Origin of the sequence: Streptomyces sp. NPDC014891 (assembly GCF_043081085.1) — a bacterium.
Taxonomy (GTDB): domain Bacteria; phylum Actinomycetota; class Actinomycetes; order Streptomycetales; family Streptomycetaceae; genus Streptomyces.
In genome coordinates this window covers 1-54,847 of sequence record NZ_JBIBWF010000007.1, presented here as the reverse complement: position 1 = coordinate 54,847, position 54,847 = coordinate 1, and the positions used below count along the sequence as shown (strand labels likewise).

Annotated in this window: 60 protein-coding genes and 1 rRNA gene (1 of these 61 cut by a window edge); 33 read left to right on the top strand and 28 right to left on the bottom strand. The window is 72.4% G+C overall.

The window, feature by feature from the left end; all coding sequences use genetic code 11:
• Positions 1 to 71, bottom strand: the 5' end (the start) of a protein-coding gene (locus ACF09E_RS20855) for a TetR/AcrR family transcriptional regulator (RefSeq protein ID WP_392206462.1). Its footprint begins 682 nt before the window's first position; only the first 71 of its 753 coding nucleotides appear in the window; the start codon lies at positions 69 to 71; the stop codon falls past the left edge of the window.
• Between the two features lie 335 nt (positions 72 to 406).
• Here ACF09E_RS20855 and ACF09E_RS20850 point away from each other — a divergent pair, with 335 nt between their 5' ends.
• The gene (locus ACF09E_RS20850) at positions 407 to 1,369 is read left to right on the top strand and encodes an ATP-binding cassette domain-containing protein (RefSeq protein ID WP_392206461.1); all 963 of its coding nucleotides are present in this window, start codon (positions 407 to 409) and stop codon (positions 1,367 to 1,369) included.
• Entirely contained in the window at positions 1,362 to 2,117 is a 756-nt protein-coding gene (locus tag ACF09E_RS20845) for an ABC transporter permease (protein ID WP_392206460.1), read from the top strand. The genes ACF09E_RS20850 and ACF09E_RS20845 overlap by 8 nt, the downstream gene beginning before the upstream one ends.
• Before the next feature lie 52 nt (positions 2,118 to 2,169).
• Here the strand turns inward: ACF09E_RS20845 and ACF09E_RS20840 are convergent, their stop codons facing one another.
• Positions 2,170 to 3,414, bottom strand: a complete 1,245-nt coding sequence (locus tag ACF09E_RS20840; protein ID WP_392206459.1) for a GNAT family N-acetyltransferase — start codon at positions 3,412 to 3,414, stop codon at positions 2,170 to 2,172.
• Between the two features lie 130 nt (positions 3,415 to 3,544).
• Entirely contained in the window at positions 3,545 to 4,165 is a 621-nt protein-coding gene (locus ACF09E_RS20835) for an ABC transporter substrate-binding protein (RefSeq protein ID WP_392206458.1), read from the bottom strand.
• Between the two features lie 139 nt (positions 4,166 to 4,304).
• Here ACF09E_RS20835 and dtd point away from each other — a divergent pair, with 139 nt between their 5' ends.
• Positions 4,305 to 4,730, top strand: coding sequence for a D-aminoacyl-tRNA deacylase (gene dtd, locus ACF09E_RS20830; RefSeq protein ID WP_361863645.1), 426 nt, complete (start codon positions 4,305 to 4,307; stop codon positions 4,728 to 4,730).
• Positions 4,731 to 4,761: 31 nt separating this feature from the next.
• Here the strand turns inward: dtd and ACF09E_RS20825 are convergent, their stop codons facing one another.
• The 6 genes from ACF09E_RS20825 to ACF09E_RS20800 all read right to left on the bottom strand — a co-directional run bounded on the left by ACF09E_RS20825 (position 4,762) and on the right by ACF09E_RS20800 (position 9,756).
• Positions 4,762 to 5,742: a YgfZ/GcvT domain-containing protein gene (locus ACF09E_RS20825; protein WP_392206457.1), complete on the bottom strand. Its 981-nt coding sequence runs from the start codon at positions 5,740 to 5,742 to the stop codon at positions 4,762 to 4,764.
• Between the two features lie 10 nt (positions 5,743 to 5,752).
• On the bottom strand, positions 5,753 to 6,247 hold the full coding sequence (locus tag ACF09E_RS20820) for a Fur family transcriptional regulator (RefSeq protein WP_392206456.1): 495 nt from the start codon (positions 6,245 to 6,247) through the stop codon (positions 5,753 to 5,755).
• 72 nt (positions 6,248 to 6,319) lie between these two features.
• A complete protein-coding gene (locus tag ACF09E_RS20815) occupies positions 6,320 to 6,892 on the bottom strand; it encodes an FABP family protein (RefSeq protein WP_361848594.1) in 573 nt (190 codons plus the stop codon).
• 277 nt (positions 6,893 to 7,169) lie between these two features.
• Positions 7,170 to 8,039, bottom strand: coding sequence for a hypothetical protein (locus tag ACF09E_RS20810; RefSeq protein WP_392206455.1), 870 nt, complete (start codon positions 8,037 to 8,039; stop codon positions 7,170 to 7,172).
• Complete coding sequence (locus ACF09E_RS20805; RefSeq protein ID WP_392206454.1) at positions 8,036 to 8,827, bottom strand: hypothetical protein; 792 nt, start codon at positions 8,825 to 8,827, stop codon at positions 8,036 to 8,038. Before ACF09E_RS20805 ends, ACF09E_RS20810 begins: the two co-directional genes overlap by 4 nt.
• Complete coding sequence (locus ACF09E_RS20800) at positions 8,824 to 9,756, bottom strand: hypothetical protein (protein ID WP_392206453.1); 933 nt, start codon at positions 9,754 to 9,756, stop codon at positions 8,824 to 8,826. Before ACF09E_RS20800 ends, ACF09E_RS20805 begins: the two co-directional genes overlap by 4 nt.
• 211 nt (positions 9,757 to 9,967) lie before the next feature.
• Here ACF09E_RS20800 and ACF09E_RS20795 point away from each other — a divergent pair, with 211 nt between their 5' ends.
• Positions 9,968 to 10,333 (top strand): DsrE family protein, encoded by a 366-nt coding sequence (locus ACF09E_RS20795; protein WP_383439526.1) that lies wholly within the window; start codon positions 9,968 to 9,970, stop codon positions 10,331 to 10,333.
• 45 nt (positions 10,334 to 10,378) lie between these two features.
• Here ACF09E_RS20795 and ACF09E_RS20790 read toward each other — a convergent pair whose 3' ends face one another.
• From ACF09E_RS20790 to ACF09E_RS20755, 8 genes are all read right to left on the bottom strand, one after another.
• Positions 10,379 to 10,639, bottom strand: a complete 261-nt coding sequence (locus ACF09E_RS20790) for a DUF3099 domain-containing protein (RefSeq protein ID WP_392206452.1) — start codon at positions 10,637 to 10,639, stop codon at positions 10,379 to 10,381.
• A 97-nt stretch (positions 10,640 to 10,736) separates the two neighbouring features.
• Positions 10,737 to 11,024, bottom strand: coding sequence for a DUF1416 domain-containing protein (locus tag ACF09E_RS20785; protein WP_015035121.1), 288 nt, complete (start codon positions 11,022 to 11,024; stop codon positions 10,737 to 10,739).
• 49 nt (positions 11,025 to 11,073) lie between these two features.
• Positions 11,074 to 11,919: a sulfurtransferase gene (locus tag ACF09E_RS20780; protein WP_361848577.1), complete on the bottom strand. Its 846-nt coding sequence runs from the start codon at positions 11,917 to 11,919 to the stop codon at positions 11,074 to 11,076.
• A gap of 205 nt (positions 11,920 to 12,124) precedes the next feature.
• Entirely contained in the window at positions 12,125 to 12,205 is an 81-nt protein-coding gene (locus ACF09E_RS20775) for a putative leader peptide (RefSeq protein WP_350497993.1), read from the bottom strand.
• Positions 12,206 to 12,465: 260 nt separating this feature from the next.
• On the bottom strand, positions 12,466 to 13,152 hold the full coding sequence (locus ACF09E_RS20770) for a DUF2993 domain-containing protein (protein WP_388792191.1): 687 nt from the start codon (positions 13,150 to 13,152) through the stop codon (positions 12,466 to 12,468).
• Between the two features lie 130 nt (positions 13,153 to 13,282).
• The gene (locus ACF09E_RS20765) at positions 13,283 to 14,506 is read right to left on the bottom strand and encodes a hypothetical protein (RefSeq protein WP_392206451.1); all 1,224 of its coding nucleotides are present in this window, start codon (positions 14,504 to 14,506) and stop codon (positions 13,283 to 13,285) included.
• 10 nt (positions 14,507 to 14,516) lie between these two features.
• Positions 14,517 to 14,771 carry a MoaD/ThiS family protein gene (locus ACF09E_RS20760; protein ID WP_361848568.1) on the bottom strand — a complete coding sequence of 85 codons (255 nt, stop codon included), beginning with the start codon at positions 14,769 to 14,771 and terminating at the stop codon, positions 14,517 to 14,519.
• 45 nt (positions 14,772 to 14,816) lie between these two features.
• A complete protein-coding gene (locus tag ACF09E_RS20755) occupies positions 14,817 to 15,662 on the bottom strand; it encodes an alpha/beta hydrolase (protein WP_392206450.1) in 846 nt (281 codons plus the stop codon).
• A gap of 226 nt (positions 15,663 to 15,888) precedes the next feature.
• Here ACF09E_RS20755 and ACF09E_RS20750 point away from each other — a divergent pair, with 226 nt between their 5' ends.
• The 5 genes from ACF09E_RS20750 (at position 15,889) to ACF09E_RS20730 (ending at position 21,372) form a co-directional block, all read left to right on the top strand.
• Complete coding sequence (locus ACF09E_RS20750; protein ID WP_388792185.1) at positions 15,889 to 16,719, top strand: response regulator transcription factor; 831 nt, start codon at positions 15,889 to 15,891, stop codon at positions 16,717 to 16,719.
• A 24-nt stretch (positions 16,720 to 16,743) separates the two neighbouring features.
• A complete protein-coding gene (locus ACF09E_RS20745) occupies positions 16,744 to 17,772 on the top strand; it encodes a LacI family DNA-binding transcriptional regulator (protein ID WP_361848559.1) in 1,029 nt (342 codons plus the stop codon).
• 272 nt (positions 17,773 to 18,044) lie between these two features.
• Positions 18,045 to 19,184, top strand: a complete 1,140-nt coding sequence (locus ACF09E_RS20740) for a S1C family serine protease (RefSeq protein WP_392206449.1) — start codon at positions 18,045 to 18,047, stop codon at positions 19,182 to 19,184.
• A gap of 32 nt (positions 19,185 to 19,216) precedes the next feature.
• Complete coding sequence (locus ACF09E_RS20735) at positions 19,217 to 19,945, top strand: response regulator transcription factor (RefSeq protein WP_392206448.1); 729 nt, start codon at positions 19,217 to 19,219, stop codon at positions 19,943 to 19,945.
• Positions 19,942 to 21,372 (top strand): sensor histidine kinase, encoded by a 1,431-nt coding sequence (locus ACF09E_RS20730; RefSeq protein WP_392206447.1) that lies wholly within the window; start codon positions 19,942 to 19,944, stop codon positions 21,370 to 21,372. Before ACF09E_RS20735 ends, ACF09E_RS20730 begins: the two co-directional genes overlap by 4 nt.
• On the opposite strand, the gene ACF09E_RS20725 is transcribed toward ACF09E_RS20730, so the two are convergent.
• Together ACF09E_RS20725 and ACF09E_RS20720 are read right to left on the bottom strand one after the other, a co-directional pair.
• Positions 21,337 to 22,194 (bottom strand): phosphatidylinositol-specific phospholipase C, encoded by an 858-nt coding sequence (locus ACF09E_RS20725; RefSeq protein WP_392206446.1) that lies wholly within the window; start codon positions 22,192 to 22,194, stop codon positions 21,337 to 21,339. The genes ACF09E_RS20730 and ACF09E_RS20725 overlap by 36 nt on opposite strands.
• 158 nt (positions 22,195 to 22,352) lie before the next feature.
• The gene (locus ACF09E_RS20720; RefSeq protein WP_392206445.1) at positions 22,353 to 24,158 is read right to left on the bottom strand and encodes a bifunctional metallophosphatase/5'-nucleotidase; all 1,806 of its coding nucleotides are present in this window, start codon (positions 24,156 to 24,158) and stop codon (positions 22,353 to 22,355) included.
• Between the two features lie 161 nt (positions 24,159 to 24,319).
• On the opposite strand from ACF09E_RS20720, the gene mshD reads away from it, so the two are divergent.
• The 11 genes from mshD (at position 24,320) to pstB (ending at position 35,776) form a co-directional block, all read left to right on the top strand.
• A complete protein-coding gene (mshD, locus tag ACF09E_RS20715; RefSeq protein WP_392206444.1) occupies positions 24,320 to 25,246 on the top strand; it encodes a mycothiol synthase in 927 nt (308 codons plus the stop codon).
• A gap of 110 nt (positions 25,247 to 25,356) precedes the next feature.
• Positions 25,357 to 25,743, top strand: coding sequence for a GntR family transcriptional regulator (locus ACF09E_RS20710; protein WP_388794004.1), 387 nt, complete (start codon positions 25,357 to 25,359; stop codon positions 25,741 to 25,743).
• Positions 25,740 to 26,582 carry an ATP-binding cassette domain-containing protein gene (locus ACF09E_RS20705; protein WP_392206443.1) on the top strand — a complete coding sequence of 281 codons (843 nt, stop codon included), beginning with the start codon at positions 25,740 to 25,742 and terminating at the stop codon, positions 26,580 to 26,582. The genes ACF09E_RS20710 and ACF09E_RS20705 overlap by 4 nt, the downstream gene beginning before the upstream one ends.
• Positions 26,579 to 27,514: an ABC transporter permease gene (locus ACF09E_RS20700; RefSeq protein ID WP_392206442.1), complete on the top strand. Its 936-nt coding sequence runs from the start codon at positions 26,579 to 26,581 to the stop codon at positions 27,512 to 27,514. Before ACF09E_RS20705 ends, ACF09E_RS20700 begins: the two co-directional genes overlap by 4 nt.
• Before the next feature lie 108 nt (positions 27,515 to 27,622).
• Complete coding sequence (locus ACF09E_RS20695; RefSeq protein ID WP_392206441.1) at positions 27,623 to 29,992, top strand: RNA degradosome polyphosphate kinase; 2,370 nt, start codon at positions 27,623 to 27,625, stop codon at positions 29,990 to 29,992.
• Positions 29,979 to 30,977: a CHAD domain-containing protein gene (locus ACF09E_RS20690; protein WP_392206440.1), complete on the top strand. Its 999-nt coding sequence runs from the start codon at positions 29,979 to 29,981 to the stop codon at positions 30,975 to 30,977. Before ACF09E_RS20695 ends, ACF09E_RS20690 begins: the two co-directional genes overlap by 14 nt.
• Positions 30,974 to 31,393, top strand: coding sequence for an NUDIX hydrolase (locus ACF09E_RS20685; protein ID WP_392206439.1), 420 nt, complete (start codon positions 30,974 to 30,976; stop codon positions 31,391 to 31,393). Before ACF09E_RS20690 ends, ACF09E_RS20685 begins: the two co-directional genes overlap by 4 nt.
• Positions 31,394 to 31,679: 286 nt before the next feature.
• Entirely contained in the window at positions 31,680 to 32,822 is a 1,143-nt protein-coding gene (pstS, locus tag ACF09E_RS20680; protein ID WP_361848514.1) for a phosphate ABC transporter substrate-binding protein PstS, read from the top strand.
• A 104-nt stretch (positions 32,823 to 32,926) separates the two neighbouring features.
• Entirely contained in the window at positions 32,927 to 33,901 is a 975-nt protein-coding gene (pstC, locus tag ACF09E_RS20675; protein ID WP_392206438.1) for a phosphate ABC transporter permease subunit PstC, read from the top strand.
• On the top strand, positions 33,898 to 34,971 hold the full coding sequence (gene pstA / locus ACF09E_RS20670) for a phosphate ABC transporter permease PstA (RefSeq protein WP_392206437.1): 1,074 nt from the start codon (positions 33,898 to 33,900) through the stop codon (positions 34,969 to 34,971). Before pstC ends, pstA begins: the two co-directional genes overlap by 4 nt.
• 28 nt (positions 34,972 to 34,999) lie before the next feature.
• Positions 35,000 to 35,776 carry a phosphate ABC transporter ATP-binding protein PstB gene (pstB, locus tag ACF09E_RS20665; RefSeq protein ID WP_121830846.1) on the top strand — a complete coding sequence of 259 codons (777 nt, stop codon included), beginning with the start codon at positions 35,000 to 35,002 and terminating at the stop codon, positions 35,774 to 35,776.
• 117 nt (positions 35,777 to 35,893) lie between these two features.
• Here the strand turns inward: pstB and ACF09E_RS20660 are convergent, their stop codons facing one another.
• Both ACF09E_RS20660 and ACF09E_RS20655 read right to left on the bottom strand, forming a co-directional pair.
• The gene (locus ACF09E_RS20660) at positions 35,894 to 36,892 is read right to left on the bottom strand and encodes an inorganic phosphate transporter (RefSeq protein ID WP_361848505.1); all 999 of its coding nucleotides are present in this window, start codon (positions 36,890 to 36,892) and stop codon (positions 35,894 to 35,896) included.
• A 6-nt stretch (positions 36,893 to 36,898) separates the two neighbouring features.
• Positions 36,899 to 37,519: a DUF47 domain-containing protein gene (locus ACF09E_RS20655; protein ID WP_015035093.1), complete on the bottom strand. Its 621-nt coding sequence runs from the start codon at positions 37,517 to 37,519 to the stop codon at positions 36,899 to 36,901.
• A 192-nt stretch (positions 37,520 to 37,711) separates the two neighbouring features.
• Between ACF09E_RS20655 and ACF09E_RS20650 the strand changes: the two genes are divergently transcribed.
• Complete coding sequence (locus ACF09E_RS20650) at positions 37,712 to 38,065, top strand: metal-sensitive transcriptional regulator (RefSeq protein ID WP_392206436.1); 354 nt, start codon at positions 37,712 to 37,714, stop codon at positions 38,063 to 38,065.
• A gap of 49 nt (positions 38,066 to 38,114) precedes the next feature.
• Here ACF09E_RS20650 and ACF09E_RS20645 read toward each other — a convergent pair whose 3' ends face one another.
• Together ACF09E_RS20645 and ACF09E_RS20640 are read right to left on the bottom strand one after the other, a co-directional pair.
• Positions 38,115 to 38,300, bottom strand: coding sequence for a hypothetical protein (locus ACF09E_RS20645; RefSeq protein WP_361848499.1), 186 nt, complete (start codon positions 38,298 to 38,300; stop codon positions 38,115 to 38,117).
• A 117-nt stretch (positions 38,301 to 38,417) separates the two neighbouring features.
• On the bottom strand, positions 38,418 to 39,254 hold the full coding sequence (locus ACF09E_RS20640; RefSeq protein WP_392206435.1) for a hypothetical protein: 837 nt from the start codon (positions 39,252 to 39,254) through the stop codon (positions 38,418 to 38,420).
• A 132-nt stretch (positions 39,255 to 39,386) separates the two neighbouring features.
• Here ACF09E_RS20640 and ACF09E_RS20635 point away from each other — a divergent pair, with 132 nt between their 5' ends.
• A complete protein-coding gene (locus ACF09E_RS20635) occupies positions 39,387 to 39,551 on the top strand; it encodes a hypothetical protein (RefSeq protein ID WP_392206434.1) in 165 nt (54 codons plus the stop codon).
• A 19-nt stretch (positions 39,552 to 39,570) separates the two neighbouring features.
• On the opposite strand, the gene ACF09E_RS20630 is transcribed toward ACF09E_RS20635, so the two are convergent.
• Positions 39,571 to 40,293: a phosphatase PAP2 family protein gene (locus tag ACF09E_RS20630; RefSeq protein ID WP_361848490.1), complete on the bottom strand. Its 723-nt coding sequence runs from the start codon at positions 40,291 to 40,293 to the stop codon at positions 39,571 to 39,573.
• A gap of 301 nt (positions 40,294 to 40,594) precedes the next feature.
• Entirely contained in the window at positions 40,595 to 41,623 is a 1,029-nt protein-coding gene (locus ACF09E_RS20625; protein ID WP_392046953.1) for an NlpC/P60 family protein, read from the bottom strand.
• 324 nt (positions 41,624 to 41,947) lie between these two features.
• Here ACF09E_RS20625 and ACF09E_RS20620 point away from each other — a divergent pair, with 324 nt between their 5' ends.
• The 6 genes from ACF09E_RS20620 to ACF09E_RS20595 all read left to right on the top strand — a co-directional run bounded on the left by ACF09E_RS20620 (position 41,948) and on the right by ACF09E_RS20595 (position 49,219).
• Positions 41,948 to 42,256, top strand: coding sequence for a hypothetical protein (locus ACF09E_RS20620; RefSeq protein WP_017242359.1), 309 nt, complete (start codon positions 41,948 to 41,950; stop codon positions 42,254 to 42,256).
• A 127-nt stretch (positions 42,257 to 42,383) separates the two neighbouring features.
• Entirely contained in the window at positions 42,384 to 43,220 is an 837-nt protein-coding gene (locus ACF09E_RS20615) for a hypothetical protein (RefSeq protein WP_392206433.1), read from the top strand.
• Positions 43,210 to 44,520 (top strand): hypothetical protein, encoded by a 1,311-nt coding sequence (locus tag ACF09E_RS20610; RefSeq protein ID WP_392206432.1) that lies wholly within the window; start codon positions 43,210 to 43,212, stop codon positions 44,518 to 44,520. The genes ACF09E_RS20615 and ACF09E_RS20610 overlap by 11 nt, the downstream gene beginning before the upstream one ends.
• Positions 44,517 to 46,070, top strand: coding sequence for an SCO6880 family protein (locus tag ACF09E_RS20605; RefSeq protein WP_392206431.1), 1,554 nt, complete (start codon positions 44,517 to 44,519; stop codon positions 46,068 to 46,070). Before ACF09E_RS20610 ends, ACF09E_RS20605 begins: the two co-directional genes overlap by 4 nt.
• A gap of 20 nt (positions 46,071 to 46,090) precedes the next feature.
• Positions 46,091 to 47,491 carry an ATP-binding protein gene (locus ACF09E_RS20600; protein WP_388792141.1) on the top strand — a complete coding sequence of 467 codons (1,401 nt, stop codon included), beginning with the start codon at positions 46,091 to 46,093 and terminating at the stop codon, positions 47,489 to 47,491.
• Entirely contained in the window at positions 47,492 to 49,219 is a 1,728-nt protein-coding gene (locus ACF09E_RS20595) for a type VI secretion protein (protein WP_392206430.1), read from the top strand.
• 78 nt (positions 49,220 to 49,297) lie between these two features.
• Here the strand turns inward: ACF09E_RS20595 and ACF09E_RS20590 are convergent, their stop codons facing one another.
• On the bottom strand, positions 49,298 to 49,777 hold the full coding sequence (locus tag ACF09E_RS20590) for a MarR family transcriptional regulator (protein ID WP_361861225.1): 480 nt from the start codon (positions 49,775 to 49,777) through the stop codon (positions 49,298 to 49,300).
• Between the two features lie 98 nt (positions 49,778 to 49,875).
• Between ACF09E_RS20590 and ACF09E_RS20585 the strand changes: the two genes are divergently transcribed.
• On the top strand, positions 49,876 to 50,277 hold the full coding sequence (locus tag ACF09E_RS20585) for an HGxxPAAW family protein (protein ID WP_392206429.1): 402 nt from the start codon (positions 49,876 to 49,878) through the stop codon (positions 50,275 to 50,277).
• Between the two features lie 39 nt (positions 50,278 to 50,316).
• Here the strand turns inward: ACF09E_RS20585 and ACF09E_RS20580 are convergent, their stop codons facing one another.
• Entirely contained in the window at positions 50,317 to 50,874 is a 558-nt protein-coding gene (locus tag ACF09E_RS20580) for a GNAT family N-acetyltransferase (protein WP_361861231.1), read from the bottom strand.
• A 135-nt stretch (positions 50,875 to 51,009) separates the two neighbouring features.
• On the opposite strand from ACF09E_RS20580, the gene ACF09E_RS20575 reads away from it, so the two are divergent.
• Genes ACF09E_RS20575 through ACF09E_RS20560 form a run of 4 tightly spaced genes read left to right on the top strand, consistent with a single transcriptional unit; the run spans position 51,010 to position 54,655 of the window.
• Complete coding sequence (locus tag ACF09E_RS20575; protein ID WP_392206428.1) at positions 51,010 to 51,912, top strand: ABC transporter ATP-binding protein; 903 nt, start codon at positions 51,010 to 51,012, stop codon at positions 51,910 to 51,912.
• Complete coding sequence (locus ACF09E_RS20570; protein ID WP_392206427.1) at positions 51,909 to 52,724, top strand: ABC transporter permease; 816 nt, start codon at positions 51,909 to 51,911, stop codon at positions 52,722 to 52,724. Before ACF09E_RS20575 ends, ACF09E_RS20570 begins: the two co-directional genes overlap by 4 nt.
• 12 nt (positions 52,725 to 52,736) lie before the next feature.
• A complete protein-coding gene (locus ACF09E_RS20565; RefSeq protein WP_392206426.1) occupies positions 52,737 to 53,990 on the top strand; it encodes a sensor histidine kinase in 1,254 nt (417 codons plus the stop codon).
• Positions 53,987 to 54,655, top strand: a complete 669-nt coding sequence (locus ACF09E_RS20560; RefSeq protein ID WP_388792127.1) for a response regulator — start codon at positions 53,987 to 53,989, stop codon at positions 54,653 to 54,655. The genes ACF09E_RS20565 and ACF09E_RS20560 overlap by 4 nt, the downstream gene beginning before the upstream one ends.
• A gap of 97 nt (positions 54,656 to 54,752) precedes the next feature.
• Here ACF09E_RS20560 and rrf read toward each other — a convergent pair.
• Positions 54,753 to 54,847 (bottom strand): 5S ribosomal RNA (rrf, locus tag ACF09E_RS20555); the annotation flags it as partial.

Genomic DNA, 54,847 nt, shown 5'->3' with positions numbered 1-54,847 from the left:
GAGGGGCGCTCCCGCAGCCCCCAGGCCGCCTCGATGCTCGGCGGCAGGAAGGTCCCGCCGTCGCCGACCACGCCCCCCGCGCCAGCGCCGCCACCGGTCGTGCCAGCGCCGTCACCGGCCGCACCACCGCCGCCGCCGGTCGCGGCGCCCGCGCCACCGTCACCCGCACGCCCGCCGCCGGTCGCGGCACCCGCGCCACCGTCACCCGCACGCCCGTCGCCGGCCACGGCACCCGCGCCGCCGTCTCCCGCACGTCCTTCGCCGTCCGTCGCCACAACCCGCCGCCTCCCGGCCACCTCGCACGCTTGACGTCCATCCTAGTAATGCGTAACCCTTACACAGTAACGCGTATGCCATACGCAGTACGGACGCGGCAGTCCGCCCTCCAACCGCCCAGGGAGCACCCATGCCTCCGGCCATCGAAGCCACCGGCCTGACCAAGAGCTACGGGGACGTCCGCGTCCTCGACGCCCTCGACCTGCACGTTCCCCGCGGCACCGTCTTCGCCCTCCTCGGCCCCAACGGCGCGGGCAAGACCACCACCGTCCGCATCCTCGCCACCCTCACCGCGCCCGACGCCGGCCACGCGCGCGTGGCCGGACACGACGTCGTCACCGCACGCTCCCGGGTCCGCCGCGCGATCAGCCTCACCGGGCAGTCCGCCGCCGTCGACGAGACCCAGACCGGTGCCGAGAACCTCTGGACGGCGGCCCGGCTCTCCGGCCTCACCCGCCCCGCCGCCGCCCGCCGCTCCGCCGAGCTCCTCGACCGCTTCGGCCTGACCGGGGCCGGCGACCGCCTGGTGAGGACGTACTCCGGAGGCATGCGCCGCCGCCTCGACCTCGCCGCCGGCCTCGTCCGCGACCCCGGCGCGACCGGGGTCATGTTCCTCGACGAACCCACCACCGGCCTCGACCCGCGCAGCCGCCAGGAGCTCTGGCAGGCGGTCCGCGCACTCTCCGACGCGGGCACGACCGTCTTCCTCACCACCCAGTACCTGGAGGAGGCGGACCGGCTCGCCGACCGGATCGCGGTCCTCGGCGGGGGCCGCACCCTCGCCGAGGGCACCCCCGCAGCGCTCAAGGCCCGCTACGCCGCCCACCGCCTCGACGTCGTGGCCCGCGACGAGGAGGGCCACGCACGGATCACCGCACGAGCCACCGCGCGGACCACCGGCCGTCCGGCCACCGACGACCCCGGCACCCGCACGCTCGGCATCCCCACCGACGGCAGCGCCGCCCACGTGCGGGACCTGCTCGACGCGCTCGACCCCGAGCGCCGGGACATCGCCCGCTTCGGCCTCCACACGGCCACCCTCGACGACGTCTTCCTGGCCCTCACCGCCGACAAGGAGCCCAGCCGTGTCTGACACCCTCACCGCAGCGAGCACCCTCGCCGGACGCGGCATCCGGCTCAGCCGCCGCAACCTCGACGCCGTCATCACCTCGATGATGCTGCCGATCATGCTGATGCTCGTCTTCGTCTACCTCTTCGGCGGAGCCATCGACACCGGCACCCGGTACGTCACCTACGTCGTCCCCGGCGTGCTCGTCCTCTGCGCCGGGTTCGGCGCGGCGAGCACCGCGGTCTCCGTCAGCGAGGACATGCGGCTCGGGGTCGTCGACCGCTTCCGCACCCTCGACGTCGGCGGGGCCCCGTTCCTCGCCGGACACGTCGCGGCCGCCGTCACCCGCAACGCGCTCTCCACCACGCTCGTCCTCGGCGCCGCCTTCGCCATCGGCTTCCGCCCGAGCGCCACAGCCACCGGCTGGCTCGCGGCGATCGGGCTGCTCCTCGCCTACATCACCGCGGTCTCGTGGCTGTCGGCGGCGATCGGCCTCATCACCAGAAGCGCGGAGGCGGCCGGCGCGGTGACGTTCTTCATGATGTTCCTGCCCTACCCGAGCAGCGCGTTCGTGCCGATCGAGACGATGCCGGGCTGGCTGCACGCCTTCGCCGAGCACCAGCCGGTGACCCCGCTGATCGAGTCGATGCGGGGCCTGCTGCTCGACCTGCCGGTCGGCGGCACCCCGTGGATCGCCCTCGGGTGGTGCGCCGGGCTCCTGACCGTCGCGGTCGCCGCGTCGGGCCTCCTCTTCCGGCTCCGCACCCGCTGACCTTCCCCGGCGCGAACGGCCCGGTCAGGCGGCCCGGCTCAGACGGCCCGGCTCAGAAGATGTCGGGGGAGAACGGCCGCAGCGGCGTCCGGAACAGCAGGTCGGCCCGGGCGGCCGCACCGGCCGTCGGCTCCTCCACCCGCCCGGTCCTGGCCAGCCGCACCGCCGACTCGTCGCCGAAGGCGAGCACGCCCAACTCGGCGATGTCGAAGGCGAGATCGGCGGACGCGGTGGTGGGCGTACAGGACACGCCCTGCGGAGAGGCGTCGAGGCGGTACCGGCCGCCGGCGAGGCCGCCCCCGTCCCGCAGGTCGAGCACGAGGGAGTCCGCCACCGGATACGTCCGGCTCTCCAGGACCTCGACGACGTCGAGGACCCGCACCCACAGCATGTCCGCGTACGTCAGGAGCTTCGCGGCGCGCGGGTCGGGCAGCAGCAGCGGCAGCGTGTCGTCGGGCGCCCGGTAGCCCGAGCGGACGGTGGTGATCCAGTCGACGGAGCAGAGGTAGTGCCACAGGGCGCGCTCGGCGGCCGGGGTGACGGCGACGAGGTCCCGCACGGTCGCCGTGTTCACCGGCTGCTTGGCGTCGTCCCACTTGTCGTCCGAGGAGTACGCCACGAAGCCCTCGGCCTCGCCGGACTCCGAGCGGTACACCGCGTAGTACGGCTCGTGCCACGGCTCGCTCTGCACGCTCCGGCCGGTGCCGACCGCCCAGTCGCGCGGGGAGCGGCTGGTGACCCCGGCGCGGACGCCGGCCAGCCGGCGGTGCAGGCCCGGGCCGATCGCGCGGATCTCCTCGGCGTCGGTCAGGTCGATCCGGCCGCCGTCCTCCGGGCGGCCCGAGCGGCGCGGGTCGAGCCCGGCACGGCGGAGGTCCACGCTCCACTCGCCGCACCAGCTCGCGGGGCCGAAGCCGTAACGCCCGTAGATCGGGTACTCGGCGGCGATCAGGGTGGCGATCGCGTCGCCCCGTTCCTTCGCGGCGGCCAGGTCGGCGGTCATCATCCGGCTGAGCAGTCCGCGCCTGCGGTGCGTCGGGGCGACGGTGACCTGGGTGATCGCGTCGGCGGTGAGCCGGCCGCCGCCGACCGTGCTGACCTCCTGGCGGAACGACCGGAAGGTGGCGACGACCCGGCCGCGGTCGAAGGCCCCGGCCGTCCGCGCGAGGTCGACGTGCGGCAGCCGGTCGGCGACCTCCTCGTCGGTCACGACCGGCGGCCGGAGGAAACCGGTGCGCAGGGCACGCTGCCAGTCGGCGAACTCGGACTCCGTCACGGCGCGTACGTCGGCAGTCATCCTTCGACCCTACGCACGGCCCTCGCGCACCCGCACCCGAGTTTCCCGGCCCGGCCCGCGGCCCCGCGCCGCCGCGGCAGGCACGTTTCGCCCGGGCCGGACGATCCGCGCGGTTCCGCGGCCGCGGGCCTCAGGCCAGCAGGTCGTCGACCTGCGCCTCGCCCTCCCGGTAGCGGCGGGCGATCTCGGCGCTGCAGTCGTCGGCGGTCCGCTGGAGGGCCTGCCGGCGCCGGGAGATCTGCTGCTCGTACCCGGCGAGCCGCCCCATCCCCGCGTGCAGTTCGTCGTCGGTGCGGGCCGTGAGGTCCGACAGCTCGACCTCCGACAGCATCTCGGCGGCGAGCCGCCGGTACTCCTCGCCGCGGGGCGTCGACAGCGTCACGTGCCGGGCCGACGAGCGGTGCCGCGAGGGCACGTCGGCGAGGATCTCGGAGAGCCGGTCGAGGACCGGGGCCTCCGGGTCGGTCCGCCGCGCCAGCTCGGCGCGGAGGATGTCGATCCGGCCCTGGAGCATCCGGCGCACATAGCTGAGGTCGGCCTCGTCGCTCTGCGCGTCGCGGCGCAGCGCGCGGAGCTCGGGGAGCCGGAGGGCGCCGAGCTCGGGCTGGGGCCGGTCCGGCAGGGCCGGTTCGGAGGTCCGCTGGGCGGGTGGGCGGGTGGCCGGGCCGCCGCCCGGTCCACCGCCCCGGGTCGCGGCGCGGATCAGCGGTACGGGGCCGGACGGCGTCGGCCCGCTGCCAGGTGCACTCATGAGAATCGTCCCCTCGACCGGTGCGCTGCCGCACCGCCTGACACGCATCGTGCCACTCATGCCGGTGCCCGTGCAGGCGCTCTGCACCCGTTCGGCCCCTCATCCGTCGGAGTGGTGCCCACTGGGTAGGTTGGGGCGCATGCGTGCAGTGGTGCAGAGGGTGGACGGCGCGAGTGTCGTCGTCGCAGGGGAGACCGTCGGTGAGATCACCGGCGAGGGGTTGTGCGTGCTGGTCGGGGTCACCCACGACGACACCCCGGAGAAGGCCGCCCAATTGGCCAGAAAACTCTGGTCCGTCCGGGTACTGGACGACGAGAAGTCATGCTCGGACGTGAACGCCCCGCTGCTCGTCGTCTCCCAGTTCACGCTCTACGGCGACGCCCGCAAGGGCCGCCGCCCCACCTGGAACGCGGCCGCGCCCGGTCCGGTGGCGGAGCCCCTCGTGGACGAGGTGGTGGCCCGGCTGCGCGCACTCGGCGCGCACGTGGAGACGGGCCGGTTCGGAGCGGACATGCGCGTCTCGCTCACGAACCACGGCCCGTTCACGGTCCTGCTGGAGGTCTGACCCCCCGGCCCCGCCCGACCTGCGGGCGGGCCTACGGCTCGACGACGGTCTCCTGCGCGGCGGCCGTCGTACCGGCGATCAGCGGGGCATCCACCGGCACGTTCCGCTTCACCAGGCCCAGGGCGATCGGCCCCAGCTCGTGGTGGCGGACCGAGCTGGTCACGAAGCCGAGCTGGCGGCCCTCCTCGCCGTCGGCGGCGAGCCGGAGCGGCGTGCCGTGCCCCGGGAGCAGCACCTCGCTGCCGTCCAGGTGCAGGAAGACCAGGCGGCGCGGCGGCTTCCCCAGGTTCTGCACCCGGGCGACGGTCTCCTGGCCCCGGTAGCAGCCCTTCTGGAGGTGGACGGCGCTGCCGATGAGGCCGACCTCGTGCGGGATGGTCCGGTGGTCGGTCTCGAAGCCGAGCCGCGGCCGGTGCGCCTCGACGCGCAGCGCCTCGTACGCGAGGACGCCGGCGGCCGGGCCGTGCGCCTGCGCGAAGGCCTCCAGGTCGGCGCGGGGCAGGAAGAGGTCACGGCCGTGCGGGGTCTCCCGTACGGCGGCCCCCTCGGGGACCTCGGCGATGGAGCCGGCCGGGAGGTGGACGACGGCGATGTCGTCGGTGCGGTCGGCGACCTCGACACGGTAGAAGAACTTCATCGACTCCAGGTAGGCGACGAGTTCCTCGCGGGTCCCCGGCTCGACGTGCGCCCACACGGTCGCGCCGTCGTCGACGAGGTACAGGGCGTGCTCGATGTGCCCGTTCGCCGACAGGATCAGCGCTTCGGTGGCCTGTCCCGGCGCCAGGTCGGTCATGTGCTGGGTGAGGAGCAGGTGCAGCCAGCTCAGCCGGTCGTCGCCGGTGACGGCGACGACACCGCGGTGCGAGAGGTCGACGAAGCCGCGGCCGTCGGCGAGGGCGCGCTGTTCGCGGAACAGGTCGCCGTAGTGCGCGGCGACACCTTCGTCGCGGCCTTCCGCCGCGACGGCGCCGGGCAGGGACAGCAGAGGGCTGGTCGTGGAATGTCGCTGCATGGAAGAAAGCCTACGACTCGGCGCCCGACTCCCCCGGGGCGCGGTCGCCGCCGGCCGGCCCGGCTTCGGACGGTGCCGCGTCCACGGCCTTCCGGGCGCAGTCCGCACACCGCCCGAAGATGGCGAAGTGCTTCATGTCGGTCTCGAAGCCGAAGGCCCCGTGGAGCTTCCCGGTGAACTCGGCGGCCACCGAGACGTCCGCCTCGATCACCCCGGAGCAGTCCCGGCAGACCAGGTGGAGGTGGTGGTGCCGGTCGGCGAGGTGGTACGTCGGAGCCCCGTGCCCCAGATGGGCGTGGCTCACCAGACCGAGCTCCTCCAGGAGTTCCAGGGTCCGGTAGACGGTGGAGATGTTGACCCCGGAGGCGGTCCTGCGGACCTCGACGAGGATGTCGTCGGGCGTCGCGTGCTCCAGCGCGTCGACGGCCTCCAGGACGAGCTGGCGCTGCGGCGTCAGCCGGTAGCCGCGCTGCCGCAGGTCGCTTTTCCAGTCGGTGCTCACCACGCCCCCCAGTGTAGGAGGGCGCGGCGCGGCGTCCCAGGCTCCGGCGGGTGCCGGACGGATCCGGCGGCGCTTCTAGCGGAAGAAGGCGATGCCGTCGTCCGGCAGGTCGCCGAGGTTGCGGGCCATGTCCGCGACCTCCTCCGGCGTCACGACCTTCTTGAGGTGCGCCGACATGTACGGCCGCAGCGGGACCTCGGGGGTCGCCTTCTCGCCCACCCACATGAGGTCGCTCTTGACGTAGCCGTAGAGGCGCTTGCCACCGGAGTACGGGCCCGAGGCGGCGGTGCGGGCGACGGCGTCCGTGGCCAGGTCGATCTGCGGCTTCTGGTCGGCGAGCTCGCCGTACCAGATCTCGACGATGCCCTGGTCACGGACCATGACGACCTCGACCTTGCGGTCCTTGTCGATGCGCCAGTAGCCGCTCTCGCTCTCCAGCGGACGGACCTTGTTGCCCTCGGCGTCCAGGACCCAGGAGTGCGAGGTGTACTCGAGGAAGTCCCGGCCGTCGTGGCGGAAGGTCACGGACTGCCCGAAGTTGCACTTCTCGGCGCCGGGGAAGTCGGAGACACCCGCGCCCTCCCACGTGCCGAGCAGGAACGCGAGGGGGACGAGGTCCGGGTTGAGGTCGGACGGGATCTCGATCATGAGCAGCTCTGGCGTTCTCTAGAAGTGGTTGGCGAGAAGGATTAGCGCTGGCCCTGGTACAGCTTCTTCACGGCCAGACCGGCGAAGGCGATCACGCCGACGGCGACCAGGACCAGGAGGATTTCGAAGAAGATGATCACAGGGTGCTCCTCGACTGAGCGGTGAAGGCGGAACGGGCCGGACCCCAGCTTAGTGGGCGGGGGCCCGGCCCACTCGGTGAGGTGGCTCTCGCACGCTGTGACCGGCGCGCCGGCCGGTGCCGCCCTTCCGGGACGGCCTAGCCGAGCAGCTGGTTCTGCAGGGTGACCGTCTGCTGGAAGGGGACCCCGAGGGCCTCGCCCCGGCGGGTCTGGGTGATCAGCGCGAGGGTGTCGCCGGCCTGGACGTAGGCCCAGCGGACCTGGTCGGGGCCGTACGGCTTCTTCTCCCGGAAGACGTACAGGCTGGTGTCCGCGACGTCGACGTCGTCCGCGAAGTCGTCCATCACGACGCCCTCGACCCCGTCCGGCAGCGCCTCCGGGCCGTCCGCGCCGTCGGCGTGCAGCGCCTCGTCCTTGTACGCCTCGGCGTAGGCCACCGAGCTGAACCGGAGCAGGTGGATGCTGGTCCGGGTGCCGTCCGGGGTGGTCCAGCCGCGGGCGGCGACGTGCCGCAGGGTGGAGTCGGCCAGGGTCTTCTTCAAGTCGGCGCGGAACTCCTTCCCGTACAGCGCGAGGTACGCGTCCGTCGAGACGAACCCGCCCTTCAGCTTCGGGTCGAGGGTGGCCCCGGCCGGGGCGGGCAGCAGCAGCTCGCGCAGGTCGGCGTGGTGGATCTCGCCGTCGTTGCCCGAGGTGAAGGGGCGAGGCCGGTCCGCCGGGAGCGCCGGGAGGCGGAGCTCCGGGTAGTCCCAGCGGCCGTCGCTCTCGGTGGCCAGGCCCGGGACGTCGGTGCGTTCCATCGCGGTGATCCCGAGGGCGGTGCCGGTGCCCACGCCGCCGCACACGACGGCGGCGGCGGTCCAGCGGGCGACGGCCAGCAGGACGCGCCGGGCGCGGCCGGGGGCGGCCGGCGCCGGCTCGGTTGCCGGGGCGGCGGAGACGGGCGCCGGTTCGGGTGCGGGCACCGCCGTCTCGGCGGCGGGCGTCTCGGTCGGCTGCGCGGTCATACGTACTCCCCCGGGGACTCGATGTGGCGGAGCTGCTTCTCGACGAGGCCCGCCACGGCCTTCGCGTCGAAGGGCGCGGCGCCGTAGGCCCGCACGCTGACCATGACCTCGCCGTCGTAGGCGGAGCAGATCATGTCCTGGAGCGCCGGCGTCCGGTCCTCGCCGTCGTCCACCTGCGCGGGTTCCTCCGGCTCGGGCCCCAGGTAGCACGCGGACCTCTTCGCGTACTCCTGGATCTTCGGCCCCTTGCGCAGGTCCAGGAACTCGGAGAACTCCTTACGGGTCTCGAAGAACTCGCGGACCATCTTCTTGTCCTTCATCCGCAGGATGAGCACCTCGGCCTGCAGGCTGCTGTCGCCCCTGGCGTACGAGCGCATCGCCATGCCCTGGATGCCGAGCCGGTCGACCTCCTTCTCGTACGCGCGGCGCTTCTTGCCGTAGAAGCCCTTGCCGGTCTCTTTGAGGAGGGCGGCCGCCCGCACGGCGGACACCTCGTCGTCGTTGCCGTAGCCCCGGATGTCCGCCCCGAGGCCGTAGCCGTCCGGCACGGGCAGGAGGAGCCTGCTCAGGGGCGTGGACGCCCGGCCCCGGTGGATGCCCGCGGCCGGGTCCTCGGGCGTGGCGGTCGCGGTGGGCTTCTCCCACGCCACCGTGGGTGCGGTGCGGTCGGCGCGGTCGACGGTGACGACGGTGTACGCGACTCCGCCGCCGACAAGCCCGAGGACCAGCGCCGAGGCCAGTACGTTCTTCAGGATCCGACGCGTGCGGCTCCCCGACTTCTCGCTCACAGGCGCCCCAGCTGCCGCTCGGCCAGAGAGCGGATCTCGCTCTCGGCGATCTTCTTGGTGTCGTAGACGATGATCGAGACGGCGATGTCACCGTGCTGGATGAAGGCGCGGGCGTCGTACGCGTCCAGGTATCCCGCCTGCCGGCGGACCGGATAGACGAAGTAGCGGCCGTTCGTCGAGCCCTTCACCGCCTGCCCCAGCGAGTCGGACTTCGTCTCGCGCATGGCGATGCGCTGCTGGTTCATCACGAACTCCGAGGCGCCCATCCCGCCGGACGAGCGGTACTGCACGAGACTGATCTCGACCCGCTTGTACGGGCCCACCCGCCACGCGCGGGTCGCGATGCGCCGGATGTCCGAGTCGAGCTCGGATTCGAGCGCCCCCTCGGGCCGGGTGAAGTCGTCGGCGTACGCGTCCAGAGACTCCCACCCGTCCTGGCCGTCGATCCGCGCGGACGCCGGCTTGGGCAGCAGCAGCTTGCGCAGATCGCCCTGCGCCTTCGCCTGGTGGTCCTCCGCGGCCGACAGCGGCTCCGGCTCCTCGCCCTTCGGGAGCGGCTTCGCGGGGTACGCGAGGCCCGGCTGGTTGAGGGCGGGCAGCGCGGTCGGTTCGCGGTCGGCCTGGATGCCGTAGCCGACGGCGGTGCCGCCGACGAGGCCGATGACGGCGGCGACGGCGATCAGCCCGACGGTACGGAGGACACGGCGGCGCGGCCGCACGGCGACGGCGGGCACCCCCGGCTCGGCGTCCTCCGCCGCGACCGGCTGCCCGGCGACCGGAGCGGCGACCGGCTCGGACCCCTGGTCCGCGACCGGCTCCGGTGCCTGGTCCGCGACCGGCTCCGCGGCCGGAACGGCGACCGGCTCGGACGCCCGGTCCGCGACCGGCTCCGCGGCCGGCTCCTCGACCCGCCCTGTGACCGGAACCACATCCCTCTCCGCGGCCTCCGGTGCGACCGGAGGTGCGGTTTCCGTCGGTCGCCGCCCGTCCGGCGGTACCGCCGTTTCCGGATTTCGGGTGCTTTCTGTTGTGCTCAAGAGTCCCCCCACGAGACCTGAAGCGCGGATTCCGTCATCCGCGCACCCCCCAGACCCGTGGGGGACCCCGGGGGTTGCGGCGCCGCAGATTACAGTTCGGCATATGCCGAAGAAGCTCGTGATCAAGGTGACCGCGGGGGCCGAGGCCCCCGAACGCTGCTCCCAGGCCTTCACCGTGGCGGCCGTGGCCGCCGCCAGCGGCGTCGAGGTCTCGCTCTGGCTGACCGGCGAGTCCTCGTGGTTCGCGCTCCCGGGCCGCGCGGCCGAGTTCGAGCTCCCGCACGCGGCGCCGCTGCCGGACCTGATCGACGGGATCCTGGCGGGCGGCGGGCGCGTCACGGTCTGCACGCAGTGCGCGGCCCGCCGCGACATCGAGGAGAAGGACCTCCTGGAGGGCTTCCGCATCGCCGGCGCCCAGCTCTTCGTCCAGGAGGCGATGGCGGACGGGACGCAGGCGCTCGTCTACTAGGCGGGTCCGCCGGCGGGGCGCCCGGGGCGGCGGACCCCGCGGGGGCTACTCCCGGCGCTTCCTGCCGTCCAGCTCGTCCCACCACTCGTCCGACTTCGGGTCGCCCGACGGGTCGTCCCACCAGCGGTCCTCGGGCCCCCGGCGGTTGGCGACCATCGCGGCGACCGGGGGGATGACCATGGCGACCACGCACATGCCGACGGCCACCGGCGTCGAGAAGAGGCGCACGACCGCCCAGGCACCCACGAAGAGCAGCAGGCAGGCACCCATCATCCAGAAGTAGACGCGCTTGCGTCGTCCGTACACACCTTCAGGGTACGACCGAAGGGCCGTGCCTCAGGTCCTGGAAACGGCGTCCAACCCCCCAGGAGGCACGGCCCTTCGGCCGGTTCGGTGTCGCGGGTCAGACCGCGATGGCGACCTCCGCGAGGCCACCGTGCTGCGCCACGACCTGGCGGTCGGCGGTGCCGCCGGGGACCAGGGCGCGGACGGTCCAGGTGCCCTCGGCCGCGTAGAAACGGAACTGGCCGGTGGCGGAGGTCGGGACCTCGGCCGTGAACTCGCCGGTCGAGTCCAGGAGGCGGACGTAACCGGTGACGGGCTGGCCGTCCTTGGTCACGAAGCCCTGGATGGTGGTCTCACCGGGCTTGATCGTCGAGGCGTCGGGGCCGCCGGGCTGCGCTCCACACATGTCGTTCTGTCCTTACGGTCGAGGGGTCCGGAGGAGGGAGGGTCCGGGGTTACTTGTTGGCGCCGAGCTCGATCGGCACGCCGACGAGGGAGCCGTACTCGGTCCACGAGCCGTCGTAGTTCTTGACGTTGGAGACCTCAAGGAGCTCGTGCAGGACGAACCACGTGAGCGCGGAGCGCTCACCGATGCGGCAGTAGGCGATGGTGTCCTTCGCCAGATCGACCTGCTCGTCCTCGTAGAGGGCCTTGAGCTCGTCGTCCGACTTGAAGGTGCCGTCGTCGTTGGCGTTCTTCGACCACGGGATGTTGCGGGCGCTCGGCACGTGGCCGGGGCGCTGCGACTGCTCCTGCGGGAGGTGCGCCGGGGCGAGCAGCTTGCCGGAGAACTCGTCGGGCGAGCGGACGTCGACCAGGTTCTGGGCGCCGATCGCGGCCACGACGTCGTCGCGGAACGCGCGGATCGAGGAGTCCTGGGCCTTGGCCTTGTACTCGGTGGCCGGGCGGGCCGGGACCGCGGAGCCGTCGACCAGGTCGCGGGAGTCGAGCTCCCACTTCTTGCGGCCGCCGTCGAGGAGCTTCACGTCCTGGTGGCCGTAGAGCTTGAAGTACCAGTAGGCGTAGGAGGCGAACCAGTTGTTGTTGCCGCCGTAGAGGACGACCGTGGTGTCGTTCGCGATGCCCTTCGCCGAGAGGAGCTTCTCGAAGCCCTCCTGGTCGATGAAGTCGCGGCGCACCGGGTCCTGGAGGTCCTGGGTCCAGTCGATCCGGATGGCGTTGCGGATGTGGTTCTTCTCGTAGGCCGAGGTGTCCTCGTCGACCTCGACAATGGCGACCTGCGGGTTGTCGAGGTTGGCCTCGACCCAGTCCGCGTCGACCAGGACGTCGCTGCGAGCCATGCTGTTCTCCTCCGGGGCAGTGTGCGGCGGTGTGGTGCGGGTGTGCGGTGTGGTGCGGTACGCCTTCGTCGCGGGCGGCTCGTCGGTGACGTGTCGGTGGACGTGTCGGGCAGGCGGGCGTGCGTGACGGACGTGCGTACGTGTCCACGGGGCGGCCCCGACCTCGGTCGGAGGGCCTGAGGAATACGGGAGTGGTGAGTCCCGCTCAGACGGAGCGACAGAGCATGGCGGCGACGCGGCACAGGTCTACTGCCCGCCGCTTCGTGAGATCCGCCTGTCGCTTCATGCCCTCGATCGTAGGGACGGACAGGCGGCCGTGTCACCGGTGTGTCGTATTTTGAGACGCGATCGTCCGAGATGCGAGACGAGATGGAGGTGCGAGAGGGCTCCGGGCACCTGCGTACCGAGGCGTCCGGTTCGGATTCTGCTGGTCGGACAGCGGTGTCTCAGCATGTGACCAACGGGTAGTTCCCGGGAGACTTCCGAGAGGCTCCCGGGGGCTTCCCGGCAGACTTCCGGGGGCTCCCGGGCGGCGGCGCGGGGCCGTCAGCCCGCCAGGACGACGTCCCGGCCGGCCACGGTCACGGCCAGTCCGTCCGGCCTCGGCTCGACCTTCTCCACCTTCATCCCGGCGATCACGCCGATCGGGCGGTCGAAGTCGGTCCGCGCGCGGACCAGGTCCTCGATGCCGGGGATGCCCTCGCCGGGGACCTCGTCGGCGCGGACCCGGATCGTGTCGCCGTTCACCACGGTCACCGTGGAGAGGACCGTCCGGGTCAGGGTGCGGCCCATCACCTTCACGCCGCCGGTCACCTTCACCTTGCCGTTGCCGCCGTAGGCGACGACCGCCTCCCGGTCGGAGGCGGCGGTGAGGTCCGCGTACGAGATGAGGGCCGTCCCGCTCGCGGAACCGGCCTTCGCGCCCGCCCAGTCGCCGGTCACGGTCACGTCCCGCAGCGCCACGGTCAGCTCGCCGACCCGGATGCGCTTGCTGCCCGCCTGCGCCTTGACGCCGGTCGCCTTCACGTCGACCTCGTCGAAGTGCTTGTCCGCGACCTGGGTCAGGAACGGGAAGCCCTTGATGTCCACCTCTATCGCGTCGCTGTCGACGGAGGCCAGCTTCACCCGCCCCGCCGCCTCGTCCTCGGCGTACGCCACGGCCAGCCGGTCGATCCCCACCAGGACCCCGCCCAGCACGACGGCCACGATCAAAAGAATCCGCAGTGCTCGCATGGGCTGTGCGTCCCCCCGATGGATAAGGGCTGGATGAGTTCCGGCCCTCCGACACGAAGATCGACGTGTCGGAGGGCCGGTTGGTTCCCGGGGCGGGTCGCCGCGCCGCCGCCCCGGGGGCGGCTCCGGGTCAGGCCAGGGCCCGTCCCAGCAGGTAGACGGCGGGGGCGGCGGCGGTCAGCGGCAGGGCGACACCGGCCGTCATGTGCACGAAGCGGGACGGGTAGTCGTAGCTCGCCACCCGCAGGCCGACCAGGGCACAGACGCCGGCCCCGAGGCCGAGCAGCGCGCCGGAGGAGCCCAGGTCGGTGAGGCCGCCGGCCGCGATCCCCGCGCCGGCCGAGGCCAGCAGGGCGACGACCGCGGAGACGGCGCCGGGCAGCGGGACCGCCCGCGCCACGACGGCCGCGGCGACCGCGACGCCGCCGACGACGACCGCGTCCGGTTCCGCGCCGAGGTGGCCGGTGGCGACGACGGTCAGCGCCGCGGAGGCGATGGTGGCCATCAGGCCGTACATGCGCTCGTCCGGGTCGGCGTGGCTGCGCAGCTGCAGGACCAGGCAGAGCAGCACCCAGACGCCGAGCGTGCCGAAGATCGCGGCGGCCGTGTTCTCCCGGCCGGTGGCGAGCAGGACCGCGTCGGCGGCCAGGCCGCCCGCGAAGGCGAGGGCGATGCCCTGGCGGGCGGGCCACATGCCGTTCAGCCGGAACCAGCCGGCGGCGGTGAGGCCCTGGAGGAGCACGAGCGGGACGAGCAGGGCGTACGCGCCGAGGGCGGCGCCGCCGGCGAGCAGCAGCCCGAGGGCGGCGGTCAGCAGGGCCGGCTGCATCCCGGGCGCGATGATCGGCGAGCGCCCCTCGGCGCGGGCCCGCTGGGCGTCGGTGATCCGGGTGTTCCCCGAGGTGGTCGGCGAGGACCAGCCGGGACCCGGCTCGGCCGCGGCGGCGCCCGGTGCCGGAGCGGGCTCGGCGGCGGGGGCGGAGACCTCCACCGGCTGCGGCTGCGGCTCGGTGTAGTACGCGGCGGGGGCGCCGTACGCGGAGTACGGGGCGGTCTGGTCCGGGTGCGCCGTGTACGCCTCGTACGGCTGCTGGCTCTGGTGCTGCTGGTGCTGGTGGTGCTGCTGGTGAGTCTGATGCTGCTGCGGCGGGTAGGGCTGCTGGGCCTGCGCCCGGTCCGCCTGGACCTGGTCGTACGTGACGGCCGGCTGGAACTGGGTGTCCCAGGTCTCGCCCTCCCACGTCTGCGTGACGTCGGGGACGGGCTGCCCCTGGTGCCCCTGCCCCGCCCCGTGCGCGTTCCCGTTCGCATACGGGTCGTACGGCTGACCGCCGTAGTACTGGTCGTTGCTCATGCTCTCGTGTTCACCCTCCTGCGAACGGGGGGAGCACCTCGACCGTGCCGCCCTCGGCAAGCCGTACCGTCTCATGGCTCCGGGTCCCGACGGGGTCGCCGTCGACCAGGAACGAGCACCGCCTGAGGACCTGGGCGAGTTCACCCGGGTGCTTCGCGCGGGCCGCGTCGAGGGCCTCCGCGAGGTGTTCGGCGGTGTACGGCTCCTCCGCGACGCCGGCGGCGGCCTTGGCCGCGGCCCAGTAGCGGATGGTTCCCGCTGCCATAGCGGCGCTCCCTTCGTTCGTGTGCGCGCCGCCCCCCATGATGGGCTATGCGCGCGTGAGCCAGTCCCCGAGCCGGGCCAGCAGGTCGTCGTCGGCGGCGTTCTCGGCGTGTCCCATCCCGCGCTCCAGCCACAGCTCGGCCTCGCCCGCCCCGGCCAGCATCCGCGGGTGGTCGAGCGGGAAGTACGCGTCCCGGTCGCCGTGCACGATCAGCAGCGGGGTGGGCGCGATCAGCGGCACCGCCTCCACCGGGGAGAGCGGGACGGGGTCCCAGCCGCGGCGGTCGATGCGGGTGCGGAGCCCGTAGCGCCCGACGAGGCGGCCCGCCGGACGGGTGATCACCCAGTGGACGCGGCGCATCGACGCCGTCCCCCGGTAGTACCAGCGGGCCGGGGCCGAGACGGCCGCCACGGCGTCGGCGCTGCCGCGGGTGCCGCGGTCGAGGGCCGCGTGCCGCAGGACCACGGAGCCGCCCATGGAGAAGCCGACCGTGGCCACGCGCGCGTGGCCCAGCTCACGGGCCCAGCGGACGGCGGCGGCCAGGTCGAGGACCTCCCGGTCGCCGACGGTGGAGCGGCCTCCGGAGCGGCCGTGGCCGCGGAAGGAGAAGGTGACCACGGCCGCGCCGCGCTCCGTGAACACCCGGGCGGCGCGGCGGACGGCGGGCCGGTCGACCGAGCCGGTGAAGCCGTGCGCCAGGACGACCGCGGTGGCCGCGGTGCCGGTCGCGGGCGTCCCGGTGTCCTCCGTACCGGTGACAGCGGCCCGTGAGGGTTCGTACACCGCCTCGATCGGGACATCGTCATCCGTACGCAACATGGCCCGCCGGGGGCCGGAAGTGATCAGGGAGACATCCGCCATATGAAATCCGCCCTCTCCCTCTGAACTCATGTGGGCTATTCTCCTTGGCAGAGGATCCGGGCGACGCAGCCCCCGGGTCCTTTTGCGTTTTCCGACCGTTGTTACGGACGGATGAACAAAAGCTCTCAGGGCGCGAGAGCCGGCAGTGATCTGTACGAAGCAGTGCACGTCCTCGCAGGGACCGAGGAGGAACCGACGTTATGAGCGAGCGACCGAAGCACGACCGACCGACGGCAGGGACGGCAGGTGGTGCGCGATGAGCGCCTTGCTGCTCCTGACCAACGCTCTCCAGCCTTCCACCGAGGTGCTGCCCGCCCTCGGCCTGCTCCTGCACAACGTCCGGGTCGCCCCCGCCGAGGGGCCGGCGCTCGTGGACACCCCCGGCGCGGACGTGATCCTCGTCGACGGGCGGCGCGACCTCCCGCAGGTCCGTTCGCTCTGCCAGCTGCTGCGGTCCACCGGACCCGGCTGTCCGCTCATCCTCGTCGTCACCGAGGGCGGCCTCGCGGCCGTCACCGCCGACTGGGGCATCGACGACGTCCTCCTGGACACGGCCGGCCCGGCCGAGGTCGAGGCGCGGCTGCGGCTCGCGATGGGCCGCCAGCAGATCGTCGCGGACGACTCCCCCATGGAGATCCGCAACGGCGACCTGTCGGTCGACGAGGCCACGTACAGCGCCAAGCTCAAGGGCCGGGTCCTGGACCTGACCTTCAAGGAGTTCGAGCTCCTCAAGTACCTGGCCCAGCACCCGGGCCGGGTCTTCACCCGCGCGCAGCTCCTGCAGGAGGTGTGGGGGTACGACTACTTCGGCGGCACCCGGACGGTCGACGTCCACGTACGGCGGCTGCGGGCCAAGCTCGGCCCCGAGCACGAGTCGCTCATCGGCACCGTGCGGAACGTCGGCTACCGCTTCGTCACCCCCGAGAAGGTCGAGCGGGCGGCGGAGGAGGCGCGCGCCAAGGCCGAGGAGTCCCGTGCGCAGGAAGGGGCCCGGGCGAAGGACCGCGTCAAGGACGCCACGGACGATGTCACCCCCCTGGCGGACCGGAACGTGGCAGATGCCACAGTGCGACCTGCCGGTAGGTAGGTCACCCCGCGTAGACTGCCGCGCGTGGCCAAGGTGACGCGGGATGACGTAGCTCGACTGGCAGGTACTTCGACCGCGGTCGTGAGCTACGTCATCAACAACGGACCCCGGCCGGTCGCCCCGGCCACGCGCGAGCGTGTCCTCGCCGCGATCAAGGAGCTGGGCTACCGCCCGGACCGGGTCGCGCAGGCCATGGCCTCCCGGCGCACGGATCTCATAGGCATGATCGTCCCGGACGCCCGGCAGCCGTTCTTCGCCGAGATGGCGCACGCGGTCGAGCAGGCCGCCGCCGAGCGCGGGAAGATGGTCCTGGTCGGGAACTCCGACTACCGCGACGAGCGCGAGATCCACTACCTGCGGGCCTTCCTCGGCATGCGGGTCTCCGGCCTGATCCTCGTCAGCCAGGGCATGAGCGAGCGGGCCGCGAGCGAGATCGAGGCCTGGGACGCGCGCGTGGTGCTGCTGCACGAGCGGCCCGAGGCGCTCGACGACGTGGCCGTCGTCACCGACGACATCGGCGGCGCGCAGCTCGCCACCCGGCACCTCCTGGAGCACGGCCACGCGTACGTGGCCTGCATGGGCGGCATCCCGAACACCCCGGCCGTCGGCGACCCCGTCGCCGACCACGAGGAGGGCTGGCGGCGGGCCATGCTGGAGGCGGGACGCTCGATCGAGGGCCGCCTCTTCCAGGCCCCGTACAACCGCTACGACGCCTACCAGGTGGCCCTCAAGCTGCTCGCGGGACCGGACCGGCCGCCGGCCATCTTCTGCTCCACCGACGACCAGGCCTTCGGCGTCCTGCGGGCGGCGCGCGAGCTGCGCATCGAGGTGCCGGCGGAGCTGGCGGTCGCGGGCTTCGACGACGTGAAGGAGGCGGCGCTCACCGACCCGCCGCTGACCACGATCTCCTCGGACCGCCCGGCGATGGCGCGGGCGGCGGTGGACCTGGTCCTCGACGACTCCCTCCGGGTGGCGGGCTCGCGCCGGGAGCGCGTGAAGCTCTTCCCGTCGACCCTGGTCGTCCGCCGCTCCTGCGGCTGCGACGGCGACTGACCCGAGGCCGGCCCGGCGACCGACCCGGCCCCGGCCGGGCGGCCCGGACCGACCCGTCCACGGGAGGGCAGCCGGCGCCGGTACGGGGCGCCCGCCGGGCCCGCGCAGACACCGGACGCCCGAGAGGCTCCGGCTCCGACTCCGGGAGCCCGGAAGCCGCCGAGACTCCGGCAGCAGCCCCGCGAGGTCTTTATATCGGGCATACAGCCTTCTGTCGGGCTTCTCACCCGCTCCTCAGACCGCTCTCATCTCCGCGGCCGACAGTCTGATCCATGACGGACTTCCAGGAGCAGCAGCCGCAGCAGCCCTACTACCCGCCGTACCCTCCGAGGCCGCCCTACGCCCCGGACGGACGGTCCGCGGACGCCGACCGGACCGCCACGCGGCCGATCGTCACCGAGCCCGGCACCACCGTCTGGCCCTCCGGCGGGCACCTGACGCCGTCGGGTCCGCCCGTCCCGCCCCACACCGCCCCGGGCGCCCACGCCGCCGCACCGGCCGGGGGCCCCGGCCCGCGCCGCCGCGCCCGGCGCGGGGTCGGCCTCATGGCCGCCGTGGCCATCGCGGCCGCCGCGATCGGCGGCGGTACGGCGACGCTGGTCCAGCAGGCCGGCTCGGACACCCCCGTCGCCGCCGCCCCGAACGTGAACGGCACCAACGTCTCCACCGGCAGCACGGGCACGGTCGCCGGCGTCGCCGCGGCCGTCTCCCCGTCCATCGTCGAGATCTCGGCGAGTTCGAACTCCGGCAAGTCCACCGGCTCGGGCGTGATCATCACCTCCGACGGCGAGATCGTCACCAACAACCACGTGATCTCCGGCGCGTCCGAGATCACCGTGCAGCTGGACAACGGCAAGTCCTACGCCGCCGAGGTCGTCGGCACCGACCCCGACAAGGACCTCGCCCTGATCAAGCTCCGGGGCGCCTCCGGCCTCAAGGCCGCGACCCTCGGCGACTCGTCGAAGGTGCGGGTCGGCGACGAGGTCGTCGCGATCGGCTCCCCCGAGGGCCTGACCGGGACCGTCACCAGCGGCATCGTCTCCGCGCTCGACCGGGACGTGACCGTCGCCAAGGACGACGACGGCTCCGGCCAGGACCGGCAGCAGGACCGGCAGCAGTACGACCCGCGGCAGGGCTGGCCGTTCGAGTTCGGCGGACAGCAGTTCAACGGCGACACCGGTTCGTCCAAGACCACGTACAAGGCGCTGCAGACCGACGCCTCGCTGAATCCCGGGAATTCCGGCGGCGCGCTGATCAATATGCGGGGGGAGATCATCGGAATCAATTCCGCCATGTATTCGCCCAGTTCTTCGAACGGTTCGACGGCCGGCAGCGTCGGTCTCGGATTCGCCATCCCGGTCGACACGGTGAAGGCCGACCTGGACGGCCTGCGCGCGGGCGGCGACAGCTGACCGGCGACGGGGCGGCGTGCGACGCTGAGCCCATGACCGCCCAGCGACACGAGCCCGAGCGCATCCTCATCGTCGACGACGAGCCCGCCGTACGGGAGGCGCTGCGCCGCAGCCTCGCCTTCGAGGGGTACGGGACGCAGGACGCCGTGGACGGGATCGACGCGCTCGCCCGGGTGGAGTCGTACGCCCCCGATCTCGTCGTCCTCGACGTCCAGATGCCCCGCATGGACGGGCTGACCGCGGCCCGCCGGATCCGGGCCGCCGGCTCGACCGTGCCGATCCTGATGCTCACGGCGCGCGACACGGTCGGCGACCGGGTCACCGGGCTCGACGCGGGCGCCGACGACTACCTCGTGAAGCCGTTCGAGCTGGACGAGCTGTTCGCCCGGATCCGGGCGCTGCTCCGGCGCAGCTCGTACGCCTCGGCCACGGCCGCCGGCCCCGCCGAGACGGACGTGCTGGCGTTCGAGGACCTGCGGATGGACCTGGCGACGCGCGAGGTGACCCGGGGCGGGCGGACGGTGGAACTGACCCGGACCGAGTTCACGCTCCTGGAGATGTTCCTGGCGCACCCCCGGCAGGTCCTGACGCGGGAGCAGATCCTCAAGGCCGTGTGGGGCTTCGACTTCGAACCGAGCTCGAACTCGCTGGACGTGTACGTGATGTACCTGCGGCGCAAGACGGAGGCGGGCGGCGAGCCGCGCCTCGTGCACACGGTGCGGGGCGTGGGCTACGCGCTGCGCGGAGGGGGCGGGGAGTGAGGCGTCCCCTGGCGTGGTTCCGGTCGCGGCCGCTGAGGTCCCGGCTGGCGCTGCTGACCGCGACGGCGGTCGCGGTGGCGGTCGCGGCGGTCTCGCTGGCCTGCTGGTTCGTGACGCGGGAGCAGCTGGAGGCGGAGCTGGACTCCTCGCTGCGCGACACCCGGATCACCGACGACGAGGCGCGAAGGCTGCTCGGCTCCTGCGCCCCGGGGTCCGAGAACCGTCCGTTCCCCGCGGGTCCGGCGCAGACCCTGCAGATCGTGACGACCACGGGCGACCTCTGCACGCTCGGCACCTCGCCGATCCCGGCCCAGGCCGGGGACCTCGCGGTGGCGCGGGGGCAGCAGCCGTTCGCGCTGCACACCACGAACGCCCTGAACGGTGCGGAGATGCGGGTCTACTCGTATCCCGTGGTGATCGGGAACCAGCCGGTCGCCGTCTCGGTCGCGCGTCCGCTGGACGAGATCGACCGCTCGATGTCCACGCTCGGCTGGGTGCTGCTGCTCGTCTCGGGCATCGGAGTCGTGGGGGCGGGCGCGGCCGGCCTGTGGGTGGCGCGGACCGGTCTGGAGCCGGTGGACCGGCTGACCGGGGCGGTCGAGCACGTGGCCGCGACCGAGGACCTGACCGTGCGGATCCCGGCCGAGGGCGAGGACGAGATCGCCCGGCTGTCGCGGTCGTTCAACGCGATGACGGCGGCGCTCGCCACCTCCCGCGACCGGCAGGCGCAGCTGATCGCGGACGCGGGCCACGAGCTCCGTACGCCGCTGACCTCGCTCCGGACGAACATCGAGCTGCTCGCGCGCAGCGAGGAGACGGGGCGGGCGATCCCGCCGGACGACCGCCGGGCCCTGATGGCCTCGGTGAAGGCGCAGATGACGGAGCTGGCGGCGCTCATCGGCGACCTCCAGGAGCTGGCCCGCCCGGACGCGGCGCAGCAGGGGCCCCTCGAAGTGGTCCCGCTGCACACGATCCTGCGGGCGGCCCTCGACCGGGCGCGGCTGCGCGGTCCCGAGCTGACCTTCGTGACGGACCTGGCGCCCTGGTACGTGCGGGCGGAGCCGGCCGCGCTGGAGCGGGCGCTGGTGAACGTCCTGGACAACGCGGTGAAGTTCTCGCCGCGCCGGGGCACGGTCGAGGTGACCCTGATGCGCGGCGAGCTGACGGTCCGGGACCAGGGTCCGGGCATCCCGCCGGACGAGCTCCCGCACGTCTTCGACCGCTTCTGGCGGTCGCCGTCGGCGCGCAGTCTGCCGGGTTCGGGCCTGGGCCTGTCGATCGTGGCCCGCACGGTCCACCAGGCGGGCGGCACGGTCGCGCTGACCCCGGCGGAGCGAGGGGCCGGCACGGTGGCGACGCTCCGTCTGCCGGGTGCGCCGACCCCGCCGCCGTCAGTTGTGGCGGATGAGGGACTCGACGAGTCCTGAGCGGGTGTTCGGGTAGTCCAGGACGGTGATGCCGAGGCCCTTCCAGGTGGTCGCCGTGCCGTCGAGGAAGGCGTGGACGCGGGGGTTGAGGTTGTCGGAGTTCCAGCGCGGGGGCAGGGACGCCGAGGTGCTGACGAAGTTGATGTACAGCCGGCCCGGCTGCTCGACGGCCTGGCGGTAGTGGGCCTCGATCTTCGGGTACTTGGCGTTCGGCAGGGCGTTCCAGTCGTCCTGGAGCGCGATGGCCCCGCCGTCCCCCCACCTGAGGCCGGGCAGGCCGCCGTTGTCGGCGATGAGGACGACCTTGCCGCGGGCCTGGCCGAGGGTGGGGACGGTGTCGCCGATGCGGAACAGCGGGCGCCAGCCCCGGTTGTCCAGGTAGTCGTCGAAGACGGCGCGGAAGGTCGCGTCGGATTCCGAGGAGTACTCCTGCTTGACCCGCATCAGGACGGTCTCGGAGGGGTGGGCGGCCAGGAAGTCGCGGCAGGCGACGAGGACGTCGCCGAACATCATCTTCTGGTACGAGGCGCCGTGGTGGATGGCGAAGGAGCCGCCGGTGACCCGGCAGCGGACGTCGAGGAAGCGGATTCCGGAGTCGAGCTGCTGGGCGATCGTGGTGTTCTGGCACTCGGACCAGGGGCCGCCGAAGCGGGCGCCGGAGTCGTGGGTGCCGGGGATGGTGAGCCTCTGGAGCGGGGTCCCGTCCGGGTGCGCCCCCATCCACGCGCGCGTGTCCAGGGCCGCCGCCCGGGCCGCGGGCGCGCCGATGATCAGTAAGGCTCCGGCCCCGAGGGCCCCCGTGAGAAAGCGTCGTCGCTCCATGGACCGGATAATGACAGGTCCGCGTCAATCTCCGCCAGGGTGCGGAAGACAGCCGGAAGGGGGCTGTCCTCCGCCGGTCCGACGGAGGACAGCCCCCTTCTTCGAGCACCCGAGTGTCTACGGACCCGAGGCCGCGAGGCCGCGAGGATCCCGGAGGACTACTTCACGACCGTGATGCGGTCGGTGGCCGGGGCCCGGAGCGGCTCGGCGGCCGACGAGTTAGCCGTCAGGTACGCGATGAAGACATCGAGGTCCGAGGCGCCGACGAGCTTGTTCGCACCGGTGGCCAGGACCGGGAAGCCGTCGCCGCCGCCCGTGAGGAACTCGTTCATCGCGACCCGGTAGCTCTTCGACGGGTCGAGGGGCTCGCCGTTCAGCCGCACCGAGTCGACCACGATCCGGTCGGCGCCCGCCTTCGTCATGTCCAGGGTGTAGGAGAAGTTCCTCGACACCTGGAGGATCTTGGGAGCCGCCAGGTTGGCGCCGCTGACCTGCTGCTGGAGCGCGGTGACGAGCTGGGCACCGGTCAGGTCGACCACGGTCATCATGTTGGTGAACGGCTGGACGGTGTACGCCTGGCCGTAGGTCACCACGCTGTCCGTGCCCTTGGTCAGCGGCGCGCGGACGCCGCCCGGGTTCATCAGCGCGAGCTGGGCGCCGCCCTTGTCGGCGGGGGAGAGACCCGCCAGCTGTGCGTCGGCGATGAGATTGCCCATCGGCTTCTCGATCACGCCGTCGGGGTTGTCGATGCTCTCGGCGATGTGGCCGACCGGGCGGTTCGCGATCGGCGCGGCCAGGGCCTTCCAGCGGTTGATCAGAGTGGTGATCTTGCCGTGCTCCTCCACGTCACGGGTGACGACGTGGTTCGCGGAGGCGACGGCGGTGCGGACGATGTCCTTCGTGCGCCGGTCGTAGGTGAGCGTCGTGTCGGTGTAGAGCCGGCCGAAGGAGGCCGCCGACGTGACCGTGCGCGGCTTGCCCGCCGGGTCCGGGATGGTGCACGCGTACGCCTGGTGGGTGTGGCCGGTGACCAGGGCGTCGACCTGCGGGGTGATGTTCTTGGCGATGTCCACGATCGGACCGGAGATGCCGGCGCCGGCGCCCGGCGTGTCGCAGTCGTAGTTGTACGCGCCGGAGGCGGGCAGGCCGCCCTCGTGGAGCAGTGCGACGATCGACTTGACGCCCTTGCGCTCAAGGACCTTGGCGTACTTGTTGATCGTCTCGACCTCGTCGCCGAACTTCAGGCCCTTGATGCCCTCGGCGGACACGATGTTCGCGGTGCCTTCCAGGGTGACGCCGATGAAGCCGATCTTGACGCCGTCGCGCTCCCAGATGAAGTACGGGTCGAGCAGCGGCTTGCCGCTCTTCTCGTCCGTCACGTTGGCCGCGAGGTACGGGAACTTCGCGCCCTTGAAGCGCTTGCCCTTCTCGTAGCAGCCCTCGGTCGGGTGGCAGCCGCCGTTCTGTATCCGGCTCAGCTCGCGGGCGCCCTCGTCGAACTCGTGGTTGCCCACCGAGCTGACGTCGAGCTTCATCGCGTTCAGCGCCTCGATGGTCGGCTCGTCGTGGAACAGCCCGGAGAGCAGCGGCGAGGCGCCGATCATGTCGCCCGCGGCGGCCGTGATGGAGTACCTGTGGCCCTTGCGGGCCTGCCGCAGATGCGTGGAGAGGTACTCGGCGCCGCCGACGTCCGGGACGAGCTCGGTCGTGCCGTCCGCCTTGAGGCGGGTGAGCCGGCCCGAGGAGCCGGTCGGCGGCTCGAGGTGGCCGTGGAGGTCGTTGAAGGACAGGAGCTGCACGTCGACCATGCGGCCCCAGCCCTTGCCGTTCGAGCCGTGCCGGTCCTGCGCGTCCTGCGAGGCGCCCGCGGGCAGCGCGGCGACGAGTGCGCCGACGGTGGCGAGCCCCGCGCCGACGGCGAGAATCCGCCGTGCCGTCCTGTTCTTCTTCCGTGTCGCTGCCATCGCTCCCCTGTCCCCGCGCCCGTTCCGGTGCGCCACTCGACTGCTGACGTGCCAGCGAAGCCTAGAGTCAACGCGCGTAGCGCAACAGGGGGTAGCGGGTTACGAGACAGTTGCCTTCGCCTTTCCCCGGGGCGGCCACGGCTCACCGTAGGCTCGGGTCCATGACTTCCGACGCGGCGCCGGCCCTCGAACCCGGACGGCAGATCCACACCTACGACGAGCTCACGCCCGAGCAGATCCAGGACGTACTGGAGCTGCTGGAGGCCGCGGACCGCTCCGACGGCGTGCACGCCGTCTCCGAGCAGGGCAGGCTCTACCTCCGGCACGGCGGCCGCGAGGGCGTGCGGCACTTCCTCCTCACCGTCGGCCCCCGGCTCTACGGCTACGCCCAGCTGGAGGAGACCGACCCCATCGAGGCCCCGGCCGCCGAGCTCGTGGTCCACCCGGGCCACCGCGGCCGCGGCCACGGCCGGGCCCTGGGCACCGCCCTGCTCGGCGCCTCCGGCAAGCGGCTGCGCGTCTGGGCGCACGGCGGGAAGTCCGCCGCCCGGCACCTCGCCCAGGTCCTCGGCCTGACGCTCTTCCGCGAACTGCGCCAGCTCCGCCGCTCCCTGAGCCCCCTCGACATCCCCGAGCCGGTCTACCCCGAGGGCGTCACGGTCCGCACCTTCGTCCCCGGCCAGGACGACGCGGCCTGGCTGGCCGTCAACTCCGCCGCCTTCGCCCACCATCCGGAGCAGGGCTCGCTGGTCCAGCGGGACCTGGACGACCGCATCGCCGAGCCGTGGTTCGACCCCAAGGGCTTCTTCCTCGCCGAAAAGGACGGCCGGCTCATCGGCTTCCACTGGACGAAGACCCACGCCGAGGAGCAGCTCGGCGAGGTGTACGTGGTCGGCATCCTGCCCGACGCCCAGGGCGGCGGCCTCGGCAAGGCCCTCACCGCGACGGGCCTGCGCCACCTGGCGGCCCAGGGCCTGCCGACGGCGATGCTGTACGTGGACGCCGACAACACGGCGGCGGTCACGGTCTACGAACGCCTGGGCTTCACCACGCACGAGGTGGACCTGATGTACCGCACGGAGTCCTGAACTCCCGTCACGGAGTCCTGACTCCCGTACGGAAGGGGGCGGTTGACACCGCCCCCTTCTTTGCACCACCCTTTCACTACTTGATTAGTGAAAGGGTGGTGCAAGAGATCGTGGTCGAGTACCGCATCGATCGGCGCAGCGGCGTCGCCACCTACCTCCAGATCGTCCAGCAGACGAAACAGGCCCTCCGGATGGGCCTCCTGGAGCCCGGTGACCGACTGCCCACCGCACGCGAGGTCGTCGAAGCGACGGCCATCAACCCCAACACGGTCCTCAAGGCCTACCGCGAGCTCGAACGCGAAGGCCTCGTCGAGGCCCGGCGTGGGCTCGGCACGTTCGTCCGCGCCACGCTCGGCACCGGCCCGGCCGACTCGCCCCTGCGCGGCGAACTCGCCGACTGGGCCCGCCGGGCCAGGACCGCGGGCCTGGACCGCGAAGACGTGGCCGCGCTGTTCACATCCGTACTGAAGGAACACTTCGAGGGGGACGACACATGACGAGAGACGGCATCACACTGCAGGCCGATCTCCTGGGCAAGACCTACGGAGGCAGAAGCGCCGGCTGGGCCCTCCGCGCCTGCTCCTTCGCCCTCCCCACCGGCCGCGTCTGCGCCCTCGTCGGCCCCAACGGCGCCGGCAAGTCCACCCTCCTCGCCCTCGCCGCCGGCCTCCTGCGCCCCACCGAGGGCACCATCGAGGCCCCGGCCCGCGAACACCTCGCCTACGTCGCCCAGGACAAGCCGCTCCACCCCCGGCTCACCGTCGCCGACACCCTGCGCATGGGACGCGAACTCAACCCGGGCCGCTGGGACGACGCCGCCGCCCGGCGCGCCCTCGCCGACACGCTCGACCCCAAGGCCGTCGTACGGACCCTCTCCGGCGGCCAGCGCACCCGCGTCGCCCTCGCCCTCGCCCTCGGCAAACGGCCCGAACTGCTGCTCCTCGACGAGCCGATGGCCGACCTCGACCCGCTCGCCCGCCACCAGCTCATGGGCCTGCTCATGGCCGACGCCGCCGAACGCGGCACCACCGTCGTCATGTCCTCCCACATCCTCACCGAGCTGGAGGGCGCCTGCGACCACCTCCTCCTGCTCCACGACGGCCGGATCCGCCTCGGCGGACCCGTCGACGAACTCCTCTCCGCCCACACCCTGCTCACCGGACCGGTCGCCGACCTCGCCCCGCACACCGTCGTCGAGTCCCGCACCACCGGCCGCCAACTCACCGCCCTCATCCGCCGCGAAGGCCCCGTCGAGGGCCCCTGGGAGACGCGGGACCCCTCCCTGGAGGACCTCCTCCTCGCCCACCTCCGCACCACCGAAGGAGCCCCGGCATGACCGCCCTCGCCCTGAGAGGCCCCTACTGGGTGACGGTCCGCCAGTACCGGCGCACCCTCTGGCTCACCGGAGCCGCCGTGGCCGCCTCCCTCGCCGTGGTCGGCGGACTGCGGATCTGGGAGGGCCGGGACCGGGCCTCGGCATCGTTCCCGTACGAGCAGCGCCTCGGCTACGACATGCTGCGCGGGGCCCTGGAGCAGCTCTCCTACGGCATGATCGCGCTGCCGCTGCTCGTCGGCGCCTTCGTCGCCGGCCCGCTCGTCGCCCGCGAGTTCGAGTCGGGGACGTACAAGCTCGCGCTCACCCAGTCGATCGGTCCGGCGGTCTGGCTGCGCTCCAAGCTCCTCACGGCGGCGGGCGTCTCCGTCGGCGCCACGCTCGCCCTGATCGCGGTCTACCGGCTGGGCTGGACCCGGGTCTCGACCTCCTGGGGCTTCCACTGGGCGGACCTCGGCCCGTACGAGGCGGGCGGCATCGTGCTCGTCGGGTACGCCCTGTTCGCCGTGGCGGTCGGCGCCCTCGTCGGCCAGCTGATCCGCCGCACCGTGATCGCCATGGCCGTGACCGGCGGCATCGTCGGCCTGACCATGCTCGCCCTCGGCGCCCTCCGCTGGAACCTCCTGGCCGTGGAGACCGTCACCGGCCCGGCGAAGGAGAACGCCTCCGTCGTCTTCGCACCCGACAACGGGATGCTCGTCGACCAAGGACTGCTCGGCGTCTCCGGAAAGCGCCTCTCCGGCTGGTTCTGCACCCCCGACACCCCGCCCGGCGCCGCCTGCCGCCCCGACGAGCCGATCGCCGCCCAGTACGTCGACTACCACCCCCAGTCACACTTCTGGCCCACCCAGCTCATCGAGAGCGGCATCCTGCTCGCCCTCGCCGCCCTGGCCGTCTACGCAGCCTTCCGCGTCCTGCGCGCCCGCCACCCGTAAAACATTCAAACGATCCCGGGGGCGGGGCCCGCACACGGCCCCGCCCCCGATTCCCGTACGTCATGTCGTCGTTACCGGCCATTCAGACGCGCTTGCGACGCTCACGCAATGAAGCGCTCCGTGACCCCGCCCGGCCGGGCGGCCCTTCCCAAAGGGAGACTTCCCTCCCCCACGGCCCGCTCCGACGCGCCCGACCGCCCCTTCGCGCGGAAGAATGGGGCCATGAGCCAGCAGCCCGCCGAGGTCCCGGTCCAGTCCTCCGCCCAGCAGTCCGCCCCGACGCCCGCCGCGCAGTCCGCCGACTCCATAGCCCCGCGCCGCGCGCAGGTGATCAAGGGAGCCGTCGTGACCGACATCGACGCGGACCTCGACACCGACCCGGACACCTACGAGGACGACGGCCCCCTCGGCGACGAGCTGCCGCAGGGACGCTTCCTCGACCGCGAACGCAGCTGGCTGGCCTTCAACGAGCGCGTCCTCGAACTGGCCGAGGACCCCACCACACCCCTCCTCGAACGGGCCAACTTCCTCGCGATCTTCGCCTCCAACCTCGACGAGTTCTTCATGGTCCGGGTCGCCGGCCTCAAGCGCCGCATCGCCACCGGCGTCGCCACCCGCTCCGCCTCCGGCCTCCAGCCCCGCGAGGTCCTGGACCTGATCTGGACCCGCTCGCGCGAACTCATGGCCCGGCACGCCGCCTGCTTCCAGCAGGACGTCGCCCCGGCCCTCGCCGACGAGGGCATCCACCTCATCCGCTGGCCCGAACTCACCGAGAAGGAGCAGGCCCGGCTCTTCACCCTGTTCCGGCAGCAGATCTTCCCCGTCCTCACCCCGCTGGCCGTGGACCCCGCCCACCCCTTCCCCTACATCTCGGGGCTCTCGCTCAACCTCGCCGTGGTCGTACGCAACCCGGTCAGCGGCCACCGCCACTTCGCGCGCGTCAAGGTTCCGCCGCTGCTCTCCCGCTTCCTGGAGGCGTCCCCCCAGCGCTACGTCCCCCTCGAGGACGTCATCGCGGCCCACCTGGAGGAGCTCTTCCCCGGCATGGAGGTGCTCGCGCACCACATGTTCCGGGTCACCAGGAACGAGGACCTGGAGGTCGAGGAGGACGACGCCGAGAACCTGCTCCAGGCCCTGGAGAAGGAACTCATGCGCCGCCGCTTCGGCCCGCCGGTCCGCCTGGAGGTCGAGGAGTCCATCGACCCCTACGTCCTCGACCTGCTCGTCCGCGAGCTGAAGGTCTCCGACGCCGAGGTCTACCCGCTGCCCGGCCCCCTCGACCTCACCGGCCTCTTCGGCATCGCCGGCCAGGACCGCCCCGAGCTCAAGTTCCCCAAGTTCGTCGCCGGCACCCACCGCGACCTCGCCGAGGTCGAGTCCGCGTCCGCGCCGGACATCTTCGCCGCCCTCCGCGAACGGGACGTCCTCCTCCACCACCCGTACGACTCCTTCTCCACCTCCGTACAGGCCTTCCTGGAGCAGGCGGCCGCCGACCCCGACGTCCTCGCGATCAAGCAGACGCTCTACCGGACCTCCGGCGACTCCCCGATAGTGGACGCCCTCATCGACGCCGCCGAATCCGGCAAGCAGGTCCTCGTCCTCGTCGAGATCAAGGCCCGCTTCGACGAACAGGCCAACATCAAGTGGGCCCGCAAGCTGGAAGAGGCCGGCTGCCACGTCGTCTACGGCCTCGTCGGCCTCAAGACCCACTGCAAGCTGTCGCTCGTCGTACGCCAGGAGGGCGAGCTGCTGCGCCGCTACTCCCACGTCGGCACCGGCAACTACCACCCGAAGACCGCCCGCCTCTACGAGGACCTCGGCCTGCTGACCGCCGACCCCCAGGTCGGCGCGGACCTCTCCGACCTCTTCAACCGGCTCTCCGGCTACTCCCGCCGCGAGACCTACCGGCGCCTCCTCACCGCCCCCAAGTCCCTGCGCGACGGACTCGTCTCCCGCATCACCAAGGAGATCGCCCACCACCGCGCCGGCCGGCCCGCCTACGTCCGGATCAAGGTCAACTCGATGGTCGACGAGGCCGTCATCGACGCCTGCTACCAGGCCTCGCGGGCCGGCGTCCCGGTCGACATCTGGGTCCGCGGCATCTGCGCCGTCCGCCCCGGCGTCACCGGCCTCTCGGAGAACATCCGGGTCCGCTCGGTCCTCGGCCGCTTCCTGGAGCACTCCCGGATCTTCGCCTTCGGCAACGGCGGCGAACCCGAGGTGTGGTTCGGCAGCGCCGACATGATGCACCGCAACCTGGACCGCCGGATCGAGGCCCTCGTACGGGTCTCCGACCCGGCGCACCGGGCAGCACTCACCCGGCTCCTGGAGACCGGGATGTCCGACACCACCTCCTCCTGGCACCTCGGCCCCGACGGGAACTGGACGCGGCACGCGACCGACCCCGACGGCCGACCGCTCCGGCACGTCCAGGAGATGCTCATCGACGCGCGGAGGCGCCGGCGTGCACAACCCTGACCAGTCGCAGGACATCTCGGCGGGCGAGGTCCTGGCCCCCTACCTGCACGCCCGGGCCGCGGACTTCCTCCGCGGCCTCCGGCTCCACGGCGAGAGCGGCTCCGACACGGCCGGCGCGGAGGAGGCGGCCCGCACGCTCCGCGGCGCCGCCCGCCGCATCAGCGGCACGCTCCACACCTTCCGGCCCCTCCTCGACCCGGCCTGGGCCGACCAGCTGCGCACCGAGCTCGCCTGGCTCTCCGGCACCCTCGCCCTCGAACACGCCTGCACCTCGCGGCTCGTCCGGCTCGTGGACGCCCTGTCCCGCCTGTCGAACGGCACCGGCGGGACGAACGGCGGACCCGTCCCGGCCGCCCGCGCCAGCGAGACCACCGGCCTCACCGTCGGCGCCGCCCGCGCCGGCGCCCTCCTGGAACGCCAGCTCACCCTCGCCCGGACCCGCGCCCACTCGGCCTCCCTCCAGGCACTGGGCTCGGCCCGCTTCCACGCCGTCGCCGACGCCGTCGCCCTCCTCGCCTCCGAGGTCCCGCTCGGCCCCGTGGGCACCGCCCCCGCCGCCGAGGTCCTGGACGCCCCCGCCGCCGTCGCCGAACGCCGCCTGCTGGACGCCGTCGCCGCGCTCCCCCTGACCCGGGCCGCGCACCCGTACAACGCCGACGCCCTGGCCCTCGCCACCGGAGAGACCCAGGACGCCCCCTGGCACCAGACCCGGCTCCTGCTCCGCCTGCACCGCTACGCCGCCGAGGCCCTCCACACCGCCGGCGAACCCGACCCCGTCCTCTTCGAGGCCGCCCGCGCCCTGGACCGCCACCGCGACGCCGCGGAAGCCGCCGCGGCCGCCGCCACCGCGGCCCGCACCCCCCGCATCGCCCCGGCGACGGCCTACGCCCTCGGCGTCCTCCACGCCGACCAACGCCACGAGGTCGAAGCCTCCCGCTTCGCCTTCCAGCACGCCTGGCACAGAACGACGGCACCGGTGTCATGACCGGGGAGCGCCGGGACACGGTCCGAGCCGCCGGCTGCGTCCTCTGGCGCCCGGCGCTTTCCGGCCACGGCATCGAGGTCGCACTCGTCCACCGGCCGAAATACGACGACTGGTCGCATCCCAAGGGGAAGCGGAAGCGGGACGAGTCGGCGGAGGCCTGCGCGCTGCGCGAGGTCCTGGAGGAGACGGGCCAGACCTGCTCCCTCGGCCCGCGCCTGCCGACGGTCCGCTACACGGTGGACGGGCGCCCGAAAGAGGTCGCCTACTGGGCGGGCCGCGCCCTCGGCGGCACGTTCACCCCGAACCGCGAGGTCGACCGACTCGTCTGGCTCCCGCCCGCGGCGGCCCACCAGCGCCTCACCCAGGCGCGGGACCGCGACCTCCTGAACGCGCTGACGGCGACGACGGCGGGCTAGCCGCCCCGCGTCCACCCTCACACCACCCGGGCCACGCGCCCGCGTACACCCTCACACCCGGGCCACGCGCCCGCGTGCACCCACGCACCGGCCCCCGCACCCGGCCTTCCGGCACGGTTCACTTTCCGTTCACTCTGTCCCGTCGACCGCTTCACCTGTTCTGCCTAATTTCGGCCTTACACGGTGCACAGAGCACAGCGACGCACCGCCAACCGACACACGCCGCCGTAGAACGATCGGGACACACGGTCCGCGACAGGGCGGCTTCTGGAAGGAACACCCGAAAGTGAAGCTTTCGCGCAAGAACGGGCTTCGCGCCTCCGCGATCGGTGCCCTCGTCGTCTCCGGTGCGCTCGTCCTCTCGGCGTGTGGCTCGGACAACAACACGGAGACTCCGGCCAAGGAAGGCGGCACGAAGGCCTCCGCCGCCGCCTCGAACATCGCCTGCGAGGGCGCCAAGGGCCAGCTCCTCGCCGCCGGCTCCAGCGCGCAGAAGAACGCGATGGACCTCTGGGTCAAGAACTTCCAGGCCGCATGCTCCGGCGTCGAGATCAACTACCAGGCCATCGGCTCCGGCGGCGGCATCACCAAGTTCAACCAAGGCCAGGTCGCCTTCGCGGGCTCCGACTCCGCCCTGAAGGACGAGGAGGTCGCCGAGTCGGCGAAGATCTGCAAGACCGGCAAGGGCGTCAACCTGCCCATGGTCGGCGGACCCATCGCCATCGGCTACAAGCTGGAGGGCGTGGACAACCTGGTCCTCGACGCCTCCACCATCGCCAAGATCTTCGACAACAAGATCACCAAGTGGAACGACCCGGCGATCGCCAAGCTGAACCCGGGCGCCAAGCTCCCCGACAGCACCATCCAGGCCTTCCACCGCTCGGACGAGTCGGGCACCACCCAGAACCTGGGCAAGTACCTCTCCACCGCGGCCGCCGCCGACTGGAAGCACGACCCCAAGTCGAAGTCGTGGCCCGCCCAGGGCGGCCAGGCCGCCAACGGCTCCTCCGGCGTCGCCACCGCGGTGAAGGACGCCGAGGGCTCCATCGGCTACTTCGAGCTCTCGTACGCCACCGCGAACAACATCTCCACCGTCAGCATCAACACCGGTGCCGCCGCCCCCGTCGCCGCCTCCTCGGAGAACGCCTCGAAGGCCATCGCCGCCGCCAAGGTCAAGGGCACCGGCAGCGACGTCGCCCTCTCCCTCGACTACGCGACCAAGGCCGAGGGCGCCTACCCGATCGTCCTCGTCACCTACGAGATCGCCTGCGACAAGGGCAACAAGGCGGAGACCCTGCCGACCCTGAAGGCCTTCCTCAACTACACCGTGAGCGAGGAGGGCCAGAAGGTCCTCGCCGACGCCGGCTACGCCCCGCTCCCGGCCGAGATCGCCGCGAAGGTCCGCGCGATCGTCCCCACCCTGTCCTGACCCCCGGCCGGGTCCGGCCCCCGCTCGGGGGCCGGACCCGGCATCCGGTGCACCGCCGCCAGGAGCCCGACCGTCCGCAAGGGCCCCGCAGACCGGAGAAGCAGATGGCTACCACCACACCAGACATAAAGAGGAGCCGGAGCGCCAGGAGCGCATCCCGCCCCGGAGACCGCGTCTTCAGCGGTCTGTCCCGCGGCTCCGGCATCACCCTCCTCGTGATCATGGCCGCGATCGCCGGCTTCCTCACCTACCGCGCCGTCCTCGCGATCTCGAAGGACAGCACGAACTTCTTCACCACCTTCGAGTGGAACCCGGCCGGTGACCCGCCGGTCTTCGGCATCGCCGTCCTCGCCTTCGGCACGGTCGTCTCGTCGGTCATCGCCATGGCCATCGCCGTGCCCGTCGCGATCGGCATCGCGCTCTTCATCTCGCACTACGCCCCGCGCAAGCTGGCCAAGCCGCTCGCGTACGTGGTCGACCTGCTCGCCGCCGTGCCCAGCATCATCTACGGCCTCTGGGGCGCGATCTTCCTCGTCCCGTACCTCGACGGCCTCAACAAGTGGCTGAACGAGTACTTCGGCTGGACGTACATCTTCGACAAGGCCAACGACGGCCCGGCCCGCAACCTCTTCACCGTGGGCATCCTGCTGGCGATCATGATCCTGCCGATCATCACCAACGTCACCCGCGAGGTCTTCCTCCAGGCCCCGAAGATGCACGAGGAGGCCGCCCTCGCCCTCGGCGCCACGCGCTGGGAGGTCATCCGCATGTCGGTGCTGCCCTTCGGCCGCTCCGGCATCATCTCCGCCTCCATGCTGGGCCTCGGCCGCGCACTCGGCGAGACCATGGCCGTCGCCGTGGTCCTCTCCCCCAGCTTCCTCATCTCGGGCCACCTGCTCGACCCCGGCGGCGGCACGTTCGCGCAGAACATCGCCGCCAAGTTCAACGAGGCCAACGAGTTCGGCCGGGACGCCCTGATCGCGTCCGGTCTCGTCCTCTTCGCCATCACCCTGCTGGTCAACGGCGCCGCCCGCTGGATCATCGGCCGCCGCAAGGAGTACTCGGGGGCCGCGGCATGAGCCACGCCATACAGGACCGTCCGGTCACGACGGTCAAGCGCACGGGCACGCTCTCCAGCGCCCGCCTCCCCCGCTGGACCCCGGCCGCCGTCGCCGCCGGCTCCATCGCGGCGGGCGCCGGCATCGGCGTCGCCGCCGGCTGGCACAGCAGGGTCCAGTGGGGCATGATCGCCGCGCTGCTCTTCGTCCTCACCACGTACGCGCTGACCACCAGGGTCGAAGGCAGCCGCCAGGCCAAGGACCGCGTCGCCACCAGCCTCGTCTGGGTCTGCTTCGTCCTCGCCGTCGTCCCGCTGCTCTCCCTCGCCTGGGTCACGATCAGCAAGGGCATGGACGTCCTCGACGGGTACTTCCTGACCCACTCGATGAACGGCGTCCTCGACGCCGAGGCCGGCGGCGGCGTCTACCACGCGCTGCTCGGCACCATCGAGCAGGTCGCCATCGCGACCGTGATCGCCGCCCCGATCGGCCTCCTCACCGCCGTCTACCTCGTCGAGTACGGCGGCGGGAAGCTCGCCCAGGCCGTCACCTTCTTCGTCGACGTCATGACGGGCATCCCGTCGATCGTCGCCGGCCTGTTCATCCTCGCCACCTGGAACCTGATGCTGGGCTTCGGCCCCTCCGGTTTCGCCGGCGCGATGGCCCTCGCCATCCTGATGATGCCGGTCGTGGTCCGCTCCACCGAGGAGATGCTCAAGCTCGTCCCGAACGAGCTCCGCGAGGCCTCCCTCGCCCTCGGCATCCCCAAGTGGCGCACCATCCTGAAGGTGGTCCTGCCCACCGCGATCGGCGGCATCACCACGGGCGTCATGCTCGCGGTCGCCCGCATCACCGGTGAGACGGCCCCGGTCCTGCTCCTCGTGTTCGGTACGAAGCTCATCAACCCGAACCCCTTCGAAGGCGCCCAGTCCTCCCTGCCGCTCTACGTGTACGAGCAGTACGCGGTCGGCACCGACGCGGCCGTGTCCCGCGCCTGGGCCGCAGCGCTCGTCCTGATCGCCTTCGTCATGATCCTCAACCTGGTGGCCCGCGGCATCGCCCGCTGGAAGGCCCCCAAGACCGGCCGCTGACCGCGGTCACCTCTGGAAGTGAATTGATATGGCCAAGCGAATCGACGTCAGCGGCCTCTCCGCGTACTACGGCGCCCACAAGGCGATCGACGACATCTCGATGACCGTCGAGCCCCGCTCCGTGACGGCCTTCATCGGCCCCTCGGGCTGCGGCAAGTCCACCTTCCTGCGCACCCTCAACCGGATGCACGAGGTCACCCCCGGCGGCCGCGTCGAGGGCAAGGTGATGCTGGACGACGAGAACCTGTACGGCACGAACGTCGACCCGGTCGCCGTACGCCGTACGGTCGGCATGGTCTTCCAGCGCCCGAACCCCTTCCCCACCATGTCGATCTTCGACAACGTGGCGGCGGGCCTGCGGCTCAACGGCAAGTACAAGAAGTCCCAGCTCAACGACATCGTCGAGAAGTCCCTCAAGGGCGCCAACCTCTGGAACGAGGTCAAGGACCGCCTGAACAAGCCGGGCTCCGGCCTCTCCGGCGGTCAGCAGCAGCGTCTGTGCATCGCCCGCGCCATCGCGGTCGAGCCCGACGTCCTGCTGATGGACGAGCCCTGCTCGGCCCTCGACCCGATCTCGACGCTCGCGATCGAGGACCTCATCGGCGAGCTGAAGGAGCGCTTCACGATCGTCATCGTGACGCACAACATGCAGCAGGCGGCCCGCGTCTCGGACCGTACGGCCTTCTTCAACCTGGCGGCCGTCGGCCAGCCCGGCAAGCTGATCGAGCTGGACGACACCGAGCGCATCTTCTCCAACCCGAGCGTCCAGGCGACCGAGGACTACATCTCCGGCCGCTTCGGATAGAGACTCGTCTACGGTGCTGCATGGCGGTGCCACCGTTAGACGAAGGGCCCGGCTCCCCCCAGGGGAGCCGGGCCCGATCACGTGGTCCGCGCGGCGAACGGCCGGCGGAGCCCCTCGTCAGCCGAAGAGGAGCTGCACCACGTAGAAGCTTCCGGCCGCGACCACGGCCGCCGCCGGCATGGTGATGAACCAGCCGAGGATGATGTTCTTGGCGACGCCCCAGCGCACCGCGTTGACCCGCTTGGTCGCACCCACGCCCATGATCGCGGAGGTGATGACGTGGGTCGTCGAGATCGGCGCGTGGAAGAGGAACGCGGAGCCGAACATGATCGACGCGCCGGTGGTCTCCGCCGCGAAGCCCTGCGGCGGGTCCAGCTCGATGATCTTCCGGCCGAGCGTCCGCATGATGCGCCAGCCGCCCGCGTACGTGCCGAGCGAGAGCATCACGGCACAGGCGATCTTCACCCACACCGGGATGTCGTCGCCGGCCTGCTGCACGTCGGCGATGACCAGGGCCATCACCACGATGCCCATCGTCTTCTGCGCGTCCTGCAGACCGTGGCCCAGCGCCATGCCGGCCGCGGACACCGTCTGCGCGATGCGGAAGCCGCGCTTGGCCTTGTGCGGGTTGGCCTTGCGGAAGATCCAGAGGATCGCGCACATCACCAGGTAACCGGCCACCAGGCCGACCACCGGCGAGATGAACATGGGAATGACGACCTTGTCGAGGACGCCGCCCCAGATGACCTCCGTGCCGCCGGCCAGCGCCGCTCCCACCATGCCGCCGAACAGCGCGTGCGAGGAGGAGGACGGCAGACCGAAGTACCAGGTCACCAGGTTCCAGATGATCGCGCCGACCAGCGCGGCGAAGAGGATGCCCATCCCCTTGTCGCCGTGCGGCGTCTCGATCAGGCCCTCGCTGACCGTCTTCGCGACCCCGCTGCCCATGAAGGCGCCGGCGAGGTTCATGACGGCGGCCATGGCCAGGGCCGCCCGCGGGGTCAGCGCACGCGTCGACACCGAGGTGGCGATCGCGTTGGCCGAGTCGTGGAAGCCGTTGGTATAGGTGAAGCCGAGCGCGACACCGATGGTCACGATCAGAGCAAAGGTGTCCACGAAGCCTCAGGACTCCTTGACCGCGATGGTCTCCACCGTGTTGGCCACGTGCTCGAACGCGTCGGCCGCCTCTTCCAGCACGTCGACGATCTGCTTGAGCTTCAGCACCTCGATGGCGTCGTACTTGCCGTTGAAGAGCGTCGCGAGCAGCTTGCGGTGGATCTGGTCGGCCTGGTTCTCCAGACGGTTGACCTCGATCCAGTACTCGGTGAGGTTGGCCATCGTCCGCAGGTTCGGCATCGCCTCGGCGGTCAGCTCCGCCGCCCGCGCCAGCACCTCGATCTGCTGCTCGACGCCCTTGGGGAGCTCCTCGACGTTGTAGAGGACGACCAGGTCGACGGCCTCCTCCATGAAGTCCATGATGTCGTCGAGGGAGGACGCGAGGTTGTAGATGTCCTCGCGGTCGAACGGCGTGATGAACGAGGAGTTCAGCTGGTGGAAGATGGCATGGGTCGCGTCGTCGCCGGCGTGCTCCGCTGCCCGCATCCGCTCCGCGATCTCGGCCCGGGCGGAAGGCTCCGCTCCGAGCAGTTCCATCAGGAGCTTCGAGCCCGTGACGATGTTGTCCGCGGACGCGGCGAACATGTCGTAGAAGCTCGTCTCCCTGGGGGTCAGACGAAATCGCACGTGAGGTCCTCGGGGTGCTGGGTTTCGGTCAGGCTGATGCTAGGCGCATCATCCGGCCACGGCTAACCGGCGTCTCTCAGTGTCGCCCATCAGGCACAGTGAACTGCACGGGCCCCCGCCCGGACCGGCGGGGATCGGTACCATATACCCACGAGGGGTATACACCCCCTTAATGGACAACGGGAGGACGCCATGACGACCACCGAGGCGGACCAGGTCACCTCCGAGCCCGTCGAGGCCGTCGCGGCCGACCACGAGCACGGCGTGCACGGCTACCACAAGCAGAAGGACGAGCACCTCAAGCGGCTCCGCCGCATCGAGGGCCAGATCCGCGGTCTCCAGCGGATGGTCGACGAGGACGTCTACTGCATCGACATACTCACGCAGGTCTCCGCCTCGACGAAGGCGCTCCAGTCGTTCGCCCTCCAGCTCCTGGAGGAGCACCTGCGGCACTGCGTCGCGGACGCCGCGGCCAGGGGCGGCGAGGGCATCGACGCCAAGGTGGAGGAGGCCACCAAGGCCATCGCCCGCATGATGCGCACCTGAGGCCTCCGCCGCGCTCCTCGGGCGCGCGGCGGCGAGCCGGGCCGCTCCGTCAGAGGTCCTCCACGGCCCGCCCCACCGCCACCCTCAGCACCTCGTCGATCCGGTCCGCGCTGAGCCGCTCCCCGTCCGCGGCCGACGCGGCGATGATCAGCTCGCCGCAGAGCTCGATCTCGGCGAGGGCGACGCAGTCCGGATCTGCGGTCACGGTTGCTGTACCGGGCGGGGCCACGCGCATCCACCTCTTCCTGCCGGCGTCGGTCTCCCAGCGGTCTCCCAGCGTAGGGACGGGGACACGGACCGCGCATGACACGTCCGGGCCATTTGCCGATGGCCCCGTCGGCGGCGGTCCAGGTCAGGCCTTGATCTTCCCGGCGTAGATGTCCCGGCGGTCCGGCAGCGTCACCGTGACGGGGATCCCGAAGCCGTACAGCAGCGTCGTCGACGCGACGGCGACCGTACGGCCCTGGTTGCTGAAGCTGAACTGATGGCGGACCTTCCGCAGCCGCCCCTCGCCGTCGAGGTACGCGTCGAAGGGCACGGTGTCCGTGGTGAACCCTTTCGCCGCCGCGGCCAGCGCGCCCCGGAGCTGCGGCGCGGCGACCCGGGCGGCGTGCGCGATGTCCGCGACGCCCCGGTAGTGGCCGACCTTCACCCCGGCCAGCTCGGTCTCCCCGAGGTACACGACCTGCCGGGCCCCGCGGAGGAGCTCGGCCGCGGCGGCCGGGTCGGTGGCCCCGCCCGTGACGAGGTTCCCGTCGTCGAGGGTGGTGGTGTCCACCCGCACCCACTTGTCGGCGGGCACCCCGGCGCCCCGGTTCTTCATGTAGAGGGCGCCGGGGGTGAGCAGCTCGGTGATCGGCCGGTGCTCACTGGTCCCGGCGGCGTCCTTCGGCAGCACCACCTGGAGCCGGCCGGTGCGGCGCCGGAAGTCGTAGCCTCCCTCGCCGCGGATGGTGACCCTGGTCCCTCCGGCGGCCATCTCCATGGAGGTGCTCGCCTTGGAGGTGCCGGCCCTGGCCAGCGCGTCGGGGGCGTTCCGTACGGCGAGGGCGGGGTCGACCGCGGGCCCCTGCTCCTCGGGGGCGGCGCACCCCGTGGCCCCGACGAGGGAGCCGACCAGGACGGCGGTGACGGCCAGCGTCCCGCTCCCGAGGGCGCCCGGGCGCCCGTACCTCAGCTGCACCACCATCGCCTGCAAACCCCCAACGCCTCACCGCTGTTCGCCCGGGACACGCCCTTCCCCGGACCCTGCGGGCCCTGGGGACACCCGCACCTCATAACGACGGTCGGGGCGAGCCGTCACGCGCAGTACGGTGGTGAGGTGCACGCGCAGTCCTCTCCCCACACCACGACGACGTCGGAGCGCGGCTCGTTCGCGCTGGCCCGCTGCAGCTGCGGCTGGACGGGCCCGGCCCGGAGGTCCCGCGACCGGGCCCGCACGGACGCGGCGGACCATCTGCGGACGGCGGCGGAACCGGAGGCGTAGCCCCGCTCTCCGGCCCGGATCAGGCCGCGAGGTCGTTGTGCCCGGGGCCCTGGGCGGGCCCGCCGATGCGGGGCTCGGGGATGTCGACGGCCTCGGGGTGGCGCGCCGGCTCGGCCCGGCGGGAGCGGACCAGGCCCGCGCAGCGGCGGGAGCGGGCGACGGCGGAGACCACCGGGGTGAGCAGGGCGAGGGCGAGCGGGGCCAGGAGCAGCGCCACGGCCGTCCCGAGGGCGAGGCCGCCGATCACGTCGGTGGGGTAGTGGACCCCCATGTAGACCCGCGCGAAGCCCTCGGCGAGGGCGAGACCGATCGCGGCGAGCCCGAACCGGCGGTGGGCGACGAAGACGCCGACGCCGAGGGCCATCGCCAGGGTGGCGTGATCGCTGACGAAGGAGAAGTCGGTCTTCCCGGCGACGAGGACCTCGAGCCCCTGGTGGTCCCGGAAGGGCCGGGGGCGCTCGACGAAGCCGCGGATGGGGATGTTCACCAGGAGGGCGATGCCGGCGGCCAGCGGGGCCCAGACGAGGCCGGCGACGGCCGAGACGGAGTCGGCGAGGGTGCCGCGGCGGCGCACGCTCCACCAGCACCACAGGACCACGAGGGCCATCGCGAGCATGATCCCGTACTCGCCGACGAACCCCATGACGCGGTCGAACCACGGCGGTGCGGCCTTGGCCAGCCCGTTGATGTCGTAGAGCAGGCTGACATCGGGGTTCGAACCGTCCGATGCGAGTCCAGCCATCTGCTGAGGCCCCTTGCTCTCGTGTCTGTGTGTTCCAACCCCCGTGGTCAGAGCGGTCGGATCGGGAACGAACCGCCTGAGGCACATGTTCCGATCTCTCCGGTGGATCATGCCGACGTTATCGAAGAGTGACGGTTCACCGCAGCTCAGGGCCTGTGCATGACGGAGAGTTCCGGCCATGTCCGGTACGCCCGCGGTGCGCGCACCCGGCCGGCGGCCCGTCCGTAGGGGCCCTGAAGCGGGCGCCCGGCGTGCCGTCCGGCCGTCCGCGGCCGGGCGGTCGACGGTCCGTCTGCTCCGGTCAGGGCTGCGGGAGATGGGTCGGCAGCGCCGCCGCGCCCTCCGCGGTGACCCGGGTCGCCCCGAAGTAGTCCGGGGTGTCGATCCGGTCGAAACGGATCACCGCACCGGTGCGCGGCGCGTCGATCATGTAGCCGCCGCCGACGTAGATGCCGACGTGCCGGATGGCCCGCGAGTTGGTCAGGTCGTCGGAGAAGAAGACCAGGTCCCCCGGGAGCAGCTCCTCGCGCGAGGGGTGCGGACCGGCGTTGTACTGGTCGTTGGCCACGCGCGGCAGCCGGATGCCGACGCTCTCGTACGCGGCCTGGGTGAGCCCGGAACAGTCGAACCGGCCGTTCTGCGCGGCGGTGCCCGTGCCGCCCCAGAGGTACGGGGTGCCGAGCTTCCCCTGCGCGTAGTGGATCGCGCCGGCCGCCTGCCGGGAGGGGTCGACCCGGCCCAGGGGCCGGGCGAAGCTCTTCTCCAGGGACTTGATGATGCGCACGTAGTTCCGGGTCTCGCTGATGGGCGGCACCCCGCCGTGCTTGATGACCCGGTACGCGCCCGCGTTGTACGCGGCCAGCATGTTGCTCGCCGGGTCCCCGGGCACGTTCTTCACGTAGCCGGCGAGCTCGCAGTCGTACGAGGCGGCCGAGGGGATCGCGTCCTCGGGGTCCCAGATGTCCCGGTCGCCGTCCCCGTCGCCGTCCACCCCGTGACTGGCCCAGGTGCCGGGGATGAACTGGGCGATGCCCCGCGCGTCGGCCGAGGAGACGGCCCGCGGGTTCCAGCCGCTCTCCTGGTAGAGCTGGGCGGCGAGCAGGGCCGGGTTGATGGCGGGGCAGAGGTTGCCCCAGCGCTGCACGAGCCCCTGGTAGAGGGCCGGGACCGCGCCCTTGGCGAGCGCCACGTTCCCGTTCGCGCCGTTGCCCGCGCCGCCGGCGAGACCGGCCGCGGCCGAGAACGTGCCGACGACGAGCAGTGCGACGAAGCTCAGGCAGACCCCGAAGGCCCCACCGGCCACCAGCCACGCCTTGCCGGCCCTACGCACCGTCAACCACCCCTCGGCTCATGGCAGTACGCCCCCGGGAGGGAGTCTAGGCGGTGGGCCGCCGACACCGCCCCAAGAGTGCAACAACGACAATCATTGCTCGGAGTCACTCTCCGTGATACACAGAGTGACGATACGCTTCTTTGCATAGAAACCGGCCAGACCGCCGCAGGTCAAGACGGTCAAGTCGGTCAGATGTGCGGGGATCGGGTAAAGAGAGCCGCCAAGCCGTCACACGCGGGCGGTTTCATCAGCGAAGATAGGGCGATGACCCATGCCGTCCGGCAGGGGCGACGAACTACCCATACAGGGGCGGTGAGTTACATGTACCTGGCGGCAGAAAAAGGCGACATCACCACCATCATCGGCGGAATCGCCCCGAACTGGGGCCCCTTCGGCAGCCTGGGCGCCGAGGCCAAGATCATGATCGAGGTGGTGATGGCGGTGGCCATCCTGCTCTGCCTCGGCATCGCCATCTGGGGAGCGGCCAAGCAGCGCATCGGCGCGACCGCCCTCCGCGACACCTTCAGCGCGGAGCAGGGCAAGGGCCTGATCGTGGCCGGACTGACCGGCGTCTTCATCATCGGCTCCCTGGGGACGCTCTTCACCATCGTGTACGGGATGGCGGTCTGACGCCCCGTCGGACGGCGACCTCCTGAGAATGCGCTCCCCAGATGTCCAGCAAGACGAGCAAGACCAGCCATGTTGCAGCACCGCCCGTACTGCCCGTACCGCGAACCAGTGAGGGGGCGTTCCCGGCATGAGTCCCGGTGACGAGCACGACAGCTTCGGCGGCGTGGGCGGCTCGGGCCAGACCCGGACCCGCCTGCCCGAGGGCAACAGCGGCGACGTGTACGGCGGCCCCCGCCGCCCCGTCCGCAGCTCGCGCTCCCTCATCACGGTCGTCGGCGTGGTGGTCCTCCTCGTCGCGGCGATCGCCTTCGCCAACCGCGGCGGCGGCGACCCGACGGACCCGGCCGGCTCCTCCTCCGACACCCCGGGCACCGCGGCCCCCACGGCCGCGACGGGCGTCCGCCCGGTCACGGGCAAGAACGGCCGGATCCCCACGGGCTACACCCAGGACGAACAGGGCGCCCAGAGCGCGGCGACGAACTATGCGGTGGCGCTGGGGTCGGCGGAGATGTTCCAGGACGCCACCCGCGAGGAGATCATCCGCGCCACCCACGATCCGGCCGTCGCCGACGACCTGGTGGCACGTCTGGACACCTCCTACTCGACCGCGTTCCTGACCGGCATCGGACTCGACGCCAACGGCGCCGCGCCCGCGGGCCTCACCTTCGTGTCCCGCACCGTCCCGGTCGGCGCCAAGATCCGCGCGGTCACGGACACCTCCGCCACGGTCGACGTCTGGTGCACCGGCCTGGTCGGCCTGGCCGGCACGGGCTCGACCAAGCCCGTCACGTCCACCTGGTTCACGCTCACCCAGAAGCTCACCTGGGTCGACGGCGACTGGCGGATCGCGTCGTCCAGCCAGAGCGAGGGCCCGACCCCGGTCAACGGCGACAACCGCGCCTCCGTCGCCGACGACATCGCCGAGGCCGTCGAGGGATACGGAGGCTTCACCTATGCCCGCTAGCCGCAGCCTGGTGGGCCGCGTGACGGTCACGCTCGCCGCCGCGTTCCTCGCCGCACCCTTCCTGCCCCTCGCGACGGCTCAGGCGGCGCCCACCCCGACGCCGACCGCGCCGACGCCGTCCCCGAGCGGGGACAGCCGCTGCGAACTCATCGTGGGACAGGCCAGGGAGCTGTGCGAGCAGGGCCAGAACGGCGGCGCCAACACCCCCGCCACCGACCCCACCTCCGCCGTCGACCCCCTCAGCTCCCTCGCCCGAGGCTTCGCCGACGCCGCCATCGCCACCGTCGACTACCTCTCCAAGGCCGTCAAGGAGACCGCCGACGTCGACTTCACCAACACCGAGTTCCTCGGCCGGTACGCGATCGTCTTCGCCGCCTCCACCGTCCTCACCCTGCTCCTCTGGCTCCTCGCCGTCGCCAAGCGCGCCATCCGGGGCGTCCCCCTCACCACCGCGCTCTCCGAGGCGATCGGCTTCCTCTGGCTGACGGTCCTCGCCTCCGCCTTCACCCCCCTGATCCTCTACACCGTCGTCAACGCCACCGACGCCGTCACCGAGGTCATCGCCTCCGGCACCGACCAGCAGACCGACGTCTTCTTCGGCAGCTTCAAGGAGGCCCTCCAGAAGGGCGACAGCATCGGCGGCGGCCCCATCATGCTGATCATCGTCTCCCTGGTGACCGTGATCGCCGCGGGCGTGCTCTACCTGGAGCTGTTCCTCCGCGCCGTCATGCTGTACGTCGGCGCCCTCCTCGGCGTCGTCGTCTACTCCGGCCTCGTCGACAAGAACATGTGGGGCCACGTCCGCCGCTGGGCCGGCATCATGATCGCGATCATCATGGTCAAGCCGGTCATCGTCATCGTCCTCGGCCTCGCCGGCGCCCTCTCCTCCGGAACCGGCCCCGACTCGTTCTCCGCCGTCGTCTCCGGCCTCGCGATCATCCTGCTCGCGATCTTCGCCTCCGCGATGATCTACCGCTTCGTCCCCGGCTTCGGCGACGAGATCGCGGCCTCCCGCAACAACCGCCTCCACCGCGCCGGGGAGAACACGGCCGCCGCCGTCATCTCCTCCCCCGCCTCCCTCGTGTCCCAGGGCATCAAGACCCACAGCGCCCGCGGCGACGGCGGCGGCCAGGGCGCCCAGCCCGCCCGCCCCGCCAACCCCGTGTCCGGCGGCATGGCCGCCCACAGCAGCCGCGGCGGAGGCGGCGGCGCCACTCCCCCACCGTCCCCCCGCAGCAGCAGTCCCACCGCGGGAACCCCGCACAGTAGCCGCAAGAACTCTGGAGGTGCAGGGCGTTGACGACCCAGTCCCAGCCGGTCGCGCCCCGCCGTACGTATCTCGTGGGCCGCGCGCGGCCGAACGCGATCGTCGGCAAGAACCGCGAGACCGGCGAGATCGCCCTGATCATCGTCGGCGCCTTCCTCGGCATGATGAGCGGACTCCTCGTCCCCCTCCTCCCCCTGCGGATCGCCCTCCTCGCCGGCCTCCCGATGCTCGCGATCGCCGCCGTGTACCTCCCGTACAAGCACCGCACGTTCTACAAGTGGTTCGAGATCAACCGCAGCTACAAGCGGATGCTCAAGCGCGGCACGGCCTACCGCTCCGTCGTCTCCGAGGCCGGCACGCGCCTCGACGGCCGCGAGGTCGAGGTCGGCCCGCCGCCCGGCATCGGCCGCGTCGGCTGGCTCGCCGCGCCCTTCGGCCCCGACGAGATCGCCGTCCTCCTGCACGCCGACCGCCGTACCGTCACCGCCGCCATCGAGATCGAGGGTCCCGGCGTCGGCCTGCGCGACAGCGAGGACCAGGAGGCCCTGGTCGACCGCTTCGGCACCCTCCTCAAGCACGTCGCCAACGGCGACGGCTTCGTCACCCGCCTCCAGATGCTGGCGCGCACCCTCCCCGCCGACCCCGACGCCCATGCCAAGGACGTCGGCCAGCGCGGCGACCCGAACGCGCCCGCGTGGCTCATGGAGTCCTACGACCAGCTCCAGTCGATGGTCTCCACCTCCAGCGAGCAGCACCGCGCCTACCTCGTCGCCTGCATGCACTACACGCGCGAACTCGCCGCCGAGGCCAACGCCATGGCCCGCGCCGCCAAGCACGCCTCCGGCGCCCGCAAGCTCGACCGCGACGCCGGCCTCGCCGTCGTCATGGCCCGCGAGCTCACCGACATCTGCGCCCGCCTCGCCGAGGCCGACATCCGCGTCCGCCAGCCCCTCGGCCAGTCCCGGCTCGCCTCCCTCGTGCACTCCATGTACGACCCGGACCACCCCATCGACCACATCCAGGCCATGACCAAGCGGAACGCCTGGCCGGCCGAGCTGGACGCGATGGAGCCGACGTACCTCCAGGCCAAGACCCGCGAGTCCTCCACCCGCGCCCCCTGGTGCCACGCCACCGCCTGGGTGAAGGAGTGGCCGATGACCCCCGTGGGCGTCAACTTCCTCGCCCCGCTGCTCGTCCACACCCCGGACGTCATCCGCACCGTCGCCGTGACCATGGACCTTGAGCCCACCGAGGTCGCCATCGAGCGGATGCTCACCGAGAAGACCAACGACGAGGCCGACGCCAGCCGCGCCGCCAAGATGAACCGCACGGTCGACCCGCGCGACATCGCCGCCCACGGCCGGCTCGACCAGCGGGGTGAAGATCTCGCCAGCGGCGCTGCCGGAGTGAACCTCGTCGGGTACATCACGGTGTCGTCGCGTTCGCCCGAGGCCCTGGCCCGGGACAAGCGCACGATCAGGGCCTCCGCCGGCAAGTCGTATCTGAAGCTGGAGTGGTGCGACCGCGAGCACCACCGGGCCTTTGTGAACACCTTGCCGTTCGCGACCGGCATCCGCCGCTAGGGCCGAAGGGGCACAGACCCATGCGAGATCCGCTGTCCGTCGTCACCGACGCCTTCACCTCCTTCGTCTTCGGCAAGGTGGAGACGACCCGCCTGCCCGTGCGCACCTCCACCGGGCAGGCGCAGGCCGTCTACCTGCCGACCGCCGCCCCCGGCCTGGGCGACTCCGGCGTGATCATCGGCCGCGAGGTCTACAGCGGCAAGGGGTACATCTACGACCCCTTCCAGCTGTACGGGCAGCAGCTCCCCGCCCCTCACTGGCTGGTCCTCGGCGAGTCCGGAAACGGCAAGTCGGCGCTGGAGAAGACGTACGTGCTCCGCCAGCTCCGCTTCCGTGACCGGCAGGTCGTGGTGCTCGACGCGCAGGGCGAGGACGGCGTCGGCGAATGGAACCTCATCGCGCAGGAGCTGGGGATAACCCCCATCCGCCTGGACCCCATGGTCGCCAACGACTCCGGGATCCGCCTCAACCCGCTCGACCCGTCGATCACCACGACCGGTCAGCTCGCGCTGCTGCGGACGATCATCGAGGTGGCCATGGGCCACGGCCTCGACGAGCGCTCCGGCTTCGCGCTCAAGGTCGCGCACGCGTACGTCGTCGAGCACACCACCCACCGCCAGCCGATCCTCACGGACATCGTGGAGCGGCTCCGCCACCCCGAGGCGGAATCCGCCGAGGCGATGAACGTCGACATAGACGACGTACGGGCCTGGGGCCTGGACGTCGCCCTGGTCCTGGACCGGCTGGTCGACGGCGACCTGCGGGGCATGTTCGACGGCCCGACGACCGTCGGCATCGACCTCGACGCGCCCCTGATCGTCTTCGACCTGTCCCACATCGACCGCAACTCCATCGCCATGCCGATCCTCATGGCGATCGTCGGCGTCTGGCTGGAGCACACCTGGATCCGCCCCGACCGGAAGAAGCGCATCTTCCTCGTCGAGGAGGCCTGGCACATCATCAACAGCCCGTTCGTGGCGCAGCTGTTCCAGCGGCTGCTCAAGTTCGGCCGGCGGCTCGGCCTGTCGTTCGTCGCGGTCGTCCACCACCTCTCCGACGTCGTCGACGGAGCGGCGGCGAAGGAGGCCGCCGCGATCCTCAAGATGGCCTCCACCCGGACCATCTACGCCCAGAAGGCGGACGAGGCGCGCAACACGGGCCGGGTCCTCGGCCTGCCCCGCTGGGCGGTCGAGATCATCCCGACCCTCACCCCCGGCATCGCGGTCTGGGACGTCAACGGCAACGTGCAGGTGGTCAAGCACCTCATCACCGAACGGGAACGCCCGCTCGTCTACACCGACCGCGCCATGACGGAGGCCTCGGACCCCACCGGCGATCCGGACCTCGAATGGGAGACGGAGCAGCGCGCGATCCTCATCGAGCAGCAGATGAACGGCAGCTCGCAGTCGACGGTGGCGTAGGTGGAACCGGCACGGAAGGGCGGGGGAGGAATCTCCGACGGGCTGCTGCTCAGCCTGTTCGGCCTCCTCCTCGGCCTCACGGTCCTGGTGTGGACGGCGACCGGCCTGGCGGGGCTCTTCTCCCACGGCGCCTGGCCGCGGGGCGTCGCCTACACGGGCACGCCGGCGGCCCTGCGCTCCCTGGCCACCGCGCCGACGGACCTCGCGGCCGCCTGGCCGACGACCCCGCCGGGACAGCTCTCCGGATACGGCCTGTTCTGGGGCCTGCTGATCGGCGAGGCGATGATCCTCCTCGTCCTCGCGGTCTTCGTCCTGGGCACCGTGGCCCGCTGGCGAGCGGTCCGGGCGAACCGGAGGGCGGGGGTGTACGGGACGGACGAGGCGCCGGCACGGGCCACCCGGGACGGGGCGTACGAGAAGTCCGCACCCGGGAGGCGCGCACCGGGGAGGCCCGCGCACGCGGAACCGTCCCCCGAGGAGCCCGTCCACGGCAGACCGGTACGTGAGACGCCCGCGCACCGCGCCTCCGCACCCGGCGCATCCGCGCACACCCACCCCGAACGCGGCCACCCCGAACACGGCGACCCCACGCACAAGGACTCCCCGCACGACGCGCCCGTCCGCCGCCCGGCCGCTCCCCCGGCCCCCCGCCGCCCGGCGGCCTCGTACGCCCCGGAGCCGCCCACGGCCCCGATCCCCGTGCCCCCCAGCCCCCCGGCGCCGCCCACCCCTGCCCCCGTCCCGGCCCCGACCGCGGACCCCTCCCCGGTCGCCGCCGCCGTCCCCGGCGCCGCGGGCCCCCTCCGCACCCTCTACGGCCCCCCGGACGCCCGCCGCCCGGCAGCCGTCCAGGCCGTCCGGGACGCCGAGGGCCCGGTCCTCGTCGTCACCTCGGACCCCGCCCTCTGGGCCGCGACCAAGGACGCCCGCGGCAAGCTCGGCCCGGTCCTCGTCCACGATCCCGGCCACCTGTGCGACACGCCCGCGCGCCTCCACTGGTCCCCCTCCGAGCACTGCGAGGACCCGGCCGTCGCCGCGGAGCGGGCGGTCGCCCTGCTGGCCCCGGTGCGCCCGCACTCCCGGCTGGACGCGGCCACCGCCGACACCGCGGAGACGCTCCTCCGCTGCTGGCTGCACGCCGCCGCCGTCGACGGACGTCCCTTCCGCCAGGTGCACCGCTGGGCCCAGGGCGCCGGCGCCCACGAGCCGGTACGGATCCTCCGCAGCCACCCCAAGGCGGCCTCCGGTCACGCGGGGCTGCTCGAATCCGCGCTCACCGCGCACCCGGAAAGCCGCCGTACCGCACAGGAACTGACGGCCCGTGCGCTGGCCTCGCTCTCCTCGGTCCACATCCGGGAGGCGTGCACCCCGAATCGAACCGACTCGCTGGCGCTGGCATCTTTCCTCCCCGAAGGGGGCACCCTCTACGTGGTGGGGGAGTCCATCGAGGACCCCCGCACCCACCCCGGCGCGATGCCGCTCCTGACGGCGCTCGCCGCAAGCGTGGTCGAGCACGGCCGCCGCATGGCCGCACGGTCATCCGACGGTCGGCTCGACCCACCACTGACCCTCGTCCTGGACGACGTCGCCGCGGTGGCCCCGCTCCCGCAGCTCCCGGAGCTCCTCGCCGCCGGCCACCGGCAGGGCCTGCCGACCCTGGCCCTGATGCGCTCCCCGGAGCAGGCCCGTTCGCGCTGGCCGGAGAGCCTCCTGACGCCCCGGCTCTGACGCCCCGCCTCCTGGCGAACCCCCGTCTCGCACCACCCCGTCCTGACTCCCCCGCCCCGCCCCTCGTACCGCCCGGGGTCAGACGACCCGGCCCCGCAGGGCGTGCAGATGGGCGCGCGCGGCGTCGGCGGCATGGGTGAACCAGTCGGCGATGACGGCGGTCTCCTCCGGCGTGTACCGGGCGAAGACCTCCTCCAGCCGGGCGTAGAACGGCTGGTAGAGCGCGACGACCCGGGCGGCGGCGTCCGGGTCCGGGACCACGCGGACCCGCCGCCGGTCGGCCGGATCGGGGGCCCGCCGGGCGTATCCGGCCTTCTCCAGCCGGTTGAGCACCCCGGTGACGGCGCCGGTGGTGAGGTTGACGCGTTCGGCCAGGTCTCCGGCCGACAGCGGGTCGTCACCCGCGCCGAGGACGTGTCCGAGACAGGTCAGGTCGGTCACGTTGAGGCCGAGTGCCTGCGCGACCTCCTGCTGGCCGATGAGTCCCAGCGCCACGTACGCGTCCATCCGGTGGATCGCCTCGCCGACGGTGACCGGGGGACGGCTCTTGCCCTCCACGCAGAGACTCCTTAGCATCTAAGTTAATTAGCTCGTGAGATAAATGCTCACGTCGACGCCTTCATCCTGCCTGCCCTGACACCCCCACGGGAGCAACCATGAGTGCCCACGGCGACGTCGATCTCGGCCACACCCTGGCCGGCTGGACCGGAACCACCGTCGCGGGACTGGGCACCGCCGTCGCCGGAGTCGGCCTCTGCCTCGGCCTCTCCCCCGCCCTGTGGCTCGGCGCGGCCCTCGTCGTCCTCGCCGCCGCCACCGCCTGGGCCCTCCACCTGGCGGGCTGGGGCAAGCCCTCCGGCCCGCGCCCCGCCGACCAGTGGGACTGGCGGGTCCGCGACACCACCGCCCGCCGGGGTCACCCCGACTGCCTCGGCTGCCGTCTCGCCGGCCGCCGCACGCCCGCCACCGCACGGGACGCGGCCGCGCCCCGGACCGGCCCCCGGCCGCCTCTGAACCCGACCCCGCCCCACCGCACGGCGACCGCCAGGACCTCCTGACGGCCGGGGCCCCGGCCGACCGACCGGCCCCCCAGGCCCCTAGGAAGCCCGCCGCACCTCGTACTCGACCTCCATCGCCGTCTCGTGCCCCGGCACGCCCACCCGCTGCCCCGTGGCCCCGAAACCGAAGCGACGGTAGAAGGCCGCGGCCCGCGCGTTCTCCTCGTGGACGTAGAGCCGCACCCGCTCGACCGGCTCCTCCAGCGACCAGGACCACTCGATCCCCGCACGGAACAGCGCGTCGACGACGCCGGTCCCCCGCGCCTCCGGCCGCACGTACACCCCCACGATGTGCGTCTGGCCGACCTTCGCCGGCTCCCCGAAACGCACCTCGTCGTCCGGCCGCTCCACCAGCAGCGAGATCGTGCCGACCCACCTCCCGTCCGCGGCCTCGGCCACGAACTGACGCACCTTCCCGCCGCCCGCCGCGGACGCCCCCTCCGTACGCTCCTGCCAGAACGAGTCCGGATGCCGCACCGCCGTCTCGTACGTCTCCAGGAACGCCAGGTGGGCGACCGGATCGCGCAGGGCGGCGAGCCGGATCTCACGGGCGCGCTCCCACTCGTCGGCGCGGATGACACGTATCGAGAAGTCCATGCGCAGATCCTCCGGTCGGCACCACCCCCCTGACAAGGGCTTTTCCGCCCCGTCGTACCCCGGTACCACGCCCCCGCCCCACCTCCCGCCCCAGGTCGGACGAACACCCCCCGCCCGCTCCCTAGCGTCGGAGGCATGATCCGAGCAGAGAACCTCACCAAGCGGTACGGGGACACCACCGTCGTCCACGACCTCAGCTTCACCGTCCGGCCCGGCACCGTCACCGGCTTCCTCGGCCCCAACGGCGCCGGCAAGTCCACCACCCTCCGCATGATCCTCGGCCTCGACGCCCCCACCCGCGGCCACGCCACCGTCGACGGCCTCCCGTACGCCCGCCACGCCGCGCCGCTCACCCGCGTCGGCGCCCTCCTCGAAGCCCGCTCCGTGCACCCCGGCCGCTCGGCCCGCCACCACCTCACCGCCCTCGCCCTCACCCACGGCATCCCGCGCGCCCGCGTCGACCGGGTCCTCACCCTCAGCGGCCTCGCCCACGTCGCCGACAAACGCGTCAAGGGCTTCTCCCTCGGCATGGGCCAGCGGCTCGGGATCGCCGCCGCGCTCCTCGGCGACCCGGCCACCGTCGTCCTCGACGAGCCGGTCAACGGCCTCGACCCCGAGGGCGTGCTCTGGATCCGCACCCTCCTCAAGTCCCTCGCCGCCGAGGGCCGCACCGTCCTCGTCTCCTCCCACCTGATGAGCGAGATGGCCCTCACCGCCGACCACCTCGTCGTCATCGGCAAGGGCCGGCTCCTCGCCGACACCACCGTCGACCGACTCGTCCGCACCGCCGGCGGAGCCTCCGTCAAGGTCGTCACCCCGGAGGCCGACCGGCTGCGGAACCTGCTCCCCGGCGCCGCCATCACGCAGGAGGCCCCCGACACCCTCCTCGTCACCGGCCCGGACGCCCCTGAGATCGGCCGCACGGCCGCCGCCCACGGCCTCCCCCTCCACGAACTCACCCCCAGGGCCCCCTCCCTGGAACAGGCCTTCATGGCCCTCACCCACGACTCCGTCGAATACCAGGGAGCCCCCGCATGACCACCGCGACCCGCGCCACCGCCCCGACCGAGCCGACCCCCGCCACGGCCCCCCGCCTCACCCACGCGCGCGTACTGCGCTCCGAATGGCACAAGCTCCGGACCGTCCGCTCGACCTGGACGACCGTCCTGACCGCCACCGCGCTCGTCCTCGGCGTCGGCCTCCTCATGGGCACCACCTACACCTCCGACGGAGGCGACTCCGACGTCGACACCGTCGTCCTCACCCTCTACGGCAGCCAGCTCGGCGCCATCGCCCTCGCCGTCCTCGGCATCCTGGTCACGGCCGGCGAGTACGCGAACGGCATGATCCGCGCCTCCCTCACCGCCGTCCCCACCCGCCTCCCCCTCCTCGCGGCGAAAGCCGCCGTCTACACCGGCACCGTCCTCGCCCTCACCACCGTCACCAACCTGATCACCTTCCTCACCGCGCAGGTCTTCCTCTCCGACACCGACCAGGCCGCCTCCCTCACCGACGACGGCGTCCTCGCCGCCCTCGTGGGCAACGCCGCCGGCACCACCCTCCTCGGCGTCGTCGCCCTCGGCCTCGGCGCGGCACTCCGCTCCGTCCCCGGCGCGATCGGCGCCTTCGTCGGCGGCGTGATGATCCTCCCCGAGGTCCTCGGGATGCTGCCGTACGAGGCGATGGAGACGGCCGTCCGGTACTTCCCCACCCAGGCCGCCGGCTCCCTCGGCTCCGCCACCCCGCTCCCCGGCGCGGCCGGCCCCGGCACCGCCCTCCTCGCCCTGCTCCTCTGGGCCGCCGCGGCACTCGCGCTCCCCGCACTGTTGCTCAAGCGCCGGGATGTATGAGGAGATGATCACGTGACCACGGAGACGGCACGGGAGACGACCGACGGAACCACCCGCCTCAGCCGCTCCGTCCAGCGGCTGCCGGCAGCGCTGCGGGCCGCCGACGCCCGCCGCCCCTGGGCCTGGGACACCGCCCTGACCCTGTTCTGGACGGCGGCGGCCCTCACGGACGCGGCGGGCGGCTGGCGGAACACCGCCCCCGATCCGTCCGTCCCGTCCTGGCTCGTGATCACCCTCAGCCTGGTCCTCGCCCTCCCGCTGTACGGGCGCCGCCGGCACCCGGCGGCCGTCCTGACCGTGATGGCCTGCGCGGCCCTCGTCAGCGCGGCCTCGGGCGCCTTCCTCCAGGCCGCCTACCTCCAGCTGATCCCCGTCTTCCACCTCGCGCTCACCCGCCGCCCCCGCGCCCTCCTGTGGGCCTTCGCCCTCCTCGTCCCGCCCCTGGTCACCGGCGCGGTCCGCTTCCCCCGGGGCAGCTGGGACCAGCACGTCGTCCCCACCCTGTGGACGTACGCGCTCGTCGCCCTGCTCGGCATCGCGGTCCGCGCCCGCAGGGACCACACGGCCGCCCTGGTCGACCGGGCCCGCCGCCTGGAGATCGAGCGCGACCAGGAGGTCCGGCTCGCCGCGGCGGCCGAACGCACCCGCATCGCCCGGGAGATGCACGACATCATCGGCCACAACCTCTCGGTCATCACGGGCCTCGCGGACGGCGGCCGGTACGCCGCCGCCAGGCACCCCGAGCGCGCGGGGCAGGCCCTCGAAGCCATCGGCACGACGAGCCGGGAGGCCCTCGCCGACCTCCGCCGCCTGCTCGGCGTCCTGCGCGACGACGAGCCGGAGGCGGCCCGCGACCCCCAGCCCACCCTGGCCGACCTCGACGCCCTGATCACCGGCGTACGGAAGGCCGGCCTGCCGGTGCGGCTCGACCGGCACGACTCCCCCACCGCCCGACTCCTCACCCCCGGCGCCCAGCTGACGGTCTACCGGACCGTGCAGGAGGCCCTGACCAACACCCTCAAGCACGCCGGGGAGGGCGCGACGGCCACCGTCCTCCTGGCCTACCCGCCGGGAGAGGTGCGCGTGGAGATCACCGACACGGGAGCCCCGGCCCCCTTCCCCCGTCCGTCCGCCCCGCCCGGCCAGGGACTCACGGGCATGCGTGAACGCGCGGCCCTCTACGACGGCACCCTCGCCTGCGGTCCGCTGCCGACCGGCGGCTGGCGCGTCTCCCTCAGACTCCCCCGGGAGGACTCCCCCTCGTGACGACCGTTCTCATCGCGGACGACCAGCCGATGCAGCGCTTCGGCTTCCGCATGCTGCTGGAGAGCCAGGACGACATGACCGTCGTCGGAGAGGCCTCGAACGGCACCGAGGCGATCCGGCTGGTCGACCGGCACCATCCCGACGTCGTCCTCATGGACATCCGGATGCCGGGTCTCGACGGCATCGAGGCGACCCGGCGGATCGTCGCCACGGGCGCCCGCACCCGCGTCCTGATCGTCACCACCTTCGACCTGGACGAGTACGCGTACGACGGTCTGCGCGCCGGCGCCAGCGGCTTCCTCGTGAAGGACGCCCAGCCGGAGGAGCTCCTCGCCGGCGTCCGCGCGGTCGCGAGCGGCGACGCGGTCGTCGCCCCGAGCCTCACCCGCCGCCTCCTGGACGCCTACATCCACCACCTGCCGGCGTCCCCCACGGCGGATCCGCAGCCGGAGGACCCCCGCCTCGCCTCCCTGACCGAGCGGGAACGGGAGATCCTCACGGTCATCGGCCGGGGCTGGACGAACACCGAGATCGCCGGCCGTCTGCATCTCGCGGAGTCGACGGTGAAGACCCACGTCGGCCGCATCCTGGCGAAGACGGGTGCCCGCGACCGCGTCCAGGCGGTGATCCTGGCGTACGACACCCAGCTGGTCACCCCGTCCTGAACCGCGAAAGGGGCCCGAAAGGGCCCCTCGACCTCACCGGCCCGTAAACGCAGAAAAGCCCCGCACCATGTCGGTGCGGGGCTTTCCCACAATGATCGTTCGGCGGCGTCCTACTCTCCCACAGGGTCCCCCCTGCAGTACCATCGGCGCTGAAAGGCTTAGCTTCCGGGTTCGGAATGTAACCGGGCGTTT

Bases quoted from the DNA above. Each gene is read 5' to 3' on its own strand.
- ACF09E_RS20615 (WP_392206433.1), top strand. From the start codon at position 42,384: ATGAGTCCCGGTGACGAGCACGACAGCTTCGGCGGCGTGGGCGGCTCG.
- ACF09E_RS20770 (WP_388792191.1), bottom strand. From the start codon at position 13,152: ATGCGAGCACTGCGGATTCTTTTGATCGTGGCCGTCGTGCTGGGCGGG.
- ACF09E_RS20700 (WP_392206442.1), top strand. From the start codon at position 26,579: ATGACCGCCCTCGCCCTGAGAGGCCCCTACTGGGTGACGGTCCGCCAG.
- ACF09E_RS20835 (WP_392206458.1), bottom strand. From the start codon at position 4,165: ATGAGTGCACCTGGCAGCGGGCCGACGCCGTCCGGCCCCGTACCGCTG.
- ACF09E_RS20785 (WP_015035121.1), bottom strand. From the start codon at position 11,024: ATGTGTGGAGCGCAGCCCGGCGGCCCCGACGCCTCGACGATCAAGCCC.
- ACF09E_RS20575 (WP_392206428.1), top strand. From the start codon at position 51,010: ATGATCCGAGCAGAGAACCTCACCAAGCGGTACGGGGACACCACCGTC.
- dtd (WP_361863645.1), top strand. From the start codon at position 4,305: ATGCGTGCAGTGGTGCAGAGGGTGGACGGCGCGAGTGTCGTCGTCGCA.
- ACF09E_RS20650 (WP_392206436.1), top strand. From the start codon at position 37,712: ATGACGACCACCGAGGCGGACCAGGTCACCTCCGAGCCCGTCGAGGCC.
- ACF09E_RS20630 (WP_361848490.1), bottom strand. From the start codon at position 40,293: ATGGCTGGACTCGCATCGGACGGTTCGAACCCCGATGTCAGCCTGCTC.
- pstB (WP_121830846.1), top strand. From the start codon at position 35,000: ATGGCCAAGCGAATCGACGTCAGCGGCCTCTCCGCGTACTACGGCGCC.
- ACF09E_RS20740 (WP_392206449.1), top strand. From the start codon at position 18,045: ATGACGGACTTCCAGGAGCAGCAGCCGCAGCAGCCCTACTACCCGCCG.
- ACF09E_RS20810 (WP_392206455.1), bottom strand. From the start codon at position 8,039: ATGACCGCGCAGCCGACCGAGACGCCCGCCGCCGAGACGGCGGTGCCC.
- ACF09E_RS20720 (WP_392206445.1), bottom strand. From the start codon at position 24,158: ATGGCAGCGACACGGAAGAAGAACAGGACGGCACGGCGGATTCTCGCC.
- ACF09E_RS20825 (WP_392206457.1), bottom strand. From the start codon at position 5,742: ATGCAGCGACATTCCACGACCAGCCCTCTGCTGTCCCTGCCCGGCGCC.
- ACF09E_RS20750 (WP_388792185.1), top strand. From the start codon at position 15,889: ATGAGCGCCTTGCTGCTCCTGACCAACGCTCTCCAGCCTTCCACCGAG.
- ACF09E_RS20850 (WP_392206461.1), top strand. From the start codon at position 407: ATGCCTCCGGCCATCGAAGCCACCGGCCTGACCAAGAGCTACGGGGAC.
- ACF09E_RS20755 (WP_392206450.1), bottom strand. From the start codon at position 15,662: ATGAGTTCAGAGGGAGAGGGCGGATTTCATATGGCGGATGTCTCCCTG.
- ACF09E_RS20570 (WP_392206427.1), top strand. From the start codon at position 51,909: ATGACCACCGCGACCCGCGCCACCGCCCCGACCGAGCCGACCCCCGCC.
- ACF09E_RS20725 (WP_392206446.1), bottom strand. From the start codon at position 22,194: ATGGAGCGACGACGCTTTCTCACGGGGGCCCTCGGGGCCGGAGCCTTA.
- ACF09E_RS20765 (WP_392206451.1), bottom strand. From the start codon at position 14,506: ATGAGCAACGACCAGTACTACGGCGGTCAGCCGTACGACCCGTATGCG.
- ACF09E_RS20645 (WP_361848499.1), bottom strand. From the start codon at position 38,300: ATGCGCGTGGCCCCGCCCGGTACAGCAACCGTGACCGCAGATCCGGAC.
- ACF09E_RS20600 (WP_388792141.1), top strand. From the start codon at position 46,091: ATGCGAGATCCGCTGTCCGTCGTCACCGACGCCTTCACCTCCTTCGTC.
- ACF09E_RS20735 (WP_392206448.1), top strand. From the start codon at position 19,217: ATGACCGCCCAGCGACACGAGCCCGAGCGCATCCTCATCGTCGACGAC.
- ACF09E_RS20815 (WP_361848594.1), bottom strand. From the start codon at position 6,892: ATGATCGAGATCCCGTCCGACCTCAACCCGGACCTCGTCCCCCTCGCG.
- ACF09E_RS20780 (WP_361848577.1), bottom strand. From the start codon at position 11,919: ATGGCTCGCAGCGACGTCCTGGTCGACGCGGACTGGGTCGAGGCCAAC.
- pstA (WP_392206437.1), top strand. From the start codon at position 33,898: ATGAGCCACGCCATACAGGACCGTCCGGTCACGACGGTCAAGCGCACG.
- pstC (WP_392206438.1), top strand. From the start codon at position 32,927: ATGGCTACCACCACACCAGACATAAAGAGGAGCCGGAGCGCCAGGAGC.
- ACF09E_RS20840 (WP_392206459.1), bottom strand. From the start codon at position 3,414: ATGACTGCCGACGTACGCGCCGTGACGGAGTCCGAGTTCGCCGACTGG.
- ACF09E_RS20795 (WP_383439526.1), top strand. From the start codon at position 9,968: ATGCCGAAGAAGCTCGTGATCAAGGTGACCGCGGGGGCCGAGGCCCCC.
- ACF09E_RS20705 (WP_392206443.1), top strand. From the start codon at position 25,740: ATGACGAGAGACGGCATCACACTGCAGGCCGATCTCCTGGGCAAGACC.
- ACF09E_RS20695 (WP_392206441.1), top strand. From the start codon at position 27,623: ATGAAGCGCTCCGTGACCCCGCCCGGCCGGGCGGCCCTTCCCAAAGGG.
- ACF09E_RS20585 (WP_392206429.1), top strand. From the start codon at position 49,876: ATGAGTGCCCACGGCGACGTCGATCTCGGCCACACCCTGGCCGGCTGG.
- ACF09E_RS20580 (WP_361861231.1), bottom strand. From the start codon at position 50,874: ATGGACTTCTCGATACGTGTCATCCGCGCCGACGAGTGGGAGCGCGCC.
- ACF09E_RS20775 (WP_350497993.1), bottom strand. From the start codon at position 12,205: ATGAAGCGACAGGCGGATCTCACGAAGCGGCGGGCAGTAGACCTGTGC.
- ACF09E_RS20640 (WP_392206435.1), bottom strand. From the start codon at position 39,254: ATGGTGGTGCAGCTGAGGTACGGGCGCCCGGGCGCCCTCGGGAGCGGG.
- ACF09E_RS20620 (WP_017242359.1), top strand. From the start codon at position 41,948: ATGTACCTGGCGGCAGAAAAAGGCGACATCACCACCATCATCGGCGGA.
- ACF09E_RS20760 (WP_361848568.1), bottom strand. From the start codon at position 14,771: ATGGCAGCGGGAACCATCCGCTACTGGGCCGCGGCCAAGGCCGCCGCC.
- ACF09E_RS20685 (WP_392206439.1), top strand. From the start codon at position 30,974: ATGACCGGGGAGCGCCGGGACACGGTCCGAGCCGCCGGCTGCGTCCTC.
- mshD (WP_392206444.1), top strand. From the start codon at position 24,320: ATGACTTCCGACGCGGCGCCGGCCCTCGAACCCGGACGGCAGATCCAC.
- ACF09E_RS20610 (WP_392206432.1), top strand. From the start codon at position 43,210: ATGCCCGCTAGCCGCAGCCTGGTGGGCCGCGTGACGGTCACGCTCGCC.